The organism is Castellaniella sp., from assembly GCF_034674885.1.
GTDB lineage: Bacteria > Pseudomonadota > Gammaproteobacteria > Burkholderiales > Burkholderiaceae_B > Castellaniella.
The window spans coordinates 1-55704 of record NZ_JAUCDS010000014.1 but is presented as its reverse complement, the minus strand read 5'-3'; the positions used below and the strand labels follow the sequence as shown (position 1 = coordinate 55704).

The 55704-nt window shown below is 65.0% G+C and carries 57 protein-coding genes and 2 riboswitches; of the genes, 32 read left to right on the top strand and 25 right to left on the bottom strand.

What is annotated here, in order from left to right:
* The first annotated feature begins 81 nt into the window (after positions 1 to 81).
* Positions 82 to 516 carry a hypothetical protein gene (locus tag VDP74_RS09520; RefSeq protein ID WP_322999390.1) on the top strand — a complete coding sequence of 145 codons (435 nt, stop codon included), beginning with the start codon at positions 82 to 84 and terminating at the stop codon, positions 514 to 516.
* Between the two features lie 132 nt (positions 517 to 648).
* On the opposite strand, the gene VDP74_RS15310 is transcribed toward VDP74_RS09520, so the two are convergent.
* A complete protein-coding gene (locus VDP74_RS15310) occupies positions 649 to 1449 on the bottom strand; it encodes a hypothetical protein (protein WP_416232962.1) in 801 nt (266 codons plus the stop codon).
* 179 nt (positions 1450 to 1628) lie between these two features.
* On the opposite strand from VDP74_RS15310, the gene VDP74_RS09510 reads away from it, so the two are divergent.
* A complete protein-coding gene (locus tag VDP74_RS09510; RefSeq protein WP_322999389.1) occupies positions 1629 to 2195 on the top strand; it encodes a YggT family protein in 567 nt (188 codons plus the stop codon).
* A gap of 10 nt (positions 2196 to 2205) precedes the next feature.
* On the opposite strand, the gene VDP74_RS09505 is transcribed toward VDP74_RS09510, so the two are convergent.
* From VDP74_RS09505 to VDP74_RS09475, 7 genes are all read right to left on the bottom strand, one after another.
* Positions 2206 to 2691: a glycine zipper 2TM domain-containing protein gene (locus VDP74_RS09505; protein WP_322999388.1), complete on the bottom strand. Its 486-nt coding sequence runs from the start codon at positions 2689 to 2691 to the stop codon at positions 2206 to 2208.
* A gap of 45 nt (positions 2692 to 2736) precedes the next feature.
* Positions 2737 to 3687 carry a carbohydrate kinase family protein gene (locus VDP74_RS09500; RefSeq protein ID WP_322999387.1) on the bottom strand — a complete coding sequence of 317 codons (951 nt, stop codon included), beginning with the start codon at positions 3685 to 3687 and terminating at the stop codon, positions 2737 to 2739.
* Positions 3688 to 3698: 11 nt separating this feature from the next.
* Entirely contained in the window at positions 3699 to 4700 is a 1002-nt protein-coding gene (locus VDP74_RS09495; protein WP_322999386.1) for a zinc-ribbon and DUF3426 domain-containing protein, read from the bottom strand.
* A gap of 18 nt (positions 4701 to 4718) precedes the next feature.
* Entirely contained in the window at positions 4719 to 5633 is a 915-nt protein-coding gene (gene prmA, locus VDP74_RS09490) for a 50S ribosomal protein L11 methyltransferase (protein ID WP_322999385.1), read from the bottom strand.
* Between the two features lie 9 nt (positions 5634 to 5642).
* Complete coding sequence (gene accC / locus VDP74_RS09485; RefSeq protein WP_322999384.1) at positions 5643 to 6989, bottom strand: acetyl-CoA carboxylase biotin carboxylase subunit; 1347 nt, start codon at positions 6987 to 6989, stop codon at positions 5643 to 5645.
* A gap of 3 nt (positions 6990 to 6992) precedes the next feature.
* Complete coding sequence (accB, locus tag VDP74_RS09480) at positions 6993 to 7439, bottom strand: acetyl-CoA carboxylase biotin carboxyl carrier protein (RefSeq protein ID WP_322999383.1); 447 nt, start codon at positions 7437 to 7439, stop codon at positions 6993 to 6995.
* A 265-nt stretch (positions 7440 to 7704) separates the two neighbouring features.
* A complete protein-coding gene (locus tag VDP74_RS09475) occupies positions 7705 to 8205 on the bottom strand; it encodes a TlpA disulfide reductase family protein (protein WP_322999382.1) in 501 nt (166 codons plus the stop codon).
* A gap of 73 nt (positions 8206 to 8278) precedes the next feature.
* Here VDP74_RS09475 and mpl point away from each other — a divergent pair, with 73 nt between their 5' ends.
* From mpl to VDP74_RS09445, 6 genes are all read left to right on the top strand, one after another.
* Positions 8279 to 9688, top strand: a complete 1410-nt coding sequence (gene mpl, locus VDP74_RS09470) for a UDP-N-acetylmuramate:L-alanyl-gamma-D-glutamyl-meso-diaminopimelate ligase (protein WP_322999381.1) — start codon at positions 8279 to 8281, stop codon at positions 9686 to 9688.
* Positions 9689 to 9704: 16 nt separating this feature from the next.
* Complete coding sequence (locus VDP74_RS09465; protein ID WP_322999380.1) at positions 9705 to 11585, top strand: ribonuclease catalytic domain-containing protein; 1881 nt, start codon at positions 9705 to 9707, stop codon at positions 11583 to 11585.
* A 5-nt stretch (positions 11586 to 11590) separates the two neighbouring features.
* Positions 11591 to 12484 carry a TonB family protein gene (locus VDP74_RS09460; RefSeq protein ID WP_322999379.1) on the top strand — a complete coding sequence of 298 codons (894 nt, stop codon included), beginning with the start codon at positions 11591 to 11593 and terminating at the stop codon, positions 12482 to 12484.
* Positions 12481 to 13185, top strand: coding sequence for a monofunctional biosynthetic peptidoglycan transglycosylase (mtgA, locus tag VDP74_RS09455; protein ID WP_322999378.1), 705 nt, complete (start codon positions 12481 to 12483; stop codon positions 13183 to 13185). Before VDP74_RS09460 ends, mtgA begins: the two co-directional genes overlap by 4 nt.
* Before the next feature lie 91 nt (positions 13186 to 13276).
* Positions 13277 to 14452 carry an LPS export ABC transporter permease LptG gene (gene lptG, locus VDP74_RS09450; protein WP_322999377.1) on the top strand — a complete coding sequence of 392 codons (1176 nt, stop codon included), beginning with the start codon at positions 13277 to 13279 and terminating at the stop codon, positions 14450 to 14452.
* Positions 14449 to 15267, top strand: coding sequence for a symmetrical bis(5'-nucleosyl)-tetraphosphatase (locus VDP74_RS09445; RefSeq protein ID WP_322999376.1), 819 nt, complete (start codon positions 14449 to 14451; stop codon positions 15265 to 15267). The genes lptG and VDP74_RS09445 overlap by 4 nt, the downstream gene beginning before the upstream one ends.
* 4 nt (positions 15268 to 15271) lie before the next feature.
* On the opposite strand, the gene VDP74_RS09440 is transcribed toward VDP74_RS09445, so the two are convergent.
* The 4 genes from VDP74_RS09440 to VDP74_RS09425 all read right to left on the bottom strand — a co-directional run bounded on the left by VDP74_RS09440 (position 15272) and on the right by VDP74_RS09425 (position 17353).
* Positions 15272 to 16027 (bottom strand): lysophospholipid acyltransferase family protein, encoded by a 756-nt coding sequence (locus tag VDP74_RS09440; protein WP_416232961.1) that lies wholly within the window; start codon positions 16025 to 16027, stop codon positions 15272 to 15274.
* 84 nt (positions 16028 to 16111) lie between these two features.
* Complete coding sequence (gene ruvX / locus VDP74_RS09435) at positions 16112 to 16555, bottom strand: Holliday junction resolvase RuvX (protein ID WP_322999374.1); 444 nt, start codon at positions 16553 to 16555, stop codon at positions 16112 to 16114.
* Positions 16548 to 17144 carry a YqgE/AlgH family protein gene (locus VDP74_RS09430; RefSeq protein ID WP_322999373.1) on the bottom strand — a complete coding sequence of 199 codons (597 nt, stop codon included), beginning with the start codon at positions 17142 to 17144 and terminating at the stop codon, positions 16548 to 16550. Before VDP74_RS09430 ends, ruvX begins: the two co-directional genes overlap by 8 nt.
* Before the next feature lie 44 nt (positions 17145 to 17188).
* Positions 17189 to 17353 carry a rubredoxin gene (locus VDP74_RS09425; RefSeq protein ID WP_043685094.1) on the bottom strand — a complete coding sequence of 55 codons (165 nt, stop codon included), beginning with the start codon at positions 17351 to 17353 and terminating at the stop codon, positions 17189 to 17191.
* A gap of 113 nt (positions 17354 to 17466) precedes the next feature.
* Between VDP74_RS09425 and VDP74_RS09420 the strand changes: the two genes are divergently transcribed.
* The 9 genes from VDP74_RS09420 to proB all read left to right on the top strand — a co-directional run bounded on the left by VDP74_RS09420 (position 17467) and on the right by proB (position 25511).
* Complete coding sequence (locus tag VDP74_RS09420; protein WP_322999372.1) at positions 17467 to 18279, top strand: bifunctional hydroxymethylpyrimidine kinase/phosphomethylpyrimidine kinase; 813 nt, start codon at positions 17467 to 17469, stop codon at positions 18277 to 18279.
* Positions 18276 to 18920 (top strand): thiamine phosphate synthase, encoded by a 645-nt coding sequence (gene thiE / locus VDP74_RS09415; protein WP_322999371.1) that lies wholly within the window; start codon positions 18276 to 18278, stop codon positions 18918 to 18920. The genes VDP74_RS09420 and thiE overlap by 4 nt, the downstream gene beginning before the upstream one ends.
* Before the next feature lie 22 nt (positions 18921 to 18942).
* Complete coding sequence (gene hemL, locus VDP74_RS09410; RefSeq protein WP_322999370.1) at positions 18943 to 20220, top strand: glutamate-1-semialdehyde 2,1-aminomutase; 1278 nt, start codon at positions 18943 to 18945, stop codon at positions 20218 to 20220.
* 157 nt (positions 20221 to 20377) lie between these two features.
* The gene (locus VDP74_RS09405) at positions 20378 to 20908 is read left to right on the top strand and encodes a MarR family transcriptional regulator (protein ID WP_322999415.1); all 531 of its coding nucleotides are present in this window, start codon (positions 20378 to 20380) and stop codon (positions 20906 to 20908) included.
* A gap of 163 nt (positions 20909 to 21071) precedes the next feature.
* Positions 21072 to 22298, top strand: a complete 1227-nt coding sequence (gene argJ / locus VDP74_RS09400) for a bifunctional glutamate N-acetyltransferase/amino-acid acetyltransferase ArgJ (RefSeq protein WP_322999369.1) — start codon at positions 21072 to 21074, stop codon at positions 22296 to 22298.
* 166 nt (positions 22299 to 22464) lie between these two features.
* Positions 22465 to 22776 (top strand): 50S ribosomal protein L21, encoded by a 312-nt coding sequence (gene rplU, locus VDP74_RS09395; protein WP_066454957.1) that lies wholly within the window; start codon positions 22465 to 22467, stop codon positions 22774 to 22776.
* A 21-nt stretch (positions 22777 to 22797) separates the two neighbouring features.
* Entirely contained in the window at positions 22798 to 23058 is a 261-nt protein-coding gene (gene rpmA, locus VDP74_RS09390; protein ID WP_322999368.1) for a 50S ribosomal protein L27, read from the top strand.
* Positions 23059 to 23131: 73 nt separating this feature from the next.
* A complete protein-coding gene (gene obgE / locus VDP74_RS09385) occupies positions 23132 to 24244 on the top strand; it encodes a GTPase ObgE (RefSeq protein WP_322999367.1) in 1113 nt (370 codons plus the stop codon).
* A 103-nt stretch (positions 24245 to 24347) separates the two neighbouring features.
* Positions 24348 to 25511, top strand: a complete 1164-nt coding sequence (gene proB, locus VDP74_RS09380; RefSeq protein WP_322999366.1) for a glutamate 5-kinase — start codon at positions 24348 to 24350, stop codon at positions 25509 to 25511.
* A 22-nt stretch (positions 25512 to 25533) separates the two neighbouring features.
* Here the strand turns inward: proB and VDP74_RS09375 are convergent, their stop codons facing one another.
* Positions 25534 to 26022: a winged helix-turn-helix transcriptional regulator gene (locus VDP74_RS09375; protein WP_322999365.1), complete on the bottom strand. Its 489-nt coding sequence runs from the start codon at positions 26020 to 26022 to the stop codon at positions 25534 to 25536.
* Between the two features lie 185 nt (positions 26023 to 26207).
* Between VDP74_RS09375 and VDP74_RS09370 the strand changes: the two genes are divergently transcribed.
* Both VDP74_RS09370 and thiC read left to right on the top strand, forming a co-directional pair.
* Positions 26208 to 27458: a D-amino acid dehydrogenase gene (locus VDP74_RS09370; protein WP_322999364.1), complete on the top strand. Its 1251-nt coding sequence runs from the start codon at positions 26208 to 26210 to the stop codon at positions 27456 to 27458.
* Positions 27459 to 27574: 116 nt separating this feature from the next.
* Positions 27575 to 27675, top strand: a riboswitch (TPP riboswitch).
* Positions 27676 to 27751: 76 nt separating this feature from the next.
* A complete protein-coding gene (gene thiC, locus VDP74_RS09365; protein WP_322999363.1) occupies positions 27752 to 29665 on the top strand; it encodes a phosphomethylpyrimidine synthase ThiC in 1914 nt (637 codons plus the stop codon).
* 329 nt (positions 29666 to 29994) lie between these two features.
* On the opposite strand, the gene VDP74_RS09360 is transcribed toward thiC, so the two are convergent.
* Positions 29995 to 30648 carry an OmpA family protein gene (locus VDP74_RS09360; RefSeq protein ID WP_322999362.1) on the bottom strand — a complete coding sequence of 218 codons (654 nt, stop codon included), beginning with the start codon at positions 30646 to 30648 and terminating at the stop codon, positions 29995 to 29997.
* Between the two features lie 174 nt (positions 30649 to 30822).
* Between VDP74_RS09360 and VDP74_RS09355 the strand changes: the two genes are divergently transcribed.
* Genes VDP74_RS09355 through mutY form a run of 3 tightly spaced genes read left to right on the top strand, consistent with a single transcriptional unit; the run spans position 30823 to position 33535 of the window.
* Positions 30823 to 31494: a cell division ATP-binding protein FtsE gene (locus tag VDP74_RS09355; protein ID WP_322999361.1), complete on the top strand. Its 672-nt coding sequence runs from the start codon at positions 30823 to 30825 to the stop codon at positions 31492 to 31494.
* Positions 31491 to 32399, top strand: coding sequence for an ABC transporter permease (locus VDP74_RS09350; RefSeq protein WP_322999360.1), 909 nt, complete (start codon positions 31491 to 31493; stop codon positions 32397 to 32399). Before VDP74_RS09355 ends, VDP74_RS09350 begins: the two co-directional genes overlap by 4 nt.
* A complete protein-coding gene (mutY, locus tag VDP74_RS09345; protein ID WP_322999359.1) occupies positions 32399 to 33535 on the top strand; it encodes an A/G-specific adenine glycosylase in 1137 nt (378 codons plus the stop codon). The genes VDP74_RS09350 and mutY overlap by 1 nt, the downstream gene beginning before the upstream one ends.
* Positions 33536 to 33552: 17 nt before the next feature.
* Here the strand turns inward: mutY and rodA are convergent, their stop codons facing one another.
* The 5 genes from rodA to VDP74_RS09320 are packed head-to-tail and all read right to left on the bottom strand — an operon-like array spanning position 33553 to position 39242.
* Positions 33553 to 34695 carry a rod shape-determining protein RodA gene (rodA, locus tag VDP74_RS09340; protein ID WP_322999358.1) on the bottom strand — a complete coding sequence of 381 codons (1143 nt, stop codon included), beginning with the start codon at positions 34693 to 34695 and terminating at the stop codon, positions 33553 to 33555.
* On the bottom strand, positions 34692 to 36731 hold the full coding sequence (mrdA, locus tag VDP74_RS09335; protein WP_322999357.1) for a penicillin-binding protein 2: 2040 nt from the start codon (positions 36729 to 36731) through the stop codon (positions 34692 to 34694). Before mrdA ends, rodA begins: the two co-directional genes overlap by 4 nt.
* Positions 36732 to 36740: 9 nt before the next feature.
* The gene (mreD, locus tag VDP74_RS09330; RefSeq protein WP_322999356.1) at positions 36741 to 37262 is read right to left on the bottom strand and encodes a rod shape-determining protein MreD; all 522 of its coding nucleotides are present in this window, start codon (positions 37260 to 37262) and stop codon (positions 36741 to 36743) included.
* Between the two features lie 25 nt (positions 37263 to 37287).
* On the bottom strand, positions 37288 to 38172 hold the full coding sequence (gene mreC, locus VDP74_RS09325) for a rod shape-determining protein MreC (RefSeq protein WP_322999355.1): 885 nt from the start codon (positions 38170 to 38172) through the stop codon (positions 37288 to 37290).
* A 26-nt stretch (positions 38173 to 38198) separates the two neighbouring features.
* Positions 38199 to 39242 carry a rod shape-determining protein gene (locus VDP74_RS09320; RefSeq protein WP_043685149.1) on the bottom strand — a complete coding sequence of 348 codons (1044 nt, stop codon included), beginning with the start codon at positions 39240 to 39242 and terminating at the stop codon, positions 38199 to 38201.
* Positions 39243 to 39496: 254 nt separating this feature from the next.
* Between VDP74_RS09320 and gatC the strand changes: the two genes are divergently transcribed.
* The 3 genes from gatC to gatB are packed head-to-tail and all read left to right on the top strand — an operon-like array spanning position 39497 to position 42790.
* Positions 39497 to 39805 (top strand): Asp-tRNA(Asn)/Glu-tRNA(Gln) amidotransferase subunit GatC, encoded by a 309-nt coding sequence (gatC, locus tag VDP74_RS09315; protein WP_322999354.1) that lies wholly within the window; start codon positions 39497 to 39499, stop codon positions 39803 to 39805.
* A 4-nt stretch (positions 39806 to 39809) separates the two neighbouring features.
* Entirely contained in the window at positions 39810 to 41333 is a 1524-nt protein-coding gene (gatA, locus tag VDP74_RS09310; protein WP_322999353.1) for an Asp-tRNA(Asn)/Glu-tRNA(Gln) amidotransferase subunit GatA, read from the top strand.
* A complete protein-coding gene (gene gatB / locus VDP74_RS09305) occupies positions 41333 to 42790 on the top strand; it encodes an Asp-tRNA(Asn)/Glu-tRNA(Gln) amidotransferase subunit GatB (protein WP_322999352.1) in 1458 nt (485 codons plus the stop codon). The genes gatA and gatB overlap by 1 nt, the downstream gene beginning before the upstream one ends.
* Positions 42791 to 42934: 144 nt before the next feature.
* Here the strand turns inward: gatB and pyrE are convergent, their stop codons facing one another.
* On the bottom strand, positions 42935 to 43603 hold the full coding sequence (gene pyrE / locus VDP74_RS09300; RefSeq protein ID WP_322999351.1) for an orotate phosphoribosyltransferase: 669 nt from the start codon (positions 43601 to 43603) through the stop codon (positions 42935 to 42937).
* Positions 43604 to 43856: 253 nt separating this feature from the next.
* Here pyrE and VDP74_RS09295 point away from each other — a divergent pair, with 253 nt between their 5' ends.
* The 3 genes from VDP74_RS09295 (at position 43857) to VDP74_RS09285 (ending at position 45751) form a co-directional block, all read left to right on the top strand.
* Complete coding sequence (locus VDP74_RS09295) at positions 43857 to 44654, top strand: class III extradiol ring-cleavage dioxygenase (RefSeq protein WP_322999350.1); 798 nt, start codon at positions 43857 to 43859, stop codon at positions 44652 to 44654.
* Positions 44655 to 44672: 18 nt separating this feature from the next.
* Positions 44673 to 45464: an exodeoxyribonuclease III gene (locus VDP74_RS09290; RefSeq protein WP_322999349.1), complete on the top strand. Its 792-nt coding sequence runs from the start codon at positions 44673 to 44675 to the stop codon at positions 45462 to 45464.
* 83 nt (positions 45465 to 45547) lie between these two features.
* Positions 45548 to 45751, top strand: coding sequence for a hypothetical protein (locus tag VDP74_RS09285; protein ID WP_322999348.1), 204 nt, complete (start codon positions 45548 to 45550; stop codon positions 45749 to 45751).
* A 117-nt stretch (positions 45752 to 45868) separates the two neighbouring features.
* Here VDP74_RS09285 and VDP74_RS09280 read toward each other — a convergent pair whose 3' ends face one another.
* The 4 genes from VDP74_RS09280 to metX all read right to left on the bottom strand — a co-directional run bounded on the left by VDP74_RS09280 (position 45869) and on the right by metX (position 50152).
* Positions 45869 to 46876, bottom strand: a complete 1008-nt coding sequence (locus tag VDP74_RS09280) for a bile acid:sodium symporter family protein (protein ID WP_322999347.1) — start codon at positions 46874 to 46876, stop codon at positions 45869 to 45871.
* A gap of 125 nt (positions 46877 to 47001) precedes the next feature.
* Positions 47002 to 48249 (bottom strand): muropeptide transporter, encoded by a 1248-nt coding sequence (locus VDP74_RS09275; protein ID WP_322999346.1) that lies wholly within the window; start codon positions 48247 to 48249, stop codon positions 47002 to 47004.
* Complete coding sequence (gene metW, locus VDP74_RS09270; protein ID WP_322999345.1) at positions 48246 to 48920, bottom strand: methionine biosynthesis protein MetW; 675 nt, start codon at positions 48918 to 48920, stop codon at positions 48246 to 48248. Before metW ends, VDP74_RS09275 begins: the two co-directional genes overlap by 4 nt.
* The gene (gene metX, locus VDP74_RS09265) at positions 48917 to 50152 is read right to left on the bottom strand and encodes a homoserine O-succinyltransferase MetX (protein ID WP_322999344.1); all 1236 of its coding nucleotides are present in this window, start codon (positions 50150 to 50152) and stop codon (positions 48917 to 48919) included. The genes metW and metX overlap by 4 nt, the downstream gene beginning before the upstream one ends.
* A riboswitch (SAM riboswitch) is annotated at positions 50141 to 50220 on the bottom strand. (Overlaps the previous gene by 12 nt.)
* A gap of 188 nt (positions 50221 to 50408) precedes the next feature.
* Between metX and VDP74_RS09260 the strand changes: the two genes are divergently transcribed.
* Both VDP74_RS09260 and gshA read left to right on the top strand, forming a co-directional pair.
* Positions 50409 to 50735 (top strand): helix-turn-helix domain-containing protein, encoded by a 327-nt coding sequence (locus tag VDP74_RS09260; RefSeq protein ID WP_322999343.1) that lies wholly within the window; start codon positions 50409 to 50411, stop codon positions 50733 to 50735.
* A 33-nt stretch (positions 50736 to 50768) separates the two neighbouring features.
* Positions 50769 to 52340: a glutamate--cysteine ligase gene (gene gshA, locus VDP74_RS09255; protein ID WP_416232963.1), complete on the top strand. Its 1572-nt coding sequence runs from the start codon at positions 50769 to 50771 to the stop codon at positions 52338 to 52340.
* Positions 52341 to 52374: 34 nt separating this feature from the next.
* On the opposite strand, the gene VDP74_RS09250 is transcribed toward gshA, so the two are convergent.
* Positions 52375 to 53292, bottom strand: a complete 918-nt coding sequence (locus VDP74_RS09250; protein WP_322999341.1) for a DMT family transporter — start codon at positions 53290 to 53292, stop codon at positions 52375 to 52377.
* Between the two features lie 119 nt (positions 53293 to 53411).
* Here VDP74_RS09250 and VDP74_RS09245 point away from each other — a divergent pair, with 119 nt between their 5' ends.
* Positions 53412 to 54311 (top strand): LysR family transcriptional regulator, encoded by a 900-nt coding sequence (locus tag VDP74_RS09245; RefSeq protein WP_322999340.1) that lies wholly within the window; start codon positions 53412 to 53414, stop codon positions 54309 to 54311.
* Between the two features lie 190 nt (positions 54312 to 54501).
* Positions 54502 to 55389: a dihydrodipicolinate synthase family protein gene (locus VDP74_RS09240; protein WP_322999339.1), complete on the top strand. Its 888-nt coding sequence runs from the start codon at positions 54502 to 54504 to the stop codon at positions 55387 to 55389.
* Positions 55390 to 55704 lie beyond the last annotated feature (315 nt).

Genomic DNA, 55704 nt, shown 5'->3' with positions numbered 1-55704 from the left:
GCGATCCCGACAGAACCCACCGCCCGGCCTACAATTTTCACACCCCTGCGAGGTCTGCGGGAAAACAACCATTCTACTGACATGAGCCATTCCGTACTTGTCACTTTGCATCTGTTTGCCGCCATCATGTTCGTGGGGACGGTATTCTTCGAAGTCCTGATCCTGGAAGGCATCCGCCAGCCATTGGGCCGGGAAGCAATGCGCAACGTGGAAATGGCCATCGGACGCCGCGCCCGGCGCATCATGCCGTTCGTCATGATCGTCCTGTTCGGCGCCGGCCTGGGCATGGCCTGGCAATTCCGTGACGCGCTGGCGCAGCCCTTCGGCAGCCATTTCGCCACCCTGCTGTGGATCAAGATCATCCTGGCCTTCAGCGTGCTGGGCCACTTCATTTTCGCCATGACCATGAGCGGCACGGGCCGGCTGAAATCGCGCCATTTCAAGATCATCCACCTGAGCGTGTTCTGCCACGTGGTCCTGATCGTCTTTCTGGCCAAGGCCATGTTTTATCTTTGAGTCTCGGCGATCCGGAAAGAAACGCGACTTTTTCGAGACAAAGCGCAATCCGATGGCCGGGTAAAGGCCGGCAGGCGCCAATAGTGCTTGGAAGCCCACAGTCCTTACGTTAGACTTGAACGCGTGTGATATTCATGATATTGCACGCCTGCGCCATTTGAGATGGGCCGCACCTGACGTGGGGGTCATATCAAATGGGTGGACGTTTCCTTTTGCCTTAAGGAGCCCGACAATGGCAACCGCCAAGAAAGCCGCAGCCACACCCGCAAAACCCGCCCCTGCAAAATCCGCCGCCCCCAAAAAGGCAGCCCCCAAGGCCGCTGCAAAGCCGGCTGCAGCAAAACCTGCCGCCAGCACCAAGGCTGCCCCTAAAAAAGCAGCACCCGCTGCCAAAAAGGCCGCAGCAGTGAAACCCGCTGCAAAAACCACCGCCGCCAAAAAGGCCGCCCCGGCCGCCAAAAAACCGGCTGCGGCAAAGACGTCCACTGCAAAAGCCGCTGCCTCTGTGAAAAAGGCCGCGACCAAGGCTCCGGCCACCAAGGCCGCCGCCACGAAGAAACCGGCTGCAAGCAAAACTGCGGCGAAACCGGCGGCCGCAAAAAAGACGGCTGCCAAACCTGCCGCCAAGACCGCTGCCAAACCGGCGGCCGCAAAATCCACCGTGAAAAAGCCGGCTGCGGCAAAAGCCACTGCAGCGAAAAAACCCGCCGCGACTGCCAGCAAAACCACGGCTGCAAAAAAACCGGCCGTGAAAAAAGCGGTCGCCGCCAAGGCTCCTGCCGCCAAAAAGACAGCCGCCGTGAAACCCGCAGCCAAGGCCCCCGCCAAAAAGGCACCGGCCAAGGCCGCCGCCAAAGCCCCGGCCACCAAGGCAGCAGCAGCAAAGAAACCCGCAGCCAGCAAAACCGCTGCGGTGAAAAAGGCGGCCAGCAAGCCCAGTACCCCAGCACCTGCTGCCCGTGCCGACACCAATCCGGGGGGCAACTGGCCGTTTCCCCTGAACAACCGCCCATAAGCCGGGCAGCGGGATGCCCCAGATGCGGCAAGGCAACTTGCCGCATCTTTTACGCTAATGCGACAATGGCCTACTTCATGCCATCTGTGAGCACCGCATGGTCCGCGACATCCTGCTTTTCCTGATTGATATCGTCTTTTCGCTCTTTGGCATCGCCCTGATCCTCAGGGCATGGATTTTCGCGATCCGCCTGCACCCGTTCAATCCCTATTCCCAGGCCATCCTGCGCGTCACCGACTGGCTGGTGCAGCCCATCCGGCGCGTCGTGCCCGTCAGCGGGCGTTTCGACTGGCCCAGCATCCTGGCCTGCTGGATCACGGCCATGGTCTACCTGCTGCTGACCTGGCTGATCGCCATGGGCGGCCTGCTGCCCCCGGCATCGGCCATCGGCGCGGTCCTGCTGACCGGGCTGCTGGTAGGCCTGAAATGGCTGTTCAATGTGATCGTGTGGGTGACGCTGATCCAGGCCGTGCTGTCCTGGATCAATCCGCTGTCACCGGTCATGCCGGTGCTCTATACCCTGACGGCGCCGCTGCTGGACCCGATCCGCCGGGTCCTGCCCCGCATGGGGGGGCTGGATCTGTCACCGCTGGTCTTGCTGGTGGTGGCCCAGATCGTGATGATGATTCTGAACCACCTGGCGTTTTCCACGTTCGGCGTGTGACGCCGATGGATTACATGGGCACGACGCGGGTCGGACCACCGCCACTGATGACCTGCACGCGCTGACCCGAACTCAGCGCGATGTCGTTGGCCTGGGCAATGACACGGGTTTCGCCGTTGTCCAGGCGCACGGTGATTTCCAGGCCCTGGGTCTTGTTGACCTGGTTTTCGACGGCATTGCCCGCCAGGCCGCCCAGCAACGCACCACCGATGGACGTCAGGATCTGGCCGCGGCCGCCACCGATGGTGCTGCCGGCCACGCCACCCAGCGCGCCGCCAGCCAATGCCCCGACGCCCGAAGACTTGTCGGATTGAATGACCACCGGGCGCACGGACACGACCGTGCCATACCGCACGATCTGTTCCTGCTGGGCCTGGCCATAGGTATAGACCGAACCGGAAGCAGATTGATTGGCACAACCCGCCAGCACCAGCGCGGACAGCGAAATCCCCGCGACGGCCGTCAGGCGCACCGCGCGGGAAGAAAGAGAAGACATGCGGATCGCCATGATAGGACTCCCGTAATAGCAAACAAAGAAGGATCAGGCGAAGCTCGCATCGACCCCATAGTGCCGATGCAGCGCCGCCGCGATTTGATCGCGAGACGGACTGTGATTCTGCGGACCTTGACTGACAATTTTAAAGCCGCCCATCACGTTCGCCAAACAGCAGGCATCCCGCAGCGGCCAATCGTTGACCAGGCCGTACAGCAGGCCGGCGCGGTGGGCATCGCCACAGCCGGTCGGGTCCACGATCTGGCTGACCGGCACCGGGGCGATATCGATCTGCGCTCCCTGGGCATACAGCGTAGCGCCGTCGCCTCCCCTGGTGATCACGGCCGCCTGCAGGCCAGAGGCAATCGCCGCGATGGGCTGCCCCATGCGGTCCTCGATGACGCTGGCCTCGTAGTCGTTGGCCGTCAGGATGCTGGCCATCGTCAGCATGCGTCGCAGGTCGTCGCCATCGAACAGCGGCATGGCCTGGCCGAGATCGAAAATGAACGGGATTCCGGCGGCATGCAGTCGCTGGGCGTGGGCGAACATGCCGTCCTTTGAATCGGGCGACACAATGGCCCAGCGGGCCGCGCGCCCAGTCAGGTCGTTTTCTGCCGAGCGCAGCATGGCGCCTGGATGGAAGGACGCGATCTGGCTGTTGTCCTGGTCGGTGGTGATATAGCACTGCGCGGTATAGGTATCCGGCAGCACCCGCACCAGGCTGGAGTCGATCTGCAGATCGCGCAGGCGCTGCAGGTATTCTTCGGCATCCTGGCCCACGGTACCCACCGGCACGGGATGCCCGCCCAGCAGCTTCAGGTTGTACGCAATGTTCCCGGCGCAGCCACCGAATTCCTTGCGCAGCGTCGGCACGAAAAAGGATACGCTCAGGGACTTGAGACTATCCGGCAGAATGTGGTCGCGAAAGCGGCCTTCGAACACCGCAATGGTGTCAAACGCCATCGAGCCACAGATCAGCACATCCTGTGTGGGGGTCATGAATACATTCCTCAGGGGTAGAACAGATCCAGCTGGTAGCCGTTGATCCGCAGGCCGCTGAGCGTCAGCGGGACCTGGACCAGCACCTCGCCGCCAGCGGCAAAAGGGCGTTGGGCAGCGTCGGCCCCCAGATATTCGGCGGGGGACAGATTGCGCCGCACCAGCAGCGTGCCGGCCGCGTCTTTCAGGTCCAGCACGATGGTCGGCCATTCCTGCGCGCGTTCGGACTGATTGCGCAGCGTCGCCTGCAGGATGAAATGCTGGTCGGGCACGGCGGCATCGGGCCCTGTCGCCTGGACAGGCGGTACTCCCGACACCGGCGCCGCGTCCTGAACCTTCAGGGCCGACCCTGTGATCGCCAGCCGTGCCAGATCCCGGGCATAAGGCACCTGGCAGCGCAAGGGCACGCAGGCCTGCTCCAGCCAGGGCCGGGCGGCCGGAACGGCCTGCGCCAGCTGGGCGCGATACACATAAATCAGTTGCGCCCCCATCAGAATCACCAGCACCAGCAACGCAAGGCGGGCCAACAGGCGGGCGATCCCCGCCCCCCAGGAGGGCGCATCGTCGGCCCGCAACAGAGGCGCGGCCGTGCCGCCCTGGGTGCGATGACCAGGCCGCGCCTCGACGACAAAGGATTCCGCAGGAGCCACTGCACCGGCCTGCGGATCGACCCAGAACTCGTCTTCTCCGGCCCGGCCATCTGCGCCGACATCGGCGTCGAAGGCGGGCTGGCTGCGCCCGGAACGAAACACCTGTGGTGGCTCGTCGTCGGGCTCGTCATGCGCGCCAGTGCCGATCGCCGACCGGATATGCACGACCGGTTCGCGAGGCTCACCAGCAGCCGGACCAGCGGACGGCAGGCTGGCGCCCGAGGTGTCGGAGACGACCTCGGCATAGCCGTCGAAGATATGCGAACACTGGACGCAGCGGATATAGCCCTTGCGCAACTGCAAGTCCGGCAGACTGGCCTCGAATACCGTCCCGCATCGCGGACAACGTGTGGTCAGGTCCATGCCCCGGCCTCCCGTTGATCAGGCTTTGCGGCCGGCCAGACAGACCCAGCCGTCACGCGCCGCCCATACGTCCAGGGCCATCCAGGGCGCATAGGCCTGGGCGACCTCGTCGGCCTGGCGTTCGAGCACGCCGGACAGGACCAGCCAGCCCCCCGGCGCGACCCGGGACGACAGCATGGGCGCAAGGACCTTCAAGGGATTGGACAGGATATTGGCCACCACGACCTGGCTGGCACCAGCGGGCAGGTCGTCGGGCAGGCAGGCATGCACCTGCACCCGATTGACGGCTGCATTCTGCGTCGTCGACAGGACCGCCTGGTCGTCGATGTCCACGCCAGTCGTCGCCCCGGCCCCCAGCAGGCGGGCGGCGATGGCCAAGATACCCGAGCCGCAGCCATAATCCAGCACGGTCTCGCCGCGCTGCAGGTGAGTGGCCAGCCATTCCAGGCACAGATGGGTGGTGGGATGGCTGCCCGTGCCAAAGGCCAGCCCCGGATCGAGTTCGATGCGCACGATCCCGTCCTGGGGATTGCCGGCCGGCAGGTCGGTGTCTTCGCGATGCCAGCTGGGCACGATCCAGATGCGTTCGCCCACCGTGATGGGGCCGAACTGCGACTGGGTCAGGCGCACCCAATCGGCGTCGGGCACGTCGCGCAATATACAGTCCGCCACCGCCGGAACCGGGCCGGCCAAGCCGTCCAGCGCCGCCAGCAGCTGGGAGGGATCGTCGCCGTCGGCCAGCAGGGCCACCAGGCGGTTGCGCTGCCAGGCCTGAGTTTCGGGCTCGGTGCCCGGTTCGCCGAAAAGCGCCTGCTCCTGATCGGTATCGCCATCGGCATCCTCGACGGATACCGACAGGGCACCGGCTTCCAACAGCGCATCCGACCAGGCTTCGGCCTGGTCATGTCTGCAGCTGAGCACCAATTCACGCATGCCTGGACCCTATGACCGCTGGGCCAGTTTGTGTTCGAGGTAATGGATGCTGGTGCCGCCCTTGATGAAATTTTCGTCCTGCAGCAGTTCGCGGTGCAGGGGAATATTGGTGCGGATCCCTTCGACGATCATTTCCGACAGGGCGATGTCCATGCGCATCAAGGCCTGATGACGGTCGTCGCCATAGCTGATGAGCTTGGCCACCATCGAATCGTAGTACGGCGGCACCGTATAGCCGGTGAAGACGTGCGAATCCATGCGGATCCCCGGGCCGCCCGGCACGTGCCAGTTGGTGACCTTGCCGGGGCTGGGCGTGAATTTGTGCGGGTCTTCTGCGTTGATGCGGCATTCCATGGCATGCCCGCGCAGGTGGATGTCGCGCTGGCGCAGCGTGAATTTTTCGCGGGCGGCGATGCGGATCTGCCACTGGACAAGATCCAGCCCCGTGATCATTTCGGTCACGGTGTGTTCGACCTGGATGCGGGTATTCATCTCGATGAAGAAGAATTCCCCATTTTCGTACAGGAATTCAAAGGTGCCCGCGCCGCGATAGCGCATCTGGCGGCAGGCCTCGGCGCAACGTTCGCCGATGCGCTCGATCAGGGCGCGGTCGATGCCCGGGGCGGGGGCTTCCTCGATGACCTTCTGGTGGCGGCGCTGCATGGAGCAATCGCGTTCGCCCAGCCAGACGGCCTTGCCCTCGCCATCGGCCAATATCTGGATCTCGATGTGGCGCGGGTTTTCCAGGTATTTTTCCAGGTAGACCTCGGGGTTGTTGAACGCAACCCCGGCCTCGGTGCGCGTCATGGCGACCGCATTGATCAGCGCCCCGGCCTCGTAGACGACACGCATGCCGCGCCCGCCGCCGCCGCCTGCTGCCTTGATGATCACGGGATAGCCGACTTCTTCGGCGACCCGCTGGATCTCGGCCGGATCGTCGGACAGCGCGCCGCCCGAGCCCGGCACCACCGGTACGCCGGCAGCGATCATGGCCTGCTTCGCGCTGACCTTGTCGCCCATGACGCGGATGCTTTCGGGACGCGGGCCGATGAAGACGAAGCCGCTTTTTTCCACGCGATCCGCGAAGTCGGCGTTTTCCGCCAGGAAACCGTAGCCGGGGTGAATGGCCTCGGCGTCCGTGACCTCGGCCGCCGAAATCAGGGCCGGCATGTTCAGGTAGCTGTCGCGCGGCGATGCGGGCCCGATGCACACGGACTCGTCGGCCAGGCGGACGTATTTGGCCTCGCGGTCGGCCTCGGAGTGCACCACCACGGTCTTGATGCCCATCTCGCGGCAGGCGCGCTGGATCCGCAGGGCGATTTCCCCGCGATTGGCAATCAGTATCTTTTCAAACATGGCTTAGGCAATGATGAACAGAGGTTGGCCGTATTCGACGGGCTCGCCATTTTCAACCAGGATTTCCTTGATCACGCCGGACTTGTCCGCCTCGATCTCATTGAGGAGTTTCATGGCCTCGATGATGCACAGCGGGTCGCCTTCCTTGACGGTCTGGCCGACTTCGACGAAAGCCGGGGAATTCGGGTTGGGCGCGCGATAGAAGGTGCCGACCATGGGGGCCTTGACGGCGTGCCCCTGGGGCGCCGCAGCCGGTGCGGCGGCGGCCGGCGCAGCGGCCGGTGCGGCAGCCACCACCTGGGCGGCCATCGGAGCCGGCGCCGGCGCGACCACCGGGGTCTGGGAGAACTTGACGATACGGACCTTGCCTTCGCCCTCGGTGATTTCGAGTTCGGCAATCCCCGAATCGGCCACCAGGTCGATCAGCGTTTTCAGTTTTCTGAGATCCATGAGAAATGATTCCTGTGTACTGGCCTGTACCGGTAGGCCATTCATGACGAAATACGGGCGGCAGAAACAAATACGCCGTCGGTCCGCCCCGTTCTGACAGGGAAATCCACGACGGCCACATCTGACGTGACGCCCAGGGGTCTGCTGAAAAAAGGGGCAGCCACAACCTGAGCGCATCAGCCCTTAAAGCGCCTTTTTACGCTAAAGCCGTCGATTTGTCCATTAAATGAGGGGCAGAGACGTCTTCCGTCGATTAAATTGAAACCTAAAGTATCTTCGTAATGCGAGCCTGCAGGTCATCCGGTTTGAGTTCGCCCACGACCCTGGAGCTTTCGTGCCCCTGCCGATCGAACAGGACCGTGAAAGGCAGGCCACCGCCCTTATTGCCCAATTCGCGCATCAAGGGGATGCCCTGTGTACCCGTCAGCAGCAGGGGATAGGACACGGGCACCTTGTCCAGGAAACGCAGCACGTTGGCGCGGGTATCGACGGCCAGCCCCAGCACGGTCAGATCGGGGTGCTGATGATGCAGGGATTCGAGCAGCGGCATTTCGCGCACGCAGGGCGCGCACCAGCTGGCCCAGAAGTTCATCACCAGCGGCCGGCCGACGTAGGCGGACAAGGCCTGACTGGCGCCCTGCAGGTCATCGAAGGAACGACCGAACACTGGATCAGCCGGCAGCATCGCTGCGTTGACCGCGCCACCGCCCGCCGCCAGGCCTAGCAAAACCCCCGAGGCCGTGCGCAAAAACAAGCGCCTGTCCATGAAATCACCCACTGCGAAATGTGTTGCCGGGTCATCATAGCATTGGGCCCTACAATACAGCCCGGAGGATACGATGCACGTACATATACTCGGAATCTGCGGCACATTCATGGGCGGCCTGGCCCTGATTGCCCGCTCGGCGGGCCACCGGGTCACCGGCTGCGATGCCGGCGTCTACCCCCCCATGAGCACACAGCTGCGCGAACAGGGGATCGATCTGGTCGAGGGCTTCGATGCCGATCAGATCGGGCTGGGCGCGGACCTGTACATCATCGGCAACGTCGTCAGCCGGGGCAATCCGCTGATGGAAGCCATTCTGGACCGGGGCCTGCCCTATATATCCGGCCCGCAATGGCTGGCGGAACACATCCTGCCCGGCCAGCACGTACTGGCGGTGGCGGGCACGCACGGCAAAACCACCACCAGCGCCCTGCTGGCCTGGATCTTCGAGCACGCCGGCCAACCTGCGAACTTCCTGATCGGCGGGGTGGCGCCCGACCTGCAGGTCTCGGCGCGCTATCAGGCGCAGCAGCCCTTTTTCGTCATCGAGGCCGACGAATACGACACGGCCTTCTTCGACAAGCGGTCGAAATTCGTGCACTACCGCCCGCGCACGGCCATTCTGAACAATCTGGAATTCGACCATGCCGACATCTTTCCGGACCTGGCAGCCATCGAAACCCAGTTCCATCATCTGGTGCGCACCATTCCTGCCGGCGGATGCATCATCCGCCCCGCCGCCAGCGATGCTCTGGACCGCGTGCTGGGCCGAGGCTGCTGGACGCCGGTCGAGACCTTCGGGCCGGGCGGGCTGTGGCAAGCCCTGGGCGACCTCGGCAACGACCGCCGCTGCCAGATCGTATTCGACGGGCAGGACCAGGGTTGCCTGGATTGGTCGATGGCGGGCCTGCACAACCAGTCCAACGCACTGGCTGCCATCGCCGCCGCGCACCACGCGGGCATCCCTGTGCCGGCGGCGCTGGATGCCCTGCACGCTTTCCAGGGTATCCGCCGACGGCTGGAACTGCGCGGCACAGCCCAGGGCGTGGCGGTCTACGACGATTTCGCCCACCATCCCAGCGCCATTGCCACCACCATCGACGGCCTGCGGCGGCGCATCGGTCCGGAACCGCGCATCCTGGCCGTCCTGGAACCCAGGTCGAACACCATGAAGCTCGGCACCATGGCCGCGCGCCTGCCGGAATCCCTGGCGCAGGCAGATCGCGTGTATTGCTACGGTGAAACCGCCGGCAAGCAGGCGCTGGGCTGGGACGCAGCACGCGTCCTGGCGCCGCTGGGCGAACGTCTGGCCTGGACGGGGCACGACTTGTCCGACCTGATCGACGCCTTGTGCCATGATGCGCAAGAGGACGATCATGTGCTCGTCATGAGCAATGGCGGCTTTGGCGGCATCCACCTGAAGCTGCTCGACGCGTTGAACCGGCGCATGCCCAGCATCGCCTCGAACCAGCCCCCCCACTGATCATACTGACCGTTTTATGCACGTTCTCTACGAAGACGCCGGCAAACTCAAGGCCGAAACGATTTTTTCCGAAGCCGACACCTCGTTGCAGGTGGAATCGGCCTCGGGCAAGCGCAGCAAGATCAAGCGCAGCAACGTCCTGTTCACTTTCGAACAACCCGCTCCGGATGCGCTGCTGCCCGGCGCAGAGGCGCTGGCGGAGACGCTGGAACCCGAATTCCTATGGGAAGTCGCGCCACAGCAGGAATTCGAGGCCGCCGCCCTGGCGGAAGACTATTTTGGCCATGCCCCGGACGCCGTCGAAAAGACGGCCCTGATCCTGGCCTTGTCGGCTGCACCGGCCTACTTCCACCGGCGCGGGCGCGGCACCTACCGGCCCGCGCCGCCCGACATCCTGCAAGCCGCCCTGGCCGCCATCGAAAAAAAGCGCCTGCAAGCCGAACAGCAGCAGCAATGGACCGACTCCCTGGTCGCCGGGCAGCTGCCCGAGGCCCTGCGCAGCGTTGCCCGCACCTTTCTGGATCAGCCCGATAAAAACACCCTGGAATGGAAGGCCTTCGACGCCGCCATTCAGCAACTGGGCGCCAGCCCCGAAAAACTGCTGCTGTCGCTGGGCGTCTGGCCCGACCCGTTGACCATGATGCGCGAACGCTTCCTGGCTGCGCACTTCCCCAAAGGCACCGAATGGCCACCGGTGTCGGTCGAACCCTGGGGCGCCGATCTGCCCCAGGCCGACATCGAGGCCTATTCGGTGGACGATTCCAGCACCACGGAAATCGACGATGCGCTGTCGGTCACGCTGCTCGACGACGACACACTGCGCGCAGGCATTCACATCGCCGTGCCCGCACTGGCCATCGCGCGTGGCAGCGCCTTTGACGACATGGCCCGCAGCCGCATGTCCACGGTCTACATGCCGGGCGACAAGATCCCCATGCTGCCGCGCGAACTGATTGCGGCTTTTTCCCTGGACGAGGGCCAGTGGCGCCCCGCCCTGTCGCTCTATGTCACGGCCCGACGGCACGACGGCGAGATCCTGGCTACCGACACCCGGCTGGAACGCATCCGCGTCACGGCCAACCTGCGCCACGACCGCATGGGCGGTTCGATCACGGCCGAAGCCCTGGCCGACCCGGCCGCCGAAGTCCCCCACCCCCACTGGCTGCGACCCCTGTGGGAATTCGCCCAGCACCTGGGCGCTGCCCGCGATCTGGTACGAGGCAAACCGGAAAACAACGACCGCGTGGAATACAGCTTCGAGCTGGACGGCCCCGCCGACGACCCGGACTCGATCATCCGGCTGATCCCCCGCCAGCGCAATGCGCCGCTGGAACGGCTGGTGGCGGAATATATGATCCTGACCAATACCCAATGGGGTGCCTTGCTGGCCAAGCACGGAGTCCCGGGCATCTACCGTTCGCAGCAGATGGGGCGCACACGCATGTCGACCCAGGCTCTGCCGCACGAATCCATCGCGGTACCGCAATACATCTGGTCCACCTCGCCTCTGCGCCGCTATGTGGACCTGATCAACCAGGGCCAGATCCTGGCTGCGGCGGAACACGGCGTGTCCGCCCGCCTGGTCGCGCCCTTCAAGCCCAAGGACGCCGACCTGTACGCCCTGATCGGCGCCTTTGATTCGCAATACACGCTGTGGGGCGAATTCCAGTCCTCCATGGAACGCTACTGGTGCATCCGCTGGCTGCAGCAGCAGGGCCTGAAGGAAGTCCGCGCCCATGTGCTGCGGGACAATCTGGTGCGCCTGGCGTGCGCGCCCCTGGTGACCCGCATCAACGGCCTGCCTGCTTTCGAGCGCGGCCAGGAGATCATGCTGGACATTCTGGGCTACGATGACCTGGGATTGGACATCGAGTGCCGCTTGCGCGAAGCGCTCTGAATGACATGGCACAGCCGCAGCCTTCCTCCCTGCCGCTGCAGTTGCTGGAACCCCGCCACGAAGGCCGCAGCCGCATGGCGGTGGCCCTGCTGTTGTCTCTGTGCGCCCATGCGATGTTGCTGCTCTGGCAGGCGGCCGCCCCGCCTTCGACCACCCACGAATCCCCGTTGGAGATCACCCTGGTCAACAGCCGCAGCGACCAGGCGCCGCTGCGGCCCCAGGCACTGGCCCAGCAGAACCTGGACGGCGGCGGCGAACACGACACGGGCATGGCTGCATCGCCGCTGCCGCGCACCAGCGACGGCGAGGCCGATGAGATCGTGCTGGCCGCCATGCGCCGCCGCCAGGCCGAACTGGAAGCCGAACAACGCCAACTGCTGACACAACTGGAATCGGCCCAGCAAGTGCCGCAAGCCCGATCCGCTCCCGAGCTCTTGGGTCAAAGCGCCGACCCCGGCGACGACGACCGCCAGCAGGACAGCCTGGTGCTCAACGCCCGGATCGCAGCGCTGAAGGACAGGATCGAGCGCTACAACGCCCAGCCCCGGCAGACCTTCGTCGCCCCGGCCACGCAATCTGCGGACTACGCCCAGTACGTCGAGGCCTGGCGCCAGCGCATCGAACTGATCGGCACGCAGCACTACCCGCCTGAAGCACGCGGACGTATCTACGGCGACCTGCAGCTGACCGTGTACATCCGCCGCGATGGCCAGCTGGACCACCTCAGCTTTGACCGGCCCTCCAGCCAGGCCATCCTGAACAGCGCGGCGCGGCGTATCGTCGAGCTGGCAGCGCCCTTTCCACCCCTGCCGCCGGAATTGGCCGCGCACACCGACATCCTGGCCATCACCCGGACCTGGCACTTCACACACTCGGGATTGGACACGGCGTCCCCATGAGCCCGCGCCGCCTGATCACCACAATCGTGCTGACGGCCCTGTGCGCCGGGTTCCTGTATCAGATCGGGCTGCTGGGCATGGTGGTCTGGTTCAATTTCCGCAATCCGTCCAACACGCCGGTCATGCAGGACACACTGTCGGCGCTGCGGGCCCGCGACCCCGAGGCTCGGCTGAATCACGAATGGGTGCCCTACGCCCGCATCAGCGTCAACCTGAAGCGCGCCGTCATCGCATCCGAGGATTCAGGCTTCGTGGAACACGATGGCGTCGAATGGGACGCCATCCGCAAGGCCTGGCGCTATAACCAACGCCAGGAATCCCTGGGCCACAATCGCCGGCGCGGCGGCTCCACGATCACGCAGCAGCTGGCCAAGAACCTGTTCCTGTCGAACTCGCGCAACTACCTGCGCAAGGGCCAGGAATTGATCCTGACCTACATGATCGAAGGGGTGATGAGCAAGCGCCGCATCCTGGAGCTCTACCTGAACGTGGCCCAATGGGGCACCGCCACCTTCGGCGCCCAGGCAGCCGCCCGCCACTACTTCAAGACCGACGCAGCACGACTGTCCAGCAGCCAGGCTGCGCAACTGGCCGCCATGCTGCCCAATCCGGCGTACTACGACCAGCGCGGCGCCACTGGATACCTGCGATCTCGCGCCGCCACGGTGCGGGCACGCATGTCGCAGGTCGCCGTCCCCTGATGAACCTCTGAACAGGCCGGGCGGCAGGCGGGCGCTGCGGACCGGGACGGGGTTCAGGGTACTATTGAGGTTTTCCCCCGCAGTCCGACCCATGCGCACGGCCCGACAGTACCTCGCCCGCGAAATCTACCGATCGACGACCGTCGTGCTGGTGGCGCTCGTGGGTCTGTTCATGTTCTTCGCCCTGATCGAAGGCCTGGACAAGGTCGGCGAACGGCTTTCACTGCTGAACCTGTTCTACCTGCAGGCGCTGGATCTACCCAACCACCTGTACGAACTGCTGCCCATCGGCCTGCTGATCGGCGCGGTGCTGGCCCTGGCCGGGCTGGCCCAACGCAATGAACTGACCATCCTGCGGGCTTCCGGCGTCAGCGGCATGAAACTGCTGGCCGCCTTGTGGCTGATCACCATCCCCCTGGTCCTGGGGGCCTACATCCTGTCGGAATACATCACACCCGCCGCAGAACTGCGGGGCAGCGAATCCCGCCTGGCGCTGCTGGGACGCACCGATGGCGGACGCCTGTCCAGCGGATACTGGTTCAAGGAAAGCGACGCCAGCGGCGGCACGCGCATCATCAACATCCACAGCCTGGACGGCCAGGGCCGGGTTCAGGGAATCATCCTGTATGAATTCCGCCCGGACGATTCCTTGCAGGCCTACGTCCAGGCCAAGACCGGGCAATTCGGGCAAGGCCGGCTGAATCTGCAGGATCTGACCGAAACCCTGGTGCACCCTCGGCCGGCCAGCGCCCTGGCGGATGCGCGCGTGCCCACCACGCCCGTCGCTGAAGTCCGGCACCTGGACGAACGCAGCATCCCGACGTCCCTCACCCCGGAACGGCTGATCGCTCGCATCCTGACCCCGGAACGCATGGCGATCACCGATCTGCTGGACTATATACAGTACCTGCGCAACAACCACCTGCAGACCGACCGCCAGGAAGTCGCCCTGTGGCGCAAGATCGCCTATCCCTTCACGCTGCTGGTCATGATGACCATTGCCGCGCCCATCGGCTTCATGCAGACCCGGCGCGGCGGGGTCGGCCCCAAGGTGTTCCTGGGGATCATCCTGGGGGTGGGCTTTTTCATGCTGAACCAGCTGGCGCTGAATGCCGGCATGCTGGGCGACTGGCCTCCCTGGGCCACGGCGCTGGTGCCCAGCCTGCTGGGCCTGTGTCTGGCGCTCTTCGCATTGCTGGCCATGGAACACCGCCATCCTCTGGCGCTCTGGTGGCGCCAGAAACGCCTGGAAAGCAGGCCCGCATGACCAGCGCGAAAGACGTCTGGGTCGTCGGCGACGTGCAGGGTTGCACGGGCGCCCTGCGGGTGCTGCTGGCACATCCCGCACTGTCCCGACCCGACACCGAGATCTGGTTCGCAGGCGACCTGGTCAATCGGGGGCCGGACTCCCTGGGGGCTCTGCGGCTGATCCGCAGCCTGGGCGACCGGGCCCGTGTGATCCTGGGCAACCACGACCTGCATCTGCTGGCGGTCGTTGCCGGCGTGCGCAAATACGGCAAATCCGACACGCTCCAGGACATTCTGGATGCTCCCGATCGAGACGAGCTCGTGGACTGGCTGCGTCACCGCCCGCTGATGGTGCGCGATCGCGGCCACGTCATGGTCCATGCCGGCATTCTGCCTGCCTGGACTCTGGATCAGGCCCAGTCCCTGGCGCGGGAAATCGAAACCGCCCTGCGCCAGGACAGCTGGCCCCAGGCGGTGCACGATCTATACGGCGAAGAACCGCTGCGATGGGACGACGCCCTGCGCGGTCCGGCGCGCATGCGGGTGATCGTCAATGCGCTGACGCGCATGCGGGTCTGTCATGCGGACGGCAGCATGGACTTTCGCCACAAGGGCGGCCCGAACGCCGGCCACGACCTGCACCCCTGGTTCGAACTGCCGGGGCGCCGCGATCCAGGCGAACCCGTGGTCTTTGGCCACTGGTCTGCCCTGGGCCTGAACATCAGGCCTGACAGCATCTGCCTGGACACCGGCTGCGTCTGGGGACGATCCCTGACCGCCCTGCGCCTGCGCGATCATCAGCTGATCCAGCAGGACTGCGCGGACTGCCGCTAACCAATCAGCCGCCTGAACCCGCCACAGCCCGGCGCACGGCTGCATGCGTCCGATGCGCCAGATGGCCGCGGCCCAGATGCTCGGCGGGATCGATCAAGGGCAGGAATTCACATTCCACCACGACCCCCCAGGCCCCCAGCAGGAACCACAGATTGGCCGCCAGCGTCTGTTCCCCGACAAAGGCCAGCTCCGGGGCGCGACGCCCGCCCCGCAAAAATCGCAAGGCCACCGGCTGGACGGGGACGGCGCACTGCACAGCCGCTTCGAAAAGCCCCGCATGAAACGGCAGGATGTCCCCGCCGTCCGTGGTGGTGCCTTCCGGAAACAGCCCCACCACGTCTCCCTGCTGAAAGCAGGCGGCCATCTGGCGGCCGGCTTCGCGAACCGCCTGCCGATGACGCCGGTCGATGAACAGCGTGCCCGCCCAGGCCACCAGCAGGCCGATCACCGGCCAGCGCCGGATATCGCTCTTGGCCACGAAAGAGGTGGTGCGCACGCTGTTCAGGACAAAGATGTCCACCCAGGATACGTGATTGGCCACCCACAACACGGCCCCCTGCAGCATCGGCTGCCCCTGAACGCGCACGCGAACGCCGCACAGGACCAGCAGGCCCCTGGACCACGCACCGACCACGGCCCGGCGCCTGACGCGGGACAGGCAGGGAAACACCAGTAATTCCACCAGCAAGCCCAGCGCAATCCAGGCCAGCACCAGTATCAATCGGACAAGGAACAGCAATGGCGCCACAGGCTCTCCCATGCCCGGCCAGCCCGGGCAACGCCGCCCATCATACCCGCAGTCCTTCGCGCAGATGCCGGACTCAAGTCCGCGTGTCGACCAGTGCTAGCGGCGCACGGGAACCCGGGCCAGGTCGCCCGCCCCATCGGGACGGCCCGATTGCCGGTCCAGGTATCGCTGCAGGATGACGGCCGCCGCCATCGCGTCGTCGGGGTCGTTCGACCCCAGGATGCGCTGGGCTTCCAGGCTGGAGCCGCGTTCATCCACCAATTCCACCCGCAGGCGGAAACGGCCTTCCAGCTGATGCGCGAAGCGACGGCTGTTGCGGGACGCCGGCTGCTCGCTGCCATCGAGCGTCAGGGGCAGGCCGACGACCACCCGATCCGGCTGCCACTCGTCCAGCAGCGCCTGAATCCGGGCAAAGCGCTGGTCACGCGTGGCAGGCGTCAGGATGCACAAGGGCCGGGCCTGCGCCGTCAGCGTATTGCCGACGGCGACCCCGATCTTCTTCAGCCCGAAATCGAAGGCCAGCAGGACTTCTTCAGGCATGGCCGGCATCGCCCGTCAGCATGGACGAGCGGATGCCCAGCTGAGCCAGGGCGGCATCGTAGCGCTGTTCGGCCGGCGTATCGAACAGGACTTCGTGGGATGCCAGCACATTGAGCCAGGCATTGCGGGCCAGTTCGTCTTCGAGCTGCCCCGCGCCCCACCCCGCATAGCCCAGCGTCACCAGCAGGTGGGCCGGACCATGCCCGGCCGCGACGTCCTGCAGTACATCGCGCGACGTGGTCAGCGCGACGTCCTCGCCCAGCGGAATGCTGGAACTGTATTCCCCCCGGGGCACATGCAGGACAAAGCCCCGGTCGGTCTGCACCGGACCGCCGAAAAACACGGGCGATTCGCGCACCGGACCGATTTCCAGCGAGAGCGGCAGATCGATGCGCTGCAGCAAATCGCCGATGGTGAGGTCCGTGGGACGGTTGATCACCAGGCCCAGCGCCCCGTGTTCGGTGTGTTCGCAGACGTAGATCACCGTATTGGCCAGTTCGCCGGACACCATGCCCGGCATGGCCAGCAGAAACTGTCGGGACAGATCGATACGCGAACGAGTGTCGGAATCATGCATTTCCGTCGTCATGGCAGTCCCCTGAGTCCGGCCTTGCGGCCCATATGACTAGAGTATCAGATCTCGATCAGTTCGAAGTCTTCCTTGCGAGCGCCGCATTCGGGACACACCCAGTTGGGCGGAACGTCTTCCCACCGGGTTCCGGGTGCGATTCCGTCTTCCGGAAAGCCGGCCGCCTCGTCGTAGATCCAACCGCAAATCAGACACATCCAGGTCCGCATGACTATCCCAGCCTCACAACAGGCCCACCCGGTCATCGGCAGGCCGCATCCATTAGAATGGATGCCATAGTACCTAATCCGCCGGCCTCGCTGCCGGTCTGCTGTCCGCACCCATGGCCTCGCCTCTCGTTTCCACCCTCTCCCTGCCCCTGATTTTCGGTTCTTTCGACCCCAGCGGCGCCAGTAACCTGCCGATCGACGCGGTCATCTGCGCCCGGATGGGCATGCACGCGGGTTCGGTGGTGACCGCCATCCACGTTCAGGACACGAGCGGGACGGAATCCATCCAGCGGCTGTCGCCCGAACTGATCGACGATCAAGCCCGCTGTCTGCTGGAAGACATGGCCATCGGCGCCCTGAAGATCGGTCCGCAATACGATCCGGAAACCATCGCCGTGCTGGCGCAGATCGCTGCCGACTACGCCACCCTGCCCCTGGTGCTGCAGCTGGGCGTGCCACCCTCGATGCCAGACCTGGACGACCTGGACCCCGAAGACACGCTGAGCGCCCTGCTGGACCTGCTGGTGCCCCAGGCCCGGCTGGTGATCGTGGATGCCGCGCTGCCCGAACAGTGGGCCAGCCAGGGTCTGCTGTCGGCCACCGGTGCCGACGATCCCGTCCAGGCCCTGCTGGAACTGGGCGCCGATCACGTGCTGTGCAGCAACGCCGCCCTCAGCGCCGGCCTGAACGGCCTGACGCTGCATTCGCAGGGCCAGGCCAGCCGCCGCTGGCCCTGGTCCTCGGCGCCGGTGCGCGCCAGCGATGGCGACAGCCTGCTGGCCACCGTCCTGGCCTGCCTGCTGGCGCGCGGCCTGGATCCTTCCGAGGCCGTCCAGCAGGCCGTCGCCGCAGCGGCCCCCCTGATGGCGCATCCTTTCCACCCCGGCATGGGCCAGCACATCCTGCAGCACCACACCACATCATGACGACGAACACGCGCTTTCCACGTGGCCTGTATGGGGTCACGCCCGACTGGGCAGACACCGGCCGCCTGCTGGCCGCCATCGAACAGGCCCATGCCGGCGGCATGCAGGCACTGCAATGGCGGCGCAAACACGGCACGGACCACGAACGCCGCGCCCAGGCCGCTGCCGTGCGCGACTTGTGCCTGCGGCTGCATCTGCCGCTGATCATCAACGACGACTGGCGGCTGGCGGCCGACCTGGGCGCCGACGGCGTGCACCTGGGCAAGGACGATGCCGACATCGGCTCCGTTCGCCGTGCCCTGGGGCCGGACACGCTGATTGGCAGTTCCTGCTACGACCAACCCGAACTGGCCCGCCGGCATCTGCAGGACGGGGTAGACTACATAGCCTTTGGCGCACTGTACCCCTCGGCCGTCAAGCCCGACGCCGTGCGCGCCACGCTGGACCACGTCCGCGCCGGGCGATTGCTGGCCGACCAGCGCACACCACGCCCTGCCGTCGTGGCCATCGGCGGCATCGGCCCCGATAACGCCGCCCCGGTCATCCAGGCCGGTGCTGACAGCATCGCCGTGATCAGCGCCCTGTTCGAAGCCGCCGACGTCCGCGAGGCCGCCCTGCGCTGCAGCGCACTGTTTTCCTGACTCCATTCAACGGAACTGATCCATGTCCCGCAATACTGAACTGTTCGAACGCGCCAGCCGCGCCATTCCCGGCGGCGTCAATTCCCCCGTGCGCGCCTTCCGGTCGGTGGGCGGCACACCGCCGTTCATCCAGCGCGCCCAGGGCCCCTACCTGTGGGATGCCGAGGGCACCCGCTATATCGACTACATCGGTTCCTGGGGGCCGGCCATCCTGGGCCACGCCGACCCCGAAGTCATCCGCGCCGTGCAGGCCGCTGCCGAGGACGGCCTGTCCTTCGGCGCCCCGACCGAGGCCGAGATCCAGATCGCCGAAGCCATCATCGACCGCATCCCGTCCATCGAACAGGTACGGCTGGTCAGCTCGGGCACCGAGGCCACCATGTCCGCCATCCGCCTGGCGCGGGGGCACACGGGCCGCCACAAGATCATCAAGTTCGAAGGCTGCTACCACGGCCATTCCGACAGCCTGCTGGTCAAGGCGGGATCGGGCATGCTGACCTTCGGCAACCCGTCCTCGGCCGGCGTGCCCCCCGAATTCGTGCAGCACACGCTGGTGCTGGACTACAACGACCTGGGCGCCGTCGAAGCCGCCTTCGCGCAATACCCCGACGAAATCGCCTGCATCATCGTCGAGCCCATGGCGGGCAACATGAACCTGGTGCGCCCCGCCCCCGGATTCCTGGAAGGCCTGCGCGCCCTGTGCACCCGGTATGGCGCCCTGCTGATCTTCGACGAGGTGATGACCGGGCTGCGCGTCGGGCCGCAAGGCGTGCAGGGCCTCACCGGCATCACGCCAGACCTGACGACACTGGCCAAGATCATCGGCGGCGGCATGCCGGTGGGCGCATTTGGCGGTCGCGCCGACGTGATGGCCGACATCGCGCCGCTGGGCGCCGTCTACCAGGCCGGCACGCTGTCGGGCAACCCGGTGGCCGTGGCCGCCGGGCTGGTGACGCTGCGCCGCCTGGCGGAACCCGGCTTCCATGACCGGCTGCACGCGCAGACCGGAAAACTGATCCAGGGGCTGGTGGAAAGCGCACGCAAACACGGCGTGGCCTTCAGCGGCGACTGGCAGGGCGGGCTGTTCGGGATCTATTTCCGCGACCACGTCCCGACCAGCCTGGCGGAAGTCTCCGCCTGCGATCAGGACGCTTTCAAGCGCTTCTTTCACGGCATGCTGGATGCCGGCGTCCATTTCGCGCCGTCGGCCTTCGAGGCCGGCTTCGTGTCCATCACCCACGACGACACCGTCATTCAGGCAACGCTGGATGCCGCCGACCGGGTGTTTGCCGCGCTGTGAACACGCGCTCCGGGGGCGTCTGTAGACGCCCCCGGAGCGTCAATTGATAAGAACTTCAAGTTTCTTGACCCAGGACAAAGACGCGCCGTCCAGGGACTTCTACACTCAGTCCGTCATCCATATTTCCGTGGCCGCCCACGCGGCCCAAAGGCGCGCCATGACCGACTACACACACTACGCCGCCACGCAACACCCCGCTGTTGCTCTGGGCACCCCGGACCTGGAAACCCGGACCACCGGCCAGGAACCCGCCGACATCCGCCTGTGGCTGCGCATGCTCAGCTGCTGCACCCTGATCGAAAACGAAGTCCGCAGCCGCCTGCGCAGCGAATTCCAGACAACCCTGCCGCGCTTCGACCTGATGTCACAGCTGACCCACGCCCCCAAGGGGCTGAAAATGAGCGAACTGTCGCGCCTGATGATGGTGACCAACGGCAACATCACCGGCATCACCGACCAGCTGGAAAAAGACGGCCTGGTGGAACGCACGAAAGACGACAATGATCGACGCAGCTCCCTGATCCGCCTGACCTTGAAAGGCCGTCGCTACCACCGCCGCATGCAGAACGCCCACGAAAACTGGATCCAGTCGCTGCTGGGCGGGCTGGCGCCGACGTCCCGCAACACGCTGTTCGACCTGCTGGGCGACCTGAAGCAGGCAACCTACGCGCGGCTGCCCGCAGTCTGAAGCCGCGCATCCGGGGCGGCTGAGCGGCACATCCTGCATTGCCTGCCACCTCGTCGCCTGCGGGCGATCCGGATTCGTCAAACAAACTCCCATTCGTCATAGAATGGGAGTTTGTTTTTTGACCCTCTGCGGACCCCGCAGGCAACCCAGACGCACGATCACCATGGCCATCAATCTGCACATCCCGGCGCGCGACGCCATCTTCCCGGTTTCCGGCATCCGTATCGGCACCGCCGAAGCCGGCATCCGCAAGGCCGGTCGCCGCGACCTGACCGTGCTGCTGCTGGACGAAGGCGCCAGCGTCGCCGGCGTGTTCACGCGCAACCGCTTCCGCGCCGCGCCCGTCCAGGTCTGCGAGGCCCATCTGGCAGCCGGTCACGGCATCCGCGCCCTGGTGATCAACACCGGCAACGCCAACGCGGGCACCGGCGCCCCGGGCCTACAGGCCGCCCGCGAAACCTGCCACGCCCTGGCTGACGCCCTGCAGATCCAGGCTAACCAGATCCTGCCCTTCTCCACTGGCGTCATCCTGGAACCCCTGCCCGTCGACCGCCTGATCGCCGGGCTGCCGGCGGCCATCGCCGACGCACAGCCCGACCACTGGTTCGAGGCCGCGCACAGCATCATGACGACCGACACCCAGCCCAAGATCCATTCCCGGCGGCTGGAACTGGACGGCGCCACCGTCACCATCACCGGCGTCAGCAAGGGGGCCGGCATGATCCGCCCCAACATGGCCACCATGCTGGGGTTCCTGGGCACCGATGCCGGCCTGGCGCCCGCGCTGCTGCAGGCGCTGACCCGCCGGATCGCCGATCAGTCCTTCAACCGCATCACGGTGGACGGGGACACGTCCACCAACGACTCCTTCATCATCATCGCGACCGGCGCCAGCGGCGCGCGCATCGAATCCGAACACGACCCGCGCTACGCGCCGCTGGCCCAGGCCCTGACCGATGCCGCCCGCGAACTGGCCCAGAAGATCGTGCGCGACGCCGAAGGCGCCACGAAATTCATGACCATCCGTGTGGAACAGGCAGCCACCACGGACGAAGCCCTGAAAGTCGCCTATGCCATCGCCCATTCGCCGCTGGTCAAGACCGCCTTCTACGCGTCCGACCCCAACCTGGGCCGCATCCTGGCAGCCATCGGCTACGCCGGCATCGACGACCTGGACGTGTCGAAACTGACTCTGTGGCTGGGCGACGTCCAGGTCGCCACCCAGGGCGGGCGCGACCCCGACTACCGCGAAGAAGACGGCCAGCGCGTCATGGCGCAAGCCGAAATCCTGGTGCGCGTGGCCCTGGGGCGCGGTGACGTGGCCGACACGGTGTACACCTGCGATTTCTCGCACGAATACGTCAGCATCAACGCAGATTATCGGTCCTGAACCCACACCCTCTTGATTTGCAAGCGGAATTCTGCAAAAATGACGGGCTTGGTCTGGCTTTTAGCAAAGTCAGGCCGTTTTTGGCATCCCCGGCATCTTGAATTTGATTGAATCCCCACCAGGGGAAACAAATCCAGCCACCGGGTATTTTCACAGGAAACCCCCCATGTACGCGGTCATAAAAACCGGCGGCAAACAGTATCGTGTTTGCGCTGGCCAGAAACTGAAAATCGAACAGATACCGGCTGACATTGGGCAAGAAATCTCGCTGGACCAGGTGTTGTCGGTCGGCGAAGGCGATACGCTGAAGATCGGCACGCCCTTCGTTGCCGGCGCTGCGGTCAAAGCCACTGTTCTTGCGCAAGGTCGTCACGACAAGGTCAAGATCTTCAAGATGCGTCGGCGCAAGCACTACCAAAAGCACCAAGGTCATCGTCAGAACTACACCGAAATCCGCATCGACGCGGTTGCGGCCTGATCCCGTCAAGGAGCACAACTCATGGCACACAAAAAGGGCGGCGGCTCGACTCGCAACGGCCGCGATTCAGAATCGAAACGACTGGGCGTGAAAGTCTACGGCGGCCAGGCGATCCTGGCTGGCGGCATCATCGTCCGTCAGCGCGGCACGCAGTTTCACCCCGGCGTGAACGTCGGCATCGGCAAGGACCACACGCTGTTCTCCCTGGTGGATGGCACCGTGCAGTTCTCGATCAAAGGGGCGCTGAACAAGCGCACCGTTTCGGTCGAATCGGTCAGCTGATCACCGGTCAATGCACCGAGAAAAGGCCCTGCCCAACCGGCGGGGTCTTTTTTTTCATTAGAATGTATCCATCATGAAATTCGTAGACGAAGCCACCATCGAGGTCGTTGCCGGCAAAGGCGGTAACGGCGTAGCCAGCTTCCGGCGGGAAAAATTCATCCCGATGGGCGGGCCAGACGGCGGCGACGGCGGGCGCGGCGGCTCCATCCTGGCCGTTGCCGACCGCAACATCAACACCCTGATCGACTACCGCTACGCTCGCCTGCATCGGGCGAAGAACGGCGAAAACGGCCGGGGTTCGGACCAATACGGAGCCGGCGCGCCGGACATCGTCCTGCGCATGCCCGTGGGCACCGTGATCCACGACGCCGACACGGACGAACAGCTGTTCGACCTGGACCGTCATGGCGCGCAGGTCACGTTGGCGGCCGGCGGCAACGGCGGCCTGGGCAACCTGCACTTCAAGTCCAGCACCAACCGGGCGCCACGCCAGTTCACCCCGGGGCGCGAAGGCGAACAACGCCGCTTGCGGCTGGAACTGAAGGTCCTGGCGGACGTGGGCCTGCTGGGCATGCCCAATGCGGGGAAATCCACCCTGATCACACGGGTGTCGAACGCCAAACCGAAGATCGCGGACTACCCCTTCACCACGCTGCACCCGAATCTGGGCGTGGTACGCACATCCGCGTCGCACAGTTTCGTGATCGCCGACATTCCAGGCCTGATCGAAGGCGCCTCTGAAGGCGCCGGCCTGGGCCATCAATTCCTGCGGCATCTCAGCCGCACCCGGGTGCTGCTGCATCTGCTGGACGTGTACTCGCCGGACCCCGACGTCGACGCCGGCGCCCAGGCCATCCAGGATGCGCGGGCCATCGTGCGCGAACTCGAACAATACAGCCCCGAACTCGCCGCCAAGCCGCGCTGGCTGGTGCTGAATAAGCTCGACATGGTCGAAGACCCAGCCGCCATCCAGGACCGCATCTGCCGCGAACTGCAATGGACGGGTCCGGTCTTCGGGATTTCGGCCCTGACCGGGTCGGGCACCTCGTCGCTGATGGGCGCCATCCAGTCCTGGCTGGACGAACAGCAGCGCGCGGCGCATGCGCACGACGAAGACCCTCGTTTCACGGGCCATCCGTCAGACGCCGACGACCGCGATCCGGCCTCTGACGCAACGCCATCCTGAACGACGCTGCGCTACACTGCAGAACACCCGCTCAGCGGCTGACCGGTTCGGCCCGGCGGGGGTTCTGTCGCCACTCCTTGTTGCCGATCCGCGCGCTGCCCGTATGTCCACGCCCGCCCTTGCCTCTTCCGTCGCCCAGGATGCCCACCGGCTGGTCCTGAAGGTCGGCTCGTCCCTGGTCACCAACGAAGGTCGAGGCATCGACCTGCCCGCAGTGGCCCAATGGGCCGAGCAGATCGCCGCCCTGCACGCCGCAGGCCGTCAGATCGTCCTGGTGTCCAGTGGCGCCATCGCCGAAGGCATGGCCCGCCTGGGCTGGCCGCGCCGCCCCAAGGCCATGTCCGAACTGCAGGCCGCCGCCGCCGTCGGCCAGATGGGCCTGATCCAGGCCTACGAGACCGCCTTCGCCCGCCATGGCGTGCGCACTGCACAGATCCTGCTGACACACGAAGACCTGGCCGACCGGCGCCGCTATCTGAATGCCCGCAGCACCCTGGTGACCTTGCTGAACCTGGGTGTCGTGCCCATCGTCAACGAAAACGACACCGTCGTCACCGACGAAATCCGGGTGGGCGACAACGACACGCTGGGCGCCCTGGTGACCAATCTGGTCGAAGCCAGCGTGCTGATCATCCTGACGGACCAGGCCGGCCTGTACAGCGCCGACCCGCGCAGGCACCCCGACGCGCGATTCATCCACCAGGGCCAGGCGGGCGACCCTGCTCTTGAGGCCATGGCGGGCGGTTCTGGCAGCGCCATCGGTACGGGCGGCATGCTGACCAAGGTCCTGGCCGCCCGACGCGCCGCCAACAGCGGCGGGCACACGATCATCGCGTCAGGACGCGAACCCGCCGTATTGCAACGTCTGACTTCCGGCGAGGCCATCGGCACCGAACTGCGGGCCGTGCTGCCGGTCAGGTCGGCCCGCCAGCGCTGGATGGTGAACCATCTGCGCCTGCGCGGGCGCATCACCCTGGACGCCGGCGCCGTGCGGGCCCTGACCCAAGGGCACCGCAGCCTGCTGCCCATCGGTGTCACCGACGTCGAAGGCGATTTCGAACGCGGCGACGTCGTCGCCTGCGTCGATGAACACGGGGTGGAATGCGGCCGAGGCCTGATCAATTATTCCTCGGCCGACACGGCGCGCATCATGCGCCAGCCCAGCACCCGCATCGCGGACATCCTGGGGCACCTGTCCGATCCGGAACTGATCCACCGCGACAATCTGGTGGTGGTGCGGGCGCGCACGCCGCAGGACGGTCAATAAGCCGCCGGCGCAGGTCGACCGGTCATTTCTGCGCGGGGATGAACAGGGTCTCCTTGACCTCCTCCATCACCACGCAGCTCTTGGTTTGAGTCACGCCCGGCAGGCGCAGCAGGATGTTGCCCAGCAGGTTGCGGTACTGGCCGATTTCCTTGATGCGGGCCTTGATCAGGTAGTCGAATTCACCCGAAACCAGATGACATTCCAGCACCTGGGGCACGCACAGCACCTCGCGGCGGAATTCCTCGAAGGTGCGTTCCGACTTGCTGGACATGCTGATTTCCACGAAGACCAGCAGGCCGGCATCCAGGGCTGCGGGGGACACGCGGGCATGGTAGCCTGTGATGACGCCATCCCGTTCCAGGCGGCGCACCCGCTCGATGCACGGGGTCACCGTCAGGCCGATCGCATCGGCCAGTTCCGTCATGGACAAGCGCCCGTTCTGCTGCAGCAGATCCAGGATCCGACGATCGATTTTGTCCAGCGTATGTACGGATTCTTTTTGAATGCGCATGCGATTTCCCGAGTGAAAATACCGTGCCTGACACAGGCCGGCGCCCCTGTCAGCATTTTGTCCTACGGCCCATCATTTGGCCAGTCAGTGCACGACAAAATTCATGAAAACCTTATTTTTTCATGAAAAATCACCTGAGATTATTGCCTATCATCATCAAAAATTAATCCATTCGAGGTTCGACCATGAAGGTTCTCGTTTTAGGGGCCGGCGTCGTGGGTGTCACGAGCGCCTATTATCTGGCATGCCAGGGACACGACGTGACCGTCATCGACCGGGAATCCGGCACCGCCGAAGAAACCAGCTTTGCCAACGCCGGGCAGCTGTCCTTCGGCTATTCGTCCCCGTGGGCGGCGCCCGGCATCCCGCTGAAGGCCCTGAAATGGCTGTTCACCCAGCACGCTCCGCTGACCATCCGACCCGATGGCAGCCTGTTCCAGCTGCGCTGGATGTTCGACATGTGGCGCAACTGCACACCCGCCCGCTACGCCACCAACAAGGACCGGATGCTGCGCCTGTCGGCCTACAGCCGCCAATGCCTGCACGAACTGCAGTCGGACACCGGCATCCAGTTCGAAAGCCGCCGCCAGGGCACGCTGCAAGTCTTCCGCACCCAAAAGCAGATGGATGCGGCTCAGCTCGACGTCCAGGCCCTGAGCGATGCCGGCGTAGCCTATGAACTGATCGACGGCGACCACCTGGTGGATTACGAACCGGCCCTGCACCAGGTCCGCCACAAGCTGGTCGGCGGCCTGCGCACCCCTGACGACGAAACTGGCGACTGCCGCCTGTTCACGCAGGCCCTGAGCCGCCTGGCCGAGGCCAAGGGCGTGCAGTTCCGCTACGGCGAAACCATCCAGGCCCTGCACCAGGCAGGCGGCCGCGTCACTGGCGTGCAGTGCGTATCCGGCCTGCACCAGGCCGACGCCTATGTGGTGGCGCTGGGCTCGTATTCGCCCCTGCTGCTGCGCGACATCGTGGACATCCCGGTCTACCCGATGAAGGGCTATTCCATCACGGTGGACATCTCCGATCCCGAACGGGCGCCGGTATCGACGCTGCTGGATGAAACCTACAAGATCGCTCTGACCCGGTTCGACCAGCGCATCCGCGTGGGCGGTATGGCCGAGGTCGTCGGTTATGACACCCATCTGGACCCGCGCCGCCAGCGCACCCTGGAAATGGTCCTGAACGACCTGTTTCCGGGCAGCTACACACCTGGTGACGTGCACTTCTGGACGGGACTGCGCCCCAAGACCCCGGACAGCACCCCCATCATCGGCCGCACCAAGCTGGACAATCTGTTCCTGAACACCGGTCACGGCACGTTGGGCTGGACCATGTCGTGCGGCAGCGGACGCCTGATTGCCGACATCGTATCCAGCCACCCCACCGCCATCCGCAGCGACGACCTGGGCGTGCAGCGCTACCGCTGAACGCAGCGACCCGCGCCACCGCCACAAGGCCCAGGCGCAGCCGAAATCTCGCAGGGATTCGATAGAGATTATTTCAAAACGGGCACTGGCGGATGCCCGGTATTGCCCCTATACTTCCCATCTCGCAGGGGTACTCGGCGGCAATGCCGGCGGGTTGAGAAACACCCTTCGTACCAGTACGGATAATGCCGATGCTGGGAGCGTGCGCGGTGTCCAGCTCTTCCCCGGAACGCGCTTCCCGTCCTCCCCGACTCGGCTCCATTTCCGAAATTCTTCGAACCTGGAGCTTCCTCTTGAACGCCAATCCTCAGTTTTTCGCCACTCAGGCCACGGTCGATAATGCAGCCGTCCAGCCGCTGCCCGCTTCCCGCAAGATCCACGAAACGGGCTCTCGCCCCGACATCCGCGTGCCGTTCCGGGAGATCCGGCAGGACGATACGCCCACACTGTTCGGCGGTGAAAGCAACCCGCCCTTGACGGTCTACGACACCAGCGGCCCCTATACCGACCCGGACGCCGTCATTGACATCCGAAAGGGCCTGGACACGCCCCGCCTGCCCTGGATTCTGGAACGCCAGGACACCGAAGCACTGGACGGCCTGAGCAGCCAGTACGGCCGCGCCCGCCAGTCCGATCCAGAACTGGATGCGCTGCGCTTTGCCCGCACCCGCGATCCTCGCCGCGCCCGTCCCGGCGCCAACGTGACACAGATGCATTACGCGCGGCGCGGCATCGTGACGCCCGAAATGGAATTCGTCGCCATCCGGGAAAACATGCGCCGCGAGCACTACGTGGACAGCCTGCGCAACAGCGGCCCCGAGGGCGCGCGCCTGGCGGAGCGCCTGACGCGCCAACACCCCGGCCAGTCGTTTGGCGCCGCCATCCCTCAGGCCATGACACCCGAATTCGTGCGCGACGAGGTCGCCCGAGGCCGCGCCATCATTCCGGCCAACATCAACCACCCGGAAGTGGAACCCATGGCCATCGGCCGCAATTTCCTGGTCAAGGTCAACGCCAATATCGGCAATTCAGCGATCCGATCCGATATCAGCGAAGAGGTCGAAAAAATGACCTGGGCGATCCGCTGGGGCGGCGACACGGTGATGGATCTGTCCACCGGCAAACATATCCACGAGACCCGGGAATGGATCATCCGCAATTCCCCCGTGCCCATCGGCACGGTGCCCATTTATCAGGCCCTGGAAAAGGTGGGCGGGGTGGCCGAGGAGCTGAACTGGGAGATTTTCCGCGACACGCTGATCGAGCAGGCCGAGCAGGGTGTGGACTATTTCACCATCCACGCCGGGGTGCGCCTGCCCTTCGTGCCGATGACGGCCAGCCGCATGACCGGGATCGTGTCGCGCGGCGGGTCGATCATGGCCAAGTGGTGCCTGGCGCACCACAAGGAAAGCTTTCTGTACGAGCATTTCGAAGACATCTGCGCCATCATGAAGGCCTATGACGTCAGCTTTTCCCTGGGCGACGGGCTGCGGCCCGGCTCGGGCTACGACGCCAACGACGAGGCCCAGTTTGCGGAACTGCGCACGCTGGGCGAATTGACGCAGGTGGCCTGGAAGCACGATGTGCAGGTGATGATCGAGGGCCCGGGCCACGTGCCGATGCAGATGATCCGCGAGAACATGGATCTGCAGTTGAAGCACTGCCACGAGGCGCCGTTCTACACGCTGGGGCCGCTGACGACGGACATCGCTCCGGGCTACGACCACATCACGTCGGGGATTGGCGCGGCGCTGATCGGCTGGTACGGGACGGCGATGCTGTGCTATGTGACGCCCAAGGAACATCTCGGGCTGCCCAACAAGAAAGATGTGAAGGACGGGATCATCACGTACAAGATCGCCGCCCACGCAGCCGATCTGGCCAAGGGGCATCCAGGCGCAGCGATCCGGGACAATGCCTTGTCGAAGGCGCGTTTCGAGTTCCGCTGGGACGATCAGTTCAATCTGGGCCTGGACCCGGACACGGCCCGTGCGTTCCACGATGAGACGCTGCCGAAGGACTCGATGAAGGTGGCGCACTTTTGTTCGATGTGCGGACCGAAGTTCTGCAGCATGAAGATCTCGCAGGACGTGCGGGATTATGCGAAGGACAACGGTCTGGACGAGGCCACCGCCCTGGCCCAGGGGATGGCGGCGAAATCAGCGGAGTTCATTGCGCAGGGGGCGGAGATTTATCGGAAGACGTGATGCGTCCGGCACCAGTCGAATGGTCGCTCCACCACCGGACACTGCACCGGCTGGGTCAGTGGCATGGCACATCATGAGCCCGGGGAGGTCATGCCCCCGGCGCCGACATTGTCTGGCGCCGGATGCTTCTGAAGGGAGGGCGGGAGATGTCGTCGGGCGTGTTTGAGGCCGAAGGCCGAGTTCGCCCGACGCCCGCCCGGACGAAGAAGATCCGGGAAGTCCGAAGGACCGCCTGACACAGTCGGCAGAGGGGGCATGACCTCCCCGGGCGGCTCAAGAACTCGAACGACAAGCACACCAGAAGAAGCTACCCCCGTCCCAAGGCGCGCCTACTTCACCGCGTACAGGAACAATTCCACCCGCCGGTTCAGCGCCCGGCCTTCCGGGGTATTGTTGTCGCCCACCGGACTCGCCGACCCCCGGCCTTCCGCCGTCAGCCGGCCCGGCGCGACGCCCTGGCCCGCCAGGTATTGCGTTACCGCACCCGCCCGACGCTGCGACAAAGGCATATTGATCGCATCCGAGCCCGTGGTGTCCGTATAGCCGATCGACTTCGCCCGCAATTCCGGATGCTGGTTCAAAGCCCGCGCCACACTGTCCAGCACCGGCAGCAACTCGGGCTTCAGCACCGATTTGTTCGTATCGAAAGACACATTGCTGGGGATGTTGACCTTCAGTGTCCCATCCGGCATTTCAATCACGGCAACCCCCAAATTGGACGCCCCGGATTTCTCGACATCCTGCTTGATGCCCTTCCAGTTGTAGCCCACCACCCCGCCGACCACGGACCCGATGCCCGCGCCGATCAGCGCTGCCTGGCTGCTGTCCCCGATCAGCGCCCCCAGGCCAGCGCCCAAAGCCGCCCCCGCGCCTGCGCCCACGGCCGTATGCTGGCCCTGAGGAGATACATTGGCGCACGCCGTCAGCAAAGCCAGACTGCCGACCGCCGCCATCCGGGTGACATAATACGTTGCCGTTGCCATGGAACTCTCCTGTGCTGATGTGATGTGCCTAGCGTAGCAGGATGTGTCCGCGCAAATGTAAGCCCTTGTTGCGTTCCTGGCTTTTCGTCGCCAAAGCCCGCACACCGGCATCCGGCTGTGCGACACGGAATACAATCAGATCCAACAGGCGCCAGGGCCTGGCACAGAGACTTTATGATCGAATTTCAGCACGTCTTCAAATCCTATGGGCGCGGCCGCAACATCCTGGCTGATGTCAACTTTCGCATCGAGCCCGGCGAGTTCATCTTCGTGTCCGGCCCCTCGGGCGCCGGCAAATCCACCCTGCTGAAACTGATGGGCGGGCTGGAACCCGCCAGCCGGGGATCCGTCACCGTCAACGGACACCGCATCGACCGGCTGTCGCCGCACGCCCTGCCCTACCTGCGCCGCACCGTCGGCCTGATCCTGCAGGATGCGCACCTGCTGTTCGACCGGCATGCGTTCGACAATGTGCTGCTGCCCCTGGCCGTGCAGGGCCTGGAATCCGGCATGGCCGCCACCCGGGCGCGCGCGGCGCTGGAAAAGGTCGGCCTGCGGGGCAAGGAATCCATGCTGCCCATCGAGTTGTCGGGCGGCGAACAGCAACGCCTGGCCATCGCCCGGGCCATCGTCGGACGACCGGCCATCCTGATCGCCGATGAACCCACCGCCAATCTCGACCACGACAGCGCCACGCACATCATGGATGTTTTCCGGGATTTCAACCAGGTCGGGGTCACGACCCTGATCGCCTCTCACGACACGGCCCTGATGGCCCGCTACGCCCAGCGCACCCTGCACATCGATGCAGGCCGCTTCACCGACCTGGCCGGAGTCCCCACATGAAACGCTGGCTTCGCCACCACCGCTATGCCCTGCGGGTCGCTTTGCGCCGGCTGCGCCTGCACCCCTTCTCGTCCCTGGCCAATATCGTCGTCATCGCCCTGATGCTGGCGGTCCCCATTCTGGGCGCGGCCGTGCTGCAGTCCAGCCAGCCTCTGGCCAGGCAGCTGGCCGTGTCCCCTGAACTCACCCTGTTCCTGACTGCGGGCACACCTGCCGACCAGCAGCAGGCCCTGCTCAAGCGCCTGCAGGACCAGGCGGGCGACAAGATCTCGGACGCCCGCCTGCTGCCGCGCGACAAGGCCATGGCGCAATTGCGCGCGGACCCGGCGTGGGCGCAGGCGCTGGACGCCCTGGCCGACAACCCGCTGCCCGATGCCCTCATCGTGACCCTGAAGGATTCCGATGCCCCCGCCCAACAGGCGCGTGAACTGGCTGACACCTGGCGGCAATGGCCCGGAGTCGACCACGTGCAACTCGACAGCGAATGGGTGCGGCGCCTGGAATCCCTGTTGTCGTTCGTGCGGGTGGGTCTGGGCCTGCTGGCCGTTGCCGTCGCTGTCGTGGTCCTGGCGACGGTATTCAACACCGTACGGCTGCAGGCTCTGACCCAACGGGATGAAATCGCCGTCGCGCGGCTGGTCGGGGCGACCGAATCGTTCGTCCGGCGGCCCTTTCTGTACCTGGGCGCCCTGACCGGAATGGCCGCCAGCCTGCTGGCCCTGCTGCTGGCCTGGCTGGCCATGGCGCCCTTGAACACCTTGCTGGGGCGTTTCGCTCACAGCTACGGCATCGACTGGTCCCTGCACCTGCCGGCCACCTCGGACCTGCTGCTGTCCTGCGTGCTGATCGCCCTGCTGGGGGCAGTCGCCGCGCGCCTGTCCGTCACCCGGCACACACAGTTCTGATGGCTGCGGCAGACCCCGCATCCCGTATCGCGGCCTGGCAGCGCCTGTCCGGTCGCCACGGGCTGCCCTGGCAGAATACTCGCGACCCCTACCGGATCTGGCTGTCGGAAATCATGCTGCAGCAGACCCAGGCTGCCACGGTCATCCCGTACTACCTGCGCTTCCTGGAACGTTTCCCGACCGTCGCGGCCCTGGCCGATGCGCCCGCCGACGCCGTGCTGCAGTCCTGGGCGGGCCTGGGCTACTACGCCCGCGCCCGCAACCTGCATCGCTGCGCCCAGGCGATCCGCGACCAGCACGCCGGGAAATTCCCCCGCAGCGCCGCCGAACTGGAAACCCTGCCCGGCATCGGCCGTTCGACGGCGGCCGCCATCGCGGCCTTTGCCTACGGCGAACGGGCGCCCATCCTGGACGGCAACGTCCGCCGTGTGATGACGCGGTACCTGGCGCTGCAGGGCGACCCGGGAGCCACCGCCATGCTGCGCACGCTCTGGACGCACGCCCAGGCCTGGCTGGAGCAGGCTCCCGCCGATCTGGACATGCAGGCCTACACCCAGGGCCAGATGGACCTGGGCGCCACGATCTGCACCCGATCCCGTCCCGATTGCCCGCGCTGCCCGCTGGCCCCGGACTGCGCTGCGCGGCGCCAGGGCCTGCAGGACGTCCTGCCCAGCCCGCGCGCCCGGCGCGCCCAGGCCCGACACCAGTGCTGGATGCTGATCGTGGAATGCGAAGGCCACCTGTGGCTGCAGCGGCGGCCCGACACCGGGATCTGGGGCGGCCTGTGGGCGCTGCCGATCTTTGACGACCGGCCAGCCCTGGATGCCGTCCGTGCCCGGCTGCCCTGCGCAGCCGACGGGACCCAGAACCTGGCCGGCATCGAGCACATCTTCACGCACTTTCGCCTGCTGATGCAGCCTATGCGGGTACGCGCATCCGGGCCCCGTTCGGTGATCGAGGCCTTGCTGGGCGGCGCACTGGCCGACCCCACGCTTGCGTCGAGTTCCCGCAATCCGGCCGTGATTCCGATACAGGCAGGGGAATCCGCCTGGATCCCCCTGTCGCAACTGTCAGAAATCGGCCTGCCCGCGCCTCTGTCGCGCCTGCTGCTCGGCCTGTATCCGCCCGCCGCCTGAAAACAGCCGCCGCCGGATCAGCCCGATCCACGGGGCTGGTGCGCGCCGATGCTCATCAGCAGGCCGCAGGCCACGCCCAGCGTCATCAAAGCAGTACCGCCGTAGCTCATGAAGGGCAGCGGCACCCCGACGACCGGAAGCACGCCGGTCACCATGCCGATATTCACGAAAACGTAGACGAACATCATCATGGACATGGCGCCGCCCAGCAGGCGCCCGAACTGCGTGGGCGCCCTCACGGTGATCGTCAGGCCGCGCAGGACCATCAGGGCATATAGCAGCAACAGCGTCACTCCACCGTAGAAACCGAATTCCTCGGCAAACACGGCAAAGATGAAGTCCGTGGTGCGCTCTGGGATGAAATCCAGGTGTGTTTGCGTGCCCTGCATGTAGCCCTTGCCGTAGACGCCGCCCGAACCCACCGCAATCATGGACTGGATCGTGTGAAAACCCTTGCCCAGCGGATCGGACCCGGGGTTCAGCAAGACGCAGACCCGGTACTTCTGATAGTCGTGCAGGACCACCCAGTCCACTTCGGGCTGGCAGATCTGATCCTCGTAGGCCACCAGGGTGCCCAGCCCCAGCACCACTGCCAGCACCACCGGCACCAGCAGTTTGAAGGACAGGCCCGCGAAATAAATCACGCAGAACCCCGACGCCAGCACCAGCAAGGCCGTGCCCAGGTCGGGCTGCTCGATGATCAGCGCAGCAGGCACCAGCAACAGCACCCCGGCCACCAGGAAATCCAGCACTTTGAAGCGCCCGCTGGACTGTCGCTGGAAATACCAGGCCAGCATCAGCGGCACCGCGATCTTCAGCATTTCCGATGGCTGGACGCGGCCAAAGCCCAGTTCCAGCCAGCGTGTCGCCCCCTTGCTGGTCACGCCGAACAGCATCACCGCCACCAAAAGCGCCACACCCACTGCGTACAGGAATGGCGCTGCGCGCATGATGAAAGTCGGGCGCAGCATCGCCACCGCCCACATGGCGACGAAGGCGATCAGGAAATTGCGCAACTGGTCCGCAAAGCGCCAGTCGGTGTTGCCCACCGCCGAGTGCATGGTCGCCATGCCGATCACCGCCATGAGCACCAGGAGAATCAGCAAAGGCCAGTCCAGGACCGACAGCATGCGGCGCGCGGCCAACAGGATGAGCTTCATGGAGTGTCCTCCTGGGCCCCGTCTTCAGGGGGGGTGGCAGCATCCGGCAACGGCGCCGGTTCCGGGGCCTCGTCGTCTTCGGGCGCGGGAGAGGTGTCCGGCGCTCCCGGACTGGGCCGCTTGGTCGCATCGTTTACCCGATGCGCGGCCGCCTGTTCCGCCTGCATCTGCTCTCGTCGCTCGGCCACCCGGTCAGGGCTGAGCCAGTAATCGAAGACCGTGCGGGCGATCGGCGCTGCGACCGAGGCGCCCCAGCCGCCATTCTCGACGATCAGGGCCACGGCGATCTGCGGATCGTTCACCGGCGCGTAGGCCATGAACAGGGCATGGTCGCGCAGGCGTTCATCCACCGCATGCGCCTTGTATTTGGCGCCGCGCAGGCTGTAGACCTGCGCGGTTCCGGTCTTGCCGGCCGCCTGATAGGCAGCCCCTTCAAAGGCTCGCCGCGCAGTGCCCTTGTTGACGACATCGACCATGGCGTCGCGCACTGCCTTAAGGTTGGCAGGCTTGAGCGGGATCGTGTATTGCGGCGCCAGCACCGGATACGTGAAACGCCCGGTCAGGGGGTCGATGATGCGGCGCACCAGATGCGGCTTCATGTACACCCCGTCGTTGGCGAGCACCGAGGTGGCCTGAGCCAGCTGCAGCAGGGTAAAGGCGTTGTAGCCCTGGCCCACCGTCACCGATACGGTTTCACCTTGATACCAATGTTGCTGTTCCGGTTTCTTGTAGGTCTTGCGCTTCCACTCCCTCGAAGGCAGCACGCCGCGCCGCTCTCCGTCCAGGTCGATGCCGGTGATCTGGCCGAACCCGAACTGCTTGCTGAAATCATGCAGGGCATCGACATCCATCATGGCGCCCAGCGAAAAGAAATAGGTGTCCGAGGACACGACGATCGCCCGATGCAGATTCGTCGGCCCATAGACGGCTCCGCCTGCATTGCGGAACTTCTGGCCGGCCAACTCGAAATAACCCGGATCGGGCACCAGATCCTGCGCCCCGCGCAAGCCCATTTCCAGGGCGGCCAAGGCGACGAAGGGCTTGTACGTGGAACCGATCGGATAGGTTCCGTACAAGGGCCGATTGATCAGGGGATGGTCTGGCGATTCATTGAGTTTGCGCCAGTTTTCGACGTCGATGCCGTCCACGAACAGATTCGGATCGAACGAGGGCGAGGACACGAACGCCAGGACCTCGCCGGTATGCGGCGCGATCGCCACCAGCGCCCCGCGACGGCCGGCGAACTGGTCTTCGGCCAGCTTTTGCAAGCCGGCATCCAGGGACAATTCCAGGTTGGACCCCGGAATCGGATCGGTGCGGCTCAGTTCGCGCACGGGCCGGCCGGTCGCCGTGACCTCGAGTTCTTCAACCCCGGTGCGGCCATGCAGGGATTTTTCCCAGGTCTTTTCGATCCCCTTTTTGCCCATCACCTGGGTGCCCCGGTAATTGCCCTCCTGGCCAGTGTCTTCCAGGTGCTGTTCGTCGGCTTCGGAGATCCGGCCCACGAAGCCCAGCACATGCGCGGCGGATTCGCGCAAGGGGTAGGACCGTACCCAGCGGGCCTGCAGGCTGACGCCCGGGAACTCGAAGGCGTGCACGGCGAACCAGGACGCCTCGACGTCGTTCAGATTGTTGCGCAGCAACACCTGCGCGTAGCGACCGCTTTGCTGGTAGGCCCGCATGAATTTGCGCTGGTCGCTGTCGCTGATGTAGACCAGTTCCCGCAAGCGGTCCAGCAGGTCCTCGACCTTTCCCTGGACCTGCGCCCGCGTCACCAGCAGCGTGTAGTCCCGCTGGTTGGTTGCCATGACTTCGCCGTTGCGATCCGTGATCTGGCCGCGTCGGGGCGGGATCGGTACGATGGTGATGCGATTCTGATCGGCGCGCGCCGCCAGATTGTCGTAGCGCACGACCTGCAAATACCACAGGCGCCCGACCAGCAGCAACAGGCACACCATGGCAAATACCCCGGCCACCCAGGCGCGCAACAATACGGTCTGCCGCTGATGCTGGCCGGTCTTGCGGAACTCAAACATGCCGCGCCGTCACACTGCGCCGCCGTCATCGCCATCCAGCCGGCGCTGTGGCAACAACAGCAGAACGTCCGCCAGGGGCAGCAGCGCACCGGTTATCAGCGATGCCCACAGCCAATCCCAGCCCACCCATTCGCCATTGAGCCAGGCGCCCAGCAACCGCGACACCAGGGCCGCCACCACGAACACCGGGATCAGGTGCAGCGTCTGGACCCAGACATTGAAATGCTGCAGCCGCCGATGCAGCCGCAGCACCCCATAGGCGCACAGGACGTAGTTCAGCGCGTGCAGCCCCAGCAAACCGGAATCATGCACGTCCATCAACAGTCCCAGGACAAAGGCCGTCAGCAGGCCGACCCGCCCAGGTTCGTGCAGGCACCAGAAAGCCAGCACCAACAGCAGCATGTCGGGCACCGGCTGCCACAGGCGCCAGGGCAGCAGGGACGCCAGCCAGACCAGCAACAGCGTCCCCCAGACCAGCCAGGCCGATGACGGTCGATGGAAGGGCGCAGCATCCACAGGCTGCAGGGACATCAGCGAGGAACTCCCCGCTGGCCGCTTAGTGCTGACCAAGGGCACGTTCGATCTCCTCGGGTTTGGGCACTTTCGACACGTCGACGCGCAGCACCAGGAAATGGCGATAGCGTTCGGGATGGGACAAGGGTTCGGCGATCGCCATGGCAAAGCCGGTACCCGGATCGCGATCGACCTTTTCTACCCGGCCCACGGACAGCCCCGCCGGGAACAGGCCGCCGATGCCGCTGGTCACGAGCGTATCGCCGGCCTGCACGTCCATATTGGCTGTCAGGTAACGGACTTCCAGCTTGCCGACCTCGTCGCTGCCGAAGGCGATCAGGCGCAGGCCATTGCGCAGCACCTGGACTGGAATGGACACCTGGTCGTCGATCAGCAGGGCTGCCTCGGAGGTGAACGGGGTGACGTGGATGATCTGGCCGACGACCCCGCCCTCATCGATGACCGGCATCCCGGGTTCGATACCCGCATCGGACCCCTTGTTGAAAATCAGCCGATGACTGAACGCATTGGGCGGCACGTAGAAGACCTCGACGGCCACCGATTGCTGAGAAATGGATTCGGACACGTTCAGCAAGCGGCGCAACTGTTCGTTTTCCGTGGTCAGCTGGGCCGCGTGCGTGACCAGTTGCGCCATTTCGATCTGCTGCCGGCGCAAGGCGTCCTGTTCCTCGCGGGCCAGGGCGGCGGCATGCGACCAGCTGTTCACGTATTCCATGGCCTCGCGCGGGGCCAGCACCACCCGCTGAAAGGGGTAGATGGCCGTCGACAGGGTCTGGCGCACTGGACTCAGGGTCGACCAGTGCGCATCGGTCACGATCAGCGCCAGGCAGACGGCCAGCAGCAGGACCAGGCGGACTTCAATGCTGGGTCCTCGCTTGAACAGCCTGAGCGTCCCGGGTTCACGCATGACGAAAAAGAGCGCAGACCGCTCGATCAATCGTAAATGAAGACCCCGCCCAAACGCTCGAGGTGTTCGAGTGCTTCGCCGCAGCCCCGTACCACGCATGTCAGCGGGTCTTCGGCCACGACGACGGGCAGGCCAGTTTCTTCCTGGAGCAGGCGGTCCAGATCATGCAGCAGCGCCCCGCCCCCAGTGAGGGCGATGCCCTTGTCGGTGATGTCGGCGCCCAGTTCGGGCGGCGTCTGTTCCAGGGCTGTCTTCACGGCCGAAACGATCTGGTTCAGGGGGTCGGTCAGGGATTCGAGGATTTCGTTCGAAGACACCGTGAAGCTGCGCGGGACGCCTTCGGACAGGTTGCGGCCCTTGACTTCGATCTCGCGGATCTCAGACCCGGGGAAAGCCGAACCGATTTCCTTTTTGATGAGTTCTGCGGTGGGTTCGCCAATCAGCATGCCGTAGTTGCGGCGGATGTAATTGATGATGGCCTCGTCGAATTTGTCGCCGCCAACCCGCACCGAGCCTTTGTAGACCATGCCGCCCAGGGAAATCACGGCGACTTCGGTGGTGCCGCCGCCGATGTCCACGACCATGGAGCCGCTGGCGTCCGACACGGCCAGGCCAGCGCCGATGGCCGCAGCCATGGGTTCCTCGATCAGATAGACCTGGCTGGCGCCCGCGCCCAGAGCGGACTCGCGGATGGCGCGGCGTTCGACCTGAGTAGAACCGCAGGGCACGCAGACGATGATGCGCGGGCTGGGGGCCAGCATGCTGCGCGGATGCACCATGCGGATGAACTGCTTGAGCATCTGCTCGGTCACGGTGAAGTCGGCGATCACGCCGTCCTTCATGGGCCGGATGGCTTCGATGTTGCCGGGGACGCGGCCCAGCATCTGCTTGGCCTCGTGGCCGACGGCCTGGATGATTTTCTTGCCGTTGGGGCCGCCATCGTGGCGGATGGCGACGACCGAGGGTTCGTCGAGCACAATGCCCTTGCTGCGGACATAGATCAGCGTATTGGCCGTGCCAAGGTCAATCGCCATATCGCTGGAAAAATAGCTGCGTAGGAATCCGAACATGGGCGCACTAATGTAAAGGGAATGAAATGGGATTTGCGCACGTAGGGCCCGATGTCGCCGACGATCTACCGCCAGCGCGGCGGGCACAGGCCAGGCAAGCCGCATGGAATCGGTAATGATAACTTATAATCCTCTAGGGACATGCCCAACATCAAGTGGAAAGTTTTGCAAAACATCCGCTTTCGGCATTCCCGGACACATCCGCACACACACATCCGGCCGCCCCTTGGCGACGGCCTCTCCGGCAAGACGACATGGCACTGACCGAACAGGACATCACCCGGCTCGCACGGCTCTCGGGCCTGCGCCTGGATTCCAATGACCAATCCCGCGCCCACCAGGAACTGAACCGCATCCTGGGCCTGATCGAAGAACTGCAGGCAGTGGACACCAGCGGCATCGAACCCATGGCTCACCCGCTGGCCGCCCACCAGGACATCGCCCTGCGGTTGCGCGACGACGCGGCCGACCCGGCCCAGTCGGCCGACCAGCGCGATGCCTGCCTGAAAAACGCCCCGGCAGCCCACCAGGGCCTCTTCCTCGTGCCCACCGTCATTGAATGATGCCATGACCCAGCTCTCAGAATTCAGCAGCATCCAGGCGCTGGGCGAAGCCCTGCGCAGCCGGCGCGCCAGCGCCACCGAACTGGCGGCCGACGCCCTGCGGGCCGCCCGCGCCTATTCCGACCAGAACGTCTTCCTGCAGATCGACGACGACCTGACCCTGGCTCAGGCCCGCGCTGCCGATCAGGCCCTGGCCGACGACCGGGCCGGTCCGCTGACCGGCATCCCCATCGCCCACAAGGACCTGTTCGTCACACAGGGATGGCGCACCACCGCCGCCAGCCGCATGCTGGCCGACTACGTCAGCCCATTCGACGCCACGGTGGTGGACCACCTGCGCCAGGCAGGCGCCGTGTCCCTGGGCAAGCTCAGCTGCGACGAATTCGCCATGGGCTCGGGCAATGAAAATTCCGCCTTCGGCCCGGTGCGCAACCCCTGGGACGCCGACCGCATTCCCGGCGGTTCATCGGGTGGTTCCGCCGCCGCCGTGGCCGCCGGCCTGGTGCTGGGCGCCACCGGCACCGACACCGGTGGGTCGGTGCGCCAGCCTGCCGCCTACTGCGGCGTCAGCGGCATCAAACCCACCTACGGCACCGTATCGCGCTACGGCATCATCGCCTATGCCTCCAGCCTGGACCAGGCTGGTCCCCTGGCTCGCAGCGCCCGCGACCTGGTGCCGCTGCTCGACACCATGAGCGGCTTCGACCCCCGGGACTCCACCAGCCTGGAATCCTGCGACGGCCACCCCAACGCCGCCGGCCGCATCCAGACCGACTTCGATGCTGCCCAATCCGCCTTCCAGGCAGCCGGCGCCCTGCCCCTGAAGGGCCTGCGCATCGGGGTGCCACGCGAATTCTTCAACGAAGGCCTGGCCGCCGACGTGGGCGCCGCCATCGAATCGGCCCTGCAGGTCTTCGAATCGCTGGGCGCCGTCCGTGTGGACGTGTCCCTGCCCCGCACTCGCCTGTCGATTCCGGCGTATTACGTGATCGCCCCGGCCGAGGCTTCCAGCAACCTGTCGCGCTACGACGGGGTGCGCTACGGCCACCGGGCGGCCCAGTACACAGATCTGGCCGACATGACCAGCCGTTCCCGTTCGGAAGGCTTCGGCGACGAAGTACGCCGCCGCATCCTGGTGGGTACCTACGTGCTGTCGCACGGCTATTACGATGCCTACTATCTGCAGGCACAGCGCGTGCGACGCATGATCGTCGATGATTTCCAGCGCGCCCTGTCCCAGGACTGCGACGTCATCATGGGCCCGGTCACGCCTGCCACGGCGCGCCGCATCGGCGACAACCGCCAGGATCCCATCGCCGACTGGCTGGGCGACATCTACACGCTGGGCGTCAGCCTGGCCGGGCTGCCAGGCATGTCGATTCCCTGCGGCTTTGGCGGGGATACGGGCCGCCTGCCCATCGGGCTGCAGATCGTCGGCCGCTATTTCGACGAGGGCCGCCTGCTGGCCCTGGCCGACCGCTACCAGCAAGCCACCGACTGGCACCAACGCACACCGGAACACGCATAATGGATTGGGAAATCGTCATCGGGCTGGAAACCCACGCCCAGCTGTCCACGCAGTCGAAGATCTTTTCACGCAGCAGCACGCGCTTTGGCGCCGAACCCAACACCCAGGCCAATGCCGTGGACATGGCCTTGCCGGGTTCACTGCCGGCCATGAACCGGGGCGCGGTGGAACGCGCCATCCAGTTCGGTCTGGCCATCGGCGCCCAGGTGGCGCACCGGTCCGTGTTCGCGCGCAAAAATTATTTCTACCCCGATCTGCCGAAGAACTACCAGATCAGCCAGTTCGAACTGCCCATCGTGGTCGGCGGCCAGTTGTCGTTCTTCGTGGGCGAACAGGAACACACGATCAACCTGACGCGCGCCCACCTGGAAGAAGACGCGGGGAAATCCCTGCACGAACATTTCACGGGGCCGCACGGTGAATCATCCAGCGGCATCGACCTGAACCGCGCTGGCACGCCGCTGCTGGAAATCGTCACCGAACCGGAAATGCGCTCGGCCGCCGAGGCGGTGGCCTACGCCCGCACGTTGCACGGCCTGGTGGTCTGGCTGGGCATCTGCGACGGCAACATGCAGGAAGGTTCCTTCCGCTGCGACGCCAACGTGTCGGTGCGACCGCGCGGGCAGGCCGAATTCGGCACGCGCTGCGAGATCAAGAACCTGAACTCCTTCCGCTTCCTGGAACGCGCCATCCAGTACGAAATCCGCCGCCAGATCGAACTGATCGAGGACGGCGGCAAGGTCATCCAGCAAACCCGGCTGTACGATCCGGACCGGGACGAGACCCGCGCCATGCGCACGAAGGAAGATTCCGACGATTACCGGTATTTCCCCGATCCCGACCTGCCGCCGCTGATCGTGTCGCAGGAATGGATCGAAGAGGTTCGCGCGGCCCTGCCGGAACTGCCTGCGGCGAAACGCGCCCGCTTCGAATCGGACATGGGGCTGACGGCCTACGATGCCGCGCAGCTGACGCTGCACCGAGCGATCGCCGATTATTTCGAGGCAACCGCAGCGATCTTGCCTGCCGGGCAAGCCAAACAGGCAGCCAACTGGATCCTGGGCGAGTTGTCGGCCGCGCTGAACCGCGACAATCTGGACATCAGCCAGTCGCCGGTGGCACCCGCGCAATTGGCGGCGCTGATCGCCCGTATTCTGGACGGAACGATTTCCACGAAGATCGCCCGTGATGTGTTCGCGGCGATGTGGGCAGGGGAATCGGGCGGCGATGCGGATGCGATCATCGAATCGAAAGGCCTGCGCCAGATCAGTGACACCGGTGCGATCGAAGCCATGATCGACCAGGTGCTGGCGGCCAATCCCGCGACGGTTGAAGAATATCGGGCGGGCAAACAGAAGGCGTTCAATTCACTGGTGGGCCAGGTGATGAAAGCCGCCAAGGGCAAGGCGAACCCGCAGCAGGTGAACACGGTCCTGAAGCAGAAGCTGGACGGGTAGTTTTCCTGCGGAGCGGTCAATCTCGGCCGACGTGCTGCAACACATGCGACACCCTGAGGCCGTGCGGCGCCCGGAAGACAAGGCGCCACACGGCCGCTCAAGAACTCAAATCAGCAGGTTCAAGAACCCAAACTAGCCGCCTCATCAAATCCCGTACCGATCCCGATAAGCACCTACAGCATCCCGGTATTCGGCCAGTGCCGCATCCCCTTCCAGCAGCGTCATCACATCCACCAAAGACGCAATGCTGACCACCGGAATCCCGTAGGTCTGTTCCACGTCCTGCACCGCCGAATGCGCCGACAGCGCGCCTTCGGCGCCGGCGCGTTCCATGCGGTCCAGCGCGATCAGCACGGCCGCCGGCTGGGCGCCGGCCGCGCGGATCAGCGCCACGGATTCGCGCACCGACGTGCCTGCCGTGATCACGTCATCGATGATCACCACCCGACCCTGCAAAGGCGCGCCCACCAGCACACCGCCCTCGCCGTGGTCCTTGGCTTCCTTGCGGTTGAAGGCGAACGGCACCGGGCGGCCGGCCATGGCCGGCTGCTCCGCCAGCGCCACCGCCGTCGTCGTCGCCAGGGGGATGCCCTTATAGGCGGGGCCAAACAGCATGTCGAAACCCAATCCGGCCTCGATCAGCGCCTGGGCATAGAATTGTCCCAGTCGGCCGACGCTGGCGCCATCGTTGAACAGGCCCGCGTTGAAAAAGTAGGGGCTCAGCCGCCCGGATTTGGTCTTGAACTCGCCAAAGCGCAAGACACCCTGATCCAGGGCAAAGCGGACGAAGGCTTGGGCGTGCGAACCGGGCATGACGGAAATCTCTGAATCTGGGAAGGCCACATTATCGGATATTTCCGGTCAGATCCGCAGGTCCGGCCCCCACCTCGGCATTCCAGCCTCCTCCGATGCAGCAATCCCCACGTCTCGCTTGCACGCATCCGGTGCCGGAGTCACCGCCCCTGAAGACGTCTCTGATGCCGGACAGGCCCCCGCTATGCTTTCCCCCTCAGTGCGCCTATCATTTAGCCCTCGAACCCCACACGCGGCACGAAGGAACGACGTCATGCGTCAACCGGTCTATTTCATTTCCCACGGCGGCGGCCCCTGGCCCTGGATGCCGGACCCCACGAACAACTACGCGGCACTGACGGCCGCCCTGCAGGGCATCCCTGCCGCATTGCCACAAACGCCCCGGGCCATTCTGATGGTTTCCGCCCACTGGATCACCCGCAGCCAGCTCAAGGTCAGCGGCCACCCACAACCGGGCATGGTGTACGACTACCACGGCTTTCCAGCCGATACCTACGAGATTCACTACACGGCCCCCGGATCGCCCCGCCTCTCGGCGCGCGTGCAGACCCTGCTGTCCGCCCACGGCATCCCGGTCGTCGAAGACACCCGGCGCGGATTCGACCATGGCGCCTTCGTCCCGGCCTACGTCATGTACCCCAAGGCGCAGATCCCCATGGTGCAGCTGTCGATCGAAGCCGGCTTCGACCCCGCCTGGCATCAGGCGCTGGGCGCGGCCCTGCAGCCGCTGCGCGACGAAAACATCCTGATCATCGGCAGCGGGCTCAGCTACCATAATCTGCGCGGCTTCGGTCCGGCGGGACGCGAACCGTCCGCCCTGTTCGATACCTGGCTGCAAGAAGCCCTGGTCGGCACGCCCGCCGACCAACGGCAGGACCACATGCTGCACTGGAGCGACGCTCCCGCCGCCCGCATCTGCCACCCCATGGAAGACCACCTGGTGCCCCTGTTCGTCGCCAGCGGAGCGGCCGGCGACGACACCGCCACCTGCTTCCATCATGAAACCGATGCATCCGGCGGGCTGACCGTGTCCAGCTTCCGGTTCGGCTAAATTGGCTAAAGGAATCCCGTGCTGCGCATCACCTCATTGAACGTCAACGGCATCCGTTCCGCCTACCGCAAAGGGCTGGCACACTGGCTGCAATCCCAGAAACCCGACATCGTCTGCCTGCAGGAAATCAAGATCCAGGATACGGACCTGACCGACGATCTGCGCCATCCGGATGGCTATGCCGGGCATTTCCATCACGCCGAAAAAAAGGGCTACAGCGGCGTGGGCCTGTACCTGCGCCAGCCTGCAGACACCGTGTCCATCGGCATGGACTGCCCCGAATTCGACGCCGAGGGCCGCATCCTGCGAGCCGACTGGCCGGGCCTGAGCGTGGTCAGCGCCTACCTGCCATCCGGTTCCAGCGGCGACGAGCGGCAAACCGCAAAATACCGTTTCCTGGACCACTACGAAAACTGGCTGGACGGACTGATGCAGGAATATCGCGACACTGGCCGGGAATTCGTCATCTGCGGCGACTGGAACATCGCCCACCGTGAAATCGATCTGAAGAACTGGAAAGGCAATCTGAAGAACAGCGGTTTTCTGCCGGAAGAACGCGCCTGGTTGACGCAGCTGTTCGACGAGCGCGGCTGGGTGGACGTGTACCGCCGCCTGCACCCCGCCACGGAAGGCGAAGCCTATACTTGGTGGAGCAATCGCGGCCAGGCCTGGGCGAAGAACGTCGGGTGGCGCATCGACTACCACATCGCCACTCCCGGCATCGCCGCCCGGGCCCAGGCGGCCAGCATCTACAAGGACGAACGCTTCAGCGATCACGCACCCTTGACTATCGACTATGCATTCCCATGATGGGAATCATGCATAAATTGCATGATTCAACCCATGATCAAATGAAATTGCTATACTGACGCCCAGTTCTCTGGGAGTATTCCATGACCGATTCCGTCGAAAGCGCCGTTGCCGCCGCCTCTGGCCTGCAAAACTGGTCCATGATGCAGGAAAAACAGAACCTGCTGTTGCGCAAGGTCCTGGACAGCCAGTCCAACACCATTCTCAGCCTGGTGAATTCCGTTCCCAGTGTGCCGCAGCTGGCCAGTGGCGGTGCCGTGGGCACTCTGCTGCACACCACGGCCTGATCCGCGCCGTGCAGGTCACCGTCCCGGACGGTTGGCCTATGAAAATGCCCCACATCATTGCCGTGGGGCATTTTTCGTTCTGACGCAGCACACCAGGCGGCGTGCCATCAGGGCCGATCAGGCAGGCACCCGCCGCCGATGATGGATGTCATCATCCTGCCGCTGGTAATTCTGCGCCAGGACCGCGCACACCATCAGCTGGATCTGGTGAAAGATCATCAGCGGCAACAGCACCGGCCCGATCGCGCTGGCGCTGAACAGCACACCGGCCATCGGCACACCCGTCGCCATGCTTTTCTTCGAACCACAGAAGACAATGGTGATTTCGTCCGCCCGATTGAAACCGAGCTTGCGGGCGGACCAGGTATTGAGCACCAGCACGACCGCCAGCAGCACGCAGCAGCAGATCACCAGCAGGATCAAGGACTGGGGAGCAACCTGGTGCCAGAGGCCTGCCACGACCGACTCGCTGAAGGCCGTGTACACCACCAGCAGGATGGAACTCTGATCCACGCTGGTGACCAGCTTGCGGTGACGATCCATCCAGCGGCCGATCACGGGCCGCATCAGGTGCCCGGCGATGAACGGCAGGAAAATCTGTTGGCCGATGCGCAGGATCGAAGACAGCAGGGAACTGCTGTCCAGGGCGGAGGTATCCGCCTGCAGCAGCAGTTGCAGCAGCAGCGGAGTGATGACGATGCCGACGATACTGGAGGCAGAGGCTGCGCACACCGCCGCCGGCACATTGCCGCGCGCGACCGATGTGAAGGCGATCGCCGACTGTACCGTGCCCGGCAGCACGCACAGGTACAGCACGCCCACATACAGCGGTTCACCCAGCAGGGGAACCAGGACCGGTCGCAGCAGCCAGCCCAGGATCGGAAAGATCACAAAGGTCCAGACGAAGATCACCCCGTGCAGGCGCCAGTGCGTAGCCCCCGCGATGATGGCTTCACGCGACAGTTTCGCGCCGTGCAAAAAGAACAGCAGCGCGATCGCGGCCGCCGTCAGCCATTCGAAAAAGACGGCCCCCTGCCCATGCGCGGGCACCACGGTCGCCGCGACGACGACGGCGATCAGGATCAGGGTGAAGCGGTCAAACAGCAGGCGTAGTTTCGATACCATGACAAAGGAGGCTCCGACGATCCGGTTCTTTGAGGACCGAGGATAAACGAAGCGCCAAATCATGTTTGGCGACAAACAATAGCGAAATGGTTTTGAACGGACCCAACGGGATCGATCTGCCCCGATCAAGCCGCCGGATCCGCATCCAGCCGGTCGATCAGCCCGCGCATCCACCACAGCAGCACCAGGCCCGGCATGGCGATAGCCACCGTCATCACGAAAAACGACGGCCAGCCGAGATGTTCGACGAACACCGGCGTCAGCGGCCCGGCCAGATACGTGCGGCCCACCGCCGACAGCGCCGACAGCAAGGCGAACTGCGTCGCGGAAAACTGCTGCCGGCACAGCGCCATCAGCAAGGCGACGAACGCCGCCGTACCCAGGCCGCCGCACAGATTTTCCACCGCCACGACCACCGCCATGGAATACAGATGCGGCGGTGTGACGGCCAGCATCCAGTAGCCCAGATTGGACACGGCCTGCAGCAGCCCAAAGACCATCAAGGCGCGATACAGGCCCAGGCGCGTCATCAGCCCGCCGCCCGCCAGGGCGCCGATGATGGTGGCCACCAGGCCGAAGACCTTGTTCACCATGCCGACTTCGGTGACGTCAAAGCCGGCGCCACGAAGCAGGAATGTCGTGGACAGGGCGCCCGCGAAGGCATCCCCCAGTTTGTAGAGCACGATCAGCAGCAGGATGGACCAGGCGCCGGAGCGCCCGAAAAATTCCCGCAATGGAGCGATGACCGCCTGCTGCAGATCCCGGGGCCGCTGGGCGGCCTGCTCGGGTTCGGGCGCCCACAAGGTCGCCAGGGACGCCAGCGCCATCAAGGCCCCCATCAGCATGTAGGTCCGCCCCCAGCCCAGCCACTGGTCGGCCATGATCAGCGCCAGCCCTCCAGACACCACCATGGCCAGGCGATAGCCCATGACCTTCAGGGCGGCGCCAGCCGCCCTTTCCTCGTGGCGCAGCACATCCGTGCTGTACGCGTCGAAGGCAATGTCCTGGGTCGCCGACAGAAAGGCAACCCAGACTGCCAGCAGGGCCAGCGTCTGCAATTCGGTGCCTGGCGAGAAAAACCCCATGGCGGCGATCGATGCCGCCAGCAGCCACTGCGTCAGGAATACCCAGCCGCGCCGCCTTCCCAACCAGGGGGGCGCGTAGCGGTCCACCAGCGGCGCCCACAGAAACTTCAGCGTGTAGGCCGTACCGGCCAGCGTCAGGAAACCGATGCTTTGCAGGGATACCTGTTCGACCGTGGCCCAGGCCTGCAGCGTGCCGGTCGTCAGCGCCAGCGGCAAACCGCTGGCAAAACCCAGCACCAGCAAGGGGGCAACGCGCCGGCGACCGTAGACACGCCAGCCGTCCGTCATCCCTGCCTACCCATGGGCGACTCGAATCGATAGACCGCCAGCGTACTGCGCCAACTGCGCAGCCAGTGGATCTCGGTTTCACCCCGGAAGGTGGCCAGATGCGTGATGCGCAGGCCCAACTGGGCAGCCAGCAACTGGAAGTCCCGCAGGGTGCACAAATGGATGTTGGGCGTGTCGTACCACTGGTAGGGCATCTGGTCGTTGACCGGCATGCGCCCGCGCAGAATCGACCAGCCATGCGGCCAGTAGCCGAAATTTGGGAAGGATACGATGCCGTACCGGGCGACCCGGGCCATCTCGTGCAGGATGTGTTCGGTGTGATGCATGGACTGCAGCGTCTGCGACAACACCACGGTATCGAACTGCTGGTCGTCGAACAGGGCCAGGCCTTCTTCGAGGTTCTGCTGGATCACACGGACGCCACGGCGCACGGCAGCGATCACCCGATCATCGTCCAGCTCGACCCCCGCCCCCTGCACCTGGCGGGTGCGCTGCAGATACGACAGCAGATAGCCATCGGCGCAGCCCAGGTCCAGCACCCGGCTGCCGGGAGCGATCCACTGGGCGATGCGCAGCAGGTCGATACGCGGCGCGTCGTCGGCCTGCTGCAGGGCGCCCGCAGGCGGCGCTGCCAGTGGCGCACTCGCCGAGGCGGTGATCGGTGAATTCATGCCAGCACCCCCGTCGTCCGGCGGCGATCGCCCAGGTCCAGGCGCTGCGCGATCTGGTCGTAATAGCCCTGCACGATAGCGTGATAGCGCATGTCGCCCAGCAGGAAGGCATCATGGCCGTGCGGGGCGTCGATTTCGGCGTAGGTGACTTCCCGCCGGTTCTTCAGCAAGGCCTGCACGATCTCGCGGGAATGTTCCGGCGCGAAACGCCAGTCCGTGGAAAAGGACACCAGCAGGAACCGTGCCTGGGCCGGCGACAACGCCTGGGCCAGATCCCCGCCCGTCGCCCGCGCAGGGTCGAAATAATCCAGCGCCCGGGTCAGCAACAGATAGGTGTTGGCATCGAAATGGCGGGAAAACTTTTCCCCCTGGTGCCGCAGATAGGATTCGACCTCGAATTCGACGTCGTAGTTGTAGCGGTAGTCGCCATTGGCGTTGGGCGCACGCTGGGCCCGTCCGAACTTGGCAGCCATGACCTCGTCGGACTGATAGGTGATGTGCCCCACCATCCGTGCCACCGACAGGCCGTGCGTGGGCACCGTGCCATGGGTGTAGTAATCCCCATTATGGAAGTCGGGATCCGTCAGGATCGCCCGGCGGGCGACTTCGTTGAAGGCGATGTTCTGGGCCGTCAGGCGGGCCGTGCTGGCCACCACGATGCAATCACCCACCCGTTCCGGACAGGTGATTGCCCAACTGAGCGCCTGCATGCCGCCCAGCGAGCCGCCCATCACGGCGGCAAAACGGTCGATGCCGAAATGATCGGCGACCCGCGCCTGCGCCCGCACCCAGTCCTCGACGGTGAGCAGCGGAAACGCTGCGCCCCAGGGCTTGCCGGTCGCCGGATTGATCGTGGTGGGGCCGGTCGAGCCGAAGCACGACCCCAGGTTGTTGACGCCGATGACGAAGAAGCGGTCGGTGTCCACGGCTTTGCCGGGGCCGACCATGTTGTCCCACCAGCCAATCTGTCCCGGTTGATCGGCATCCATGCCCGCCACATGATGCGAGGCGTTCAGGGCATGACAGATCAGCACGGCATTGCTGCGCTGGGCGTTCAGTTCGCCATAGGTTTCCACCGCCAAGGTATAGGACGGCAGCACCTGGCCGCTGGACAGGGTGAGCGGTTCATCAAAGGCCAGGAATTGCGGAGATACGTAGCCAACACTGCCCGTTGGCACGGCAGGACGCGCCGGAGCGGCTGCAGGATCTGGAGAAACGGCAAGGGTGGTCATAGGACCTCTTTAGCTGGATTTATTGGAGCGCCCGCAAGCGGATCAGGCAAATCGGCGCCAAGTCATGGTTCATTCTAGCACCGCACCCGCAGCCTGGAACCCCATCGCGCCAGGCGGGGCCTGCGCAGCCGCTCTCGCAACCCTGTCAGAACGGACACGGCTGCCTGAGTCTTGTGACAATTCAAAACATGCTTCGTGATACATTCGCTCACGTCTAGGCGCTGTAGCCAATAACAATATCTCTATGGAGACCACCATGACACAACTGACCGCTCGCGAACATGACTGCCTGTACTGGGCCGCCCAAGGCAAGACCAGCTGGGAAATGGGCCGCATCCTGGGAATCACTGAACGGACGGCCAATTTCCACATCGCCAATTCCTGCGACAAGCTCGGAGTCAGGTCGCGTCAGGCCGCCATCACGCAGGCCCTGCAGCGCAAACTGCTGGATCTGGACAAATTCTCCCCGGCAGAATCCTCGGAAAAGCCCCCCAGGCGCCCGCTGCCGGACCGCCGCCCGGATAAATCGGACTCGGGGCACCGGCCCGGAAGAAGCACCAGGCCCATTCCCTGCGTCAGCTAAAATCGGTTTATTCAGACCAACCCGGTACCGATTATCATGACCCTGGCCTCCGACCGGCGCAGCCTGCTCGCTGCCCATCCCGATCTCTTGCGCGCGATCCAGCGCGGCATCGAGAAAGAAGGCCTGCGGGTAGATACGGGGGGCATGCTGGCCAGCACGCCGCACCCCCGGTCGCTGGGGGCGGCGCTGGCCAACCCGCACATCACCACGGACTACTCAGAGGCCCTGCTGGAACTGGTCACCAGCCCGGATGCGTCACCCGAAGCCCTGGTTCAGGAATTGACCGACATCCATGCCTTCGTGGCGCTGCGCAACCCCGGCGAAGCCATCTGGAATCAGTCCATGCCGGCGCACCTGCCGCCGCAGGCCGACATCCCGGTCGCCTGGTATGGCACGTCCAACACCGGCATGCTCAAGCACGTCTACCGCCAGGGCCTGGCCTGGCGCTACGGCAAGATCATGCAATGCATCGCGGGCGTGCATTACAACTTTTCCCTGCCGGAATCGGCCTGGGACCTGCTGGCGTCCGGCAGCACCCCAAAAGAACGGCGCAATGCGGGCTACATGGGCCTGATTCGCAATTTCATGCGGCATTCCTGGCTGCTGATGTACCTGTTCGGCGCCTCGCCTGCCATGTCGCGCAGTTTCCTGCAGAATGCCGGCCTGGAAGCCCAGCTGACCCACCTGAGCCCCGACACCTACTGCCTGCCCTGGGCCACCAGCCTGCGCATGAGCGACCTGGGCTACAAGAACCCCACGCAGTCCGAACTGCATCTTTGCTATAACGACCTGGATACCTTCACGGCCCGCATCCACACGGCCGTCACGACGCCCTGGCCCGCCTACGAGGCCATCGGCACCCACCGTGACGGCCAGCGCATCCAGCTGAACACCAACATCCTGCAGATCGAAAACGAGTACTACGCCACCATCCGGCCCAAACAGACGGCCGGGCGCTGCGAACGCCCCAACACCATCCTGCACGAGCGCGGCATCCAGTACGTGGAAGTGCGCTGCATGGACATCGACCCCTGGGAATCCGCCGGCATCTCTGTGGACACCTGCCAGTTCCTGGACGCCTTCCTGCTGTACTGCGCCCTGGAAGACAGCCCTCTGTTCCCCGCCCCCGGTACCTGTCAGGAAAGCCAGGCCAATTTCGCGCTGGTCGCCCGCGAAGGCCGCCGACCCGGCCTGCGGCTGACGCACGAAGGCCAGTCCATCGGGCTGCAGGATTGGGCGGAGCGCATCCTGGCAGGCATCGCCCCCTACGCCGAACTGCTGGATCAGCACTTGGGCAATTCCCGCCACATGGACTCGCTGGATCAGCAGCGCCGCAAGATCCGGGACCCGGACACCACGCCCTCGGCCCGACTGCTGGCGGAACTGCGCAGCAGCGGCCAGGAATTCCACGACTGGACCCTGGCGCAAAGCCAGGCCCATTGGGCCGCCCTGCAGGCTCGCGGCCTGCCCGCCGACACCCTGGCGGCCTACGACCAGGCCGCTGCGGATTCCCTGGCTGAACAGGCAGCCCTGGAGGCTGCCGACACGGAAAGCTTCGAAGACTATGTCGCCCGGTTCCACTCGGCGCTGGTGAAGGCGGCCTGAATCCACCGGACACTGCGCGCGGGTGTGCTGCCCCCTATATGACCGGGCATTGGGGCGCGGGACGTAGCACGCGATCCAGTGCGCCCGACGAGAACATCACGCCTGAGATCACCATCGCCGCCCCCAGCCACTGGCCCAGCGACACAGACTCACCCAACATGATGGCGATCAACATGGCGGAAACTGGCACCAGATCGAAAAAGACAGCGGTATGTGCCGGTCCGATCCGACGCACGCCCTGATTCCACCACAGATACGCTAGCACCGTGCCGAACAAGGCCATGGCGACCAGCGCCCAGGCCGTCCCGGCCGATGGCAGCCCCAGCGCACCGCCGTTCGCGGACAAGGCGGCCGTCACCATCAGCACCGCCCCCATCAGCATGGTGCCCGCTGTGGTTTGCGCCGGTGTCAATCCCGACACCCAGCGCTTGCCGATCACGCTATACAAGGCCCAGCAAAGATTGCCCAGCAGAATCAGCGCGTCGCCCGACCCGAAATGCAGGTGCTGCGCCAAGGTCGACCAGGAGCCTCTGGTGACGACCACCACCACGCCCAACAGGCTCAATCCCAGGCCCAGGATCTGCCGCCAGGAAATGGTGTCTCCCATCACCAGGGCGGTCAGCACAACCGTCAAGGTAGGGTTCAGCGTCATGATGAGCGCACCGTTCACTGCGGATGTGGATTGCAGGCCATAGAAAAACGTCACGTTGAATCCAAACACACCCACGAAGGCCATCGCCAACAGCGGCCACGCATGCCGACGCATGCCGGACCAGTCCACCTTTTCCCGGAACAGCACGTAGACGGCCATGACGACGCCGGCCAATAGGAACCGCCAAGCAGCAGCGCTCAGGGGGTCCAGGGTCTGCACGACCCAGGCCCCCAGGTTGAAGTTCGCCCCCCAGAAGAACGCCGTCATCACCAGGGAAAGGTATATCGTCCGATCTCGCATCCTCAATGCTCCTGAAAACACGCCTTGAACAAGGTGGTTGGGGGCATTATGATTTTTCTCTTTAGGAAAACATATCCTGATAAGAACAAAATTATTTTTCGGAATTGAAAAATTCGATCATGGATAATCGATTGCCCAAACTCGACTGGAACGATCTACGCTTCTTCCTGGCCGTCGCCCGAAAGGGCGGGCTGACGCCCGCCGCACAGGATCTGCGCACCAGTCCCGCCACGGTTTCACGCCGCATCGACGCGCTGGAGCGAGCCACCGGCATGGCGCTGTTCCTGCGCCGCCAGACCGGCTATACCCTGACCGAAGAAGGTGAACGGCTGCTGGCCAGCGCCCTGCCGGTCGAGCACGCCATCGACAGCCTGCTGCGGCAAACCCAGATCAGCGGCGACACCAACCCCTGGCATGGCACGGTACGCCTTGCCACATCGGACACGGTCGCCATTGCGTGGATCGCACCGCATCTGCCTGGATTTCTGGACGCGCACCCCGGTCTGCAGATCGAGGTCCTGACCGGCTTCAATATGGTCAACCTGTCGCGCCGCGATGCCGACATTGCCTTGCGCATGGCCCCGCCCGCACCGGAAGAAGAGGGCGATTACGTAGCGGCGCACGCGGGCGCCATGCCTTTCGCCGCGTACGCCACCGCTGCTGCGCTGGCCGGGGGCGCAGACTGGAGAACGCTTCCCCACATCAGTTGGAGCGAACCGCTGCAACACATCCCCTTGGCGAAATGGACGGACGCAGCCTTCAAAGGCCGCACGCCACGCCTGCTGTCCAACAGCCTGCCCTTCATGGCAGCAGCAGCCCACGCGGGCGCGGGCGTCATCGTCCTGCCGACCTCGATCGGGGATGCCGACCCCCGTCTGCAACGCATCGAGCCCGACCACATGGCCTGCGTCCGGGATCTCTGGATCGTGTATCACCGCGACCTGCGCTCCAGCCGCCTGATCCTGGCCGTGAAAGCTTTCCTGCTGGATATCGTGACCCGCGAAGGCATGAGCCCATGACGCAGACGATGCCCGCCGCTCGCGTGCGCGCCTTGAAACAATCGCGCACAATATGCGGATGCAGTCCTTGCGAATCGATGCGGGCGAAGCCGTACGGCGATTCTTCTTGCCTCGCGGATTTATCGTCATCCAACGCCAGGAACTCGAACGCAACGGTGTCCTGAATCCACAACTTCCGGATGGAAAAATCATGTTCTCCGGTTTGAGCGCCTTTCCCCTGACCCCGATGACAGAGACTGGGATCGACGAGGCGGCATACATCCGCCTGATCGAGCAGCTTTCCCAGGCGGGCGTGGATTCGATTGGTGCGCTGGGCTCGACCGGCAGCTATGCCTACCTGTCCCGCGCCGAACGCCTCCGTGCGGCACAACTGGCCGTCCGGCATGCAGGCGATGTGCCCGTGATGGTCGGCATCGGCGCCCTGCGCACGCGCGACGTGCTGGACCTGGCCCAGGACGCGCAGGCTGCCGGGGCCAGCGGGGTCCTGCTGGCCCCCATGTCCTACCAGCGGCTGACAGACGACGAAGTGTTCAGTCTTTACGAGGCGGTGACCCGTTCCCTGTCCATCCCGCTGTGCGTATACGACAACCCGGGCACGACCCATTTCGAATTCAGCGACGCGCTGCATGGCCGGATCGCCCAGTTGCCCCAGGTGGCCTCGATCAAGATCCCCGGCGTGCCGGCCGATCCCGCAGCCGCTCAGGCGAGAGTGGCGCGGCTGCGCGCCCTGATCCCGGCCCACGTCACCATCGGCGTCAGCGGCGACGGCTTTGCGGCGCTTGGCCTGAACGCCGGCTGCGAGGCCTGGTATTCGGTGATCGGCGGCCTGTTCCCGCACCTGGCGCTGGAAATCATCCGCGCCGCACAGGCGGGCAGGCCGCAAGAATCAACCCGCCTGTCGGATCGCCTGGCTCCGCTTTGGGCGCTGTTTGCGCAATACGGCAGCCTGCGGGTGACCGCTGCTGCAGCAGAAATCCGTGGATGGACCCAGGCACCCAGCCTGCCGCTGCCGCTCAGATCGCTGGAAGGATCAGCAAGACAGCGTCTGAAGGCGGTCCTGGATCAGCTGGGGCTTTGATCAAGTACAGGACACCTGCGAAATCATGGCGGTCGCACGCACAATCGCAAGCGCGCCTGGCTGCGGTCTTTGAACACAGACCGGGCTCTGCAGCTTCGAGAAGCGGCGATCCAGGAAATGGCGCGGTTCACCTGTGCTGGTTCAGGCCAGCCGTAGTCGGTTCCAGGCGACGGAAATCCGCGCACCGTGAAGGCGCACACCAGCCATTTGGGAATTTTCCAAGGCGTGGTCGTGCCAACCGCACAAGCCCTTGATCTATATGGCGCGCCCGACAGGAATCGAACCTGTATCAGAAGCTTCGGAAACTCCTATTCT

Bases quoted from the DNA above. Each gene is read 5' to 3' on its own strand.
- rodA (WP_322999358.1), bottom strand. From the start codon at position 34,695: ATGAAGCTCATCCTGTTGGCCGCGCGCCGCATGCTGTCGGTCCTGGAC.
- rplU (WP_066454957.1), top strand. From the start codon at position 22,465: ATGTACGCGGTCATAAAAACCGGCGGCAAACAGTATCGTGTTTGCGCT.
- prmA (WP_322999385.1), bottom strand. From the start codon at position 5,633: ATGCGTGAATTGGTGCTCAGCTGCAGACATGACCAGGCCGAAGCCTGG.
- thiE (WP_322999371.1), top strand. From the start codon at position 18,276: ATGACGACGAACACGCGCTTTCCACGTGGCCTGTATGGGGTCACGCCC.
- VDP74_RS09285 (WP_322999348.1), top strand. From the start codon at position 45,548: ATGACCGATTCCGTCGAAAGCGCCGTTGCCGCCGCCTCTGGCCTGCAA.
- VDP74_RS09520 (WP_322999390.1), top strand. From the start codon at position 82: ATGAGCCATTCCGTACTTGTCACTTTGCATCTGTTTGCCGCCATCATG.
- VDP74_RS09275 (WP_322999346.1), bottom strand. From the start codon at position 48,249: ATGACGGACGGCTGGCGTGTCTACGGTCGCCGGCGCGTTGCCCCCTTG.
- VDP74_RS09295 (WP_322999350.1), top strand. From the start codon at position 43,857: ATGCGTCAACCGGTCTATTTCATTTCCCACGGCGGCGGCCCCTGGCCC.
- mrdA (WP_322999357.1), bottom strand. From the start codon at position 36,731: ATGTTTGAGTTCCGCAAGACCGGCCAGCATCAGCGGCAGACCGTATTG.
- mpl (WP_322999381.1), top strand. From the start codon at position 8,279: ATGCACGTACATATACTCGGAATCTGCGGCACATTCATGGGCGGCCTG.
- VDP74_RS09425 (WP_043685094.1), bottom strand. From the start codon at position 17,353: ATGCGGACCTGGATGTGTCTGATTTGCGGTTGGATCTACGACGAGGCG.
- VDP74_RS09505 (WP_322999388.1), bottom strand. From the start codon at position 2,691: ATGTCTTCTCTTTCTTCCCGCGCGGTGCGCCTGACGGCCGTCGCGGGG.
- VDP74_RS09360 (WP_322999362.1), bottom strand. From the start codon at position 30,648: ATGGCAACGGCAACGTATTATGTCACCCGGATGGCGGCGGTCGGCAGT.
- VDP74_RS09370 (WP_322999364.1), top strand. From the start codon at position 26,208: ATGAAGGTTCTCGTTTTAGGGGCCGGCGTCGTGGGTGTCACGAGCGCC.
- VDP74_RS09240 (WP_322999339.1), top strand. From the start codon at position 54,502: ATGTTCTCCGGTTTGAGCGCCTTTCCCCTGACCCCGATGACAGAGACT.
- pyrE (WP_322999351.1), bottom strand. From the start codon at position 43,603: ATGCCCGGTTCGCACGCCCAAGCCTTCGTCCGCTTTGCCCTGGATCAG.
- mutY (WP_322999359.1), top strand. From the start codon at position 32,399: ATGGCTGCGGCAGACCCCGCATCCCGTATCGCGGCCTGGCAGCGCCTG.
- lptG (WP_322999377.1), top strand. From the start codon at position 13,277: ATGCGCACGGCCCGACAGTACCTCGCCCGCGAAATCTACCGATCGACG.
- VDP74_RS09495 (WP_322999386.1), bottom strand. From the start codon at position 4,700: ATGGACCTGACCACACGTTGTCCGCGATGCGGGACGGTATTCGAGGCC.
- accB (WP_322999383.1), bottom strand. From the start codon at position 7,439: ATGGATCTCAGAAAACTGAAAACGCTGATCGACCTGGTGGCCGATTCG.
- mreD (WP_322999356.1), bottom strand. From the start codon at position 37,262: ATGTCCCTGCAGCCTGTGGATGCTGCGCCCTTCCATCGACCGTCATCG.
- VDP74_RS09260 (WP_322999343.1), top strand. From the start codon at position 50,409: ATGACACAACTGACCGCTCGCGAACATGACTGCCTGTACTGGGCCGCC.
- accC (WP_322999384.1), bottom strand. From the start codon at position 6,989: ATGTTTGAAAAGATACTGATTGCCAATCGCGGGGAAATCGCCCTGCGG.
- hemL (WP_322999370.1), top strand. From the start codon at position 18,943: ATGTCCCGCAATACTGAACTGTTCGAACGCGCCAGCCGCGCCATTCCC.
- proB (WP_322999366.1), top strand. From the start codon at position 24,348: ATGTCCACGCCCGCCCTTGCCTCTTCCGTCGCCCAGGATGCCCACCGG.
- metX (WP_322999344.1), bottom strand. From the start codon at position 50,152: ATGACCACCCTTGCCGTTTCTCCAGATCCTGCAGCCGCTCCGGCGCGT.
- mreC (WP_322999355.1), bottom strand. From the start codon at position 38,172: ATGCGTGAACCCGGGACGCTCAGGCTGTTCAAGCGAGGACCCAGCATT.
- VDP74_RS09355 (WP_322999361.1), top strand. From the start codon at position 30,823: ATGATCGAATTTCAGCACGTCTTCAAATCCTATGGGCGCGGCCGCAAC.
- VDP74_RS09375 (WP_322999365.1), bottom strand. From the start codon at position 26,022: ATGCGCATTCAAAAAGAATCCGTACATACGCTGGACAAAATCGATCGT.
- VDP74_RS09405 (WP_322999415.1), top strand. From the start codon at position 20,378: ATGACCGACTACACACACTACGCCGCCACGCAACACCCCGCTGTTGCT.
- obgE (WP_322999367.1), top strand. From the start codon at position 23,132: ATGAAATTCGTAGACGAAGCCACCATCGAGGTCGTTGCCGGCAAAGGC.
- VDP74_RS09350 (WP_322999360.1), top strand. From the start codon at position 31,491: ATGAAACGCTGGCTTCGCCACCACCGCTATGCCCTGCGGGTCGCTTTG.
- argJ (WP_322999369.1), top strand. From the start codon at position 21,072: ATGGCCATCAATCTGCACATCCCGGCGCGCGACGCCATCTTCCCGGTT.
- VDP74_RS09500 (WP_322999387.1), bottom strand. From the start codon at position 3,687: ATGACCCCCACACAGGATGTGCTGATCTGTGGCTCGATGGCGTTTGAC.
- VDP74_RS09460 (WP_322999379.1), top strand. From the start codon at position 11,591: ATGGCACAGCCGCAGCCTTCCTCCCTGCCGCTGCAGTTGCTGGAACCC.
- VDP74_RS09245 (WP_322999340.1), top strand. From the start codon at position 53,412: ATGGATAATCGATTGCCCAAACTCGACTGGAACGATCTACGCTTCTTC.
- ruvX (WP_322999374.1), bottom strand. From the start codon at position 16,555: ATGCCTGAAGAAGTCCTGCTGGCCTTCGATTTCGGGCTGAAGAAGATC.
- VDP74_RS09280 (WP_322999347.1), bottom strand. From the start codon at position 46,876: ATGGTATCGAAACTACGCCTGCTGTTTGACCGCTTCACCCTGATCCTG.
- VDP74_RS09475 (WP_322999382.1), bottom strand. From the start codon at position 8,205: ATGGACAGGCGCTTGTTTTTGCGCACGGCCTCGGGGGTTTTGCTAGGC.
- VDP74_RS09430 (WP_322999373.1), bottom strand. From the start codon at position 17,144: ATGACGACGGAAATGCATGATTCCGACACTCGTTCGCGTATCGATCTG.
- VDP74_RS09420 (WP_322999372.1), top strand. From the start codon at position 17,467: ATGGCCTCGCCTCTCGTTTCCACCCTCTCCCTGCCCCTGATTTTCGGT.
- VDP74_RS09440 (WP_416232961.1), bottom strand. From the start codon at position 16,027: ATGGGAGAGCCTGTGGCGCCATTGCTGTTCCTTGTCCGATTGATACTG.
- VDP74_RS09445 (WP_322999376.1), top strand. From the start codon at position 14,449: ATGACCAGCGCGAAAGACGTCTGGGTCGTCGGCGACGTGCAGGGTTGC.
- VDP74_RS09320 (WP_043685149.1), bottom strand. From the start codon at position 39,242: ATGTTCGGATTCCTACGCAGCTATTTTTCCAGCGATATGGCGATTGAC.
- rpmA (WP_322999368.1), top strand. From the start codon at position 22,798: ATGGCACACAAAAAGGGCGGCGGCTCGACTCGCAACGGCCGCGATTCA.
- gatA (WP_322999353.1), top strand. From the start codon at position 39,810: ATGACCCAGCTCTCAGAATTCAGCAGCATCCAGGCGCTGGGCGAAGCC.
- VDP74_RS09510 (WP_322999389.1), top strand. From the start codon at position 1,629: ATGGTCCGCGACATCCTGCTTTTCCTGATTGATATCGTCTTTTCGCTC.
- VDP74_RS09250 (WP_322999341.1), bottom strand. From the start codon at position 53,292: ATGCGAGATCGGACGATATACCTTTCCCTGGTGATGACGGCGTTCTTC.
- metW (WP_322999345.1), bottom strand. From the start codon at position 48,920: ATGAATTCACCGATCACCGCCTCGGCGAGTGCGCCACTGGCAGCGCCG.
- mtgA (WP_322999378.1), top strand. From the start codon at position 12,481: ATGAGCCCGCGCCGCCTGATCACCACAATCGTGCTGACGGCCCTGTGC.
- gatC (WP_322999354.1), top strand. From the start codon at position 39,497: ATGGCACTGACCGAACAGGACATCACCCGGCTCGCACGGCTCTCGGGC.
- gatB (WP_322999352.1), top strand. From the start codon at position 41,333: ATGGATTGGGAAATCGTCATCGGGCTGGAAACCCACGCCCAGCTGTCC.
- VDP74_RS09465 (WP_322999380.1), top strand. From the start codon at position 9,705: ATGCACGTTCTCTACGAAGACGCCGGCAAACTCAAGGCCGAAACGATT.